This window comes from Serratia sp. EWG9 (assembly GCF_019913725.1).
Classification (GTDB): domain Bacteria; phylum Pseudomonadota; class Gammaproteobacteria; order Enterobacterales; family Enterobacteriaceae; genus Serratia; species Serratia ureilytica.
On the sequence record NZ_JADNRO010000009.1, the window covers coordinates 1 to 56,555 of the forward strand.

Here is a 56,555-nt window from a genome sequence, read left to right on the forward strand (position 1 = left end):
CGCAGCAACTACCAGGATCGCGCCGTCCATCTGAGCAGCACCGGTGATCATGTTTTTCACGTAGTCGGCGTGCCCTGGGCAGTCAACGTGCGCGTAGTGACGAGTCGGGGTGTCATACTCAACGTGAGAGGTGTTGATGGTGATACCACGAGCTTTTTCTTCTGGCGCGTTATCGATCTGGTCGAAAGCACGTGCAGAACCGCCGTAGGTTTTAGCCAGAACGGTGGTGATCGCTGCAGTCAGGGTAGTTTTACCGTGGTCAACGTGGCCGATAGTACCAACGTTAACGTGCGGTTTTGTACGTTCAAATTTTTCTTTAGACACGGCTATATTCCTTACTATAGCGCTCTCCCCTTCTGGAGAGAGCACGGGACTTTGGTTTTAACCCTGCGGCTTATTTGCCACGGGCTTCGATTACGGCCTGAGCGACGTTGTTCGGTGCATCATCATACTTCAGGAATTCCATGGTGTATGATGCACGACCTTTAGTCAGAGAACGCAGCTGAGTTGCGTAGCCGAACATTTCGGACAACGGTACTTCAGCGTGGATCTTAACGCCAGTCACTTCAGATTCCTGACCGCGCAGCATGCCGCGACGACGGCTCAAGTCACCGATAACGTCACCGGTGTTCTCTTCTGGAGTCTCAACTTCAACCTTCATGATAGGCTCAAGCAGAACTGGTTTCGCTTTCTTAAAGCCTTCTTTAAAGGCGATAGATGCGGCCAGTTTAAACGCCAGTTCAGAGGAGTCAACGTCGTGGTAAGAACCGAAGTGCAGACGAATACCCATATCTACTACCGGGTAACCAGCCAACGGACCAGACTTCAGCTGCTCCTGGATGCCTTTATCAACGGCAGGGATGTATTCGCCAGGAATTACGCCGCCTTTGATGTCGTTGATGAACTCGTAACCTTTCGGGTTAGAGCCCGGCTCCAGTGGGTACATGTCGATCACAACGTGACCGTACTGACCGCGACCACCAGACTGCTTGGCGTGCTTACCTTCAACATCGGTAATCTTCGCGCGAATCGCTTCGCGGTAAGCTACCTGAGGTTTGCCCACGTTAGCTTCAACGTTGAATTCACGCTTCATGCGGTCAACGATGATGTCGAGGTGCAGTTCACCCATACCGGCGATGATGGTCTGGTTAGACTCTTCGTCAGTCCATACGCGGAATGACGGGTCTTCTTTAGCCAGACGGCCCAGAGCCAGACCCATTTTCTCTTGGTCAGCTTTGGTTTTTGGTTCAACGGCGATAGAGATTACCGGCTCAGGGAATTCCATACGCTCCAGGATGATTGGAGAGTCTGGATCACACAGGGTGTCCCCGGTGGTCACGTCTTTCAGACCGATCGCAGCGGCGATGTCGCCTGCGCGAACTTCTTTGATCTCTTCACGCTTGTTGGCGTGCATCTGAACGATACGGCCGAAACGCTCGCGCGCAGCCTTAACGGAGTTCAGCACGGTGTCGCCGGAGTTAACAACGCCGGAGTACACGCGGAAGAAGGTCAGGTTACCTACGAACGGGTCGGTAGCGATTTTGAACGCCAGAGCAGAGAACGGCTCATCATCACTTGCGTGACGCTCAGCCGGGGTGTCTTTACCGTCGTCCAGGATACCGTTGATCGCAGGAACGTCAGTTGGCGCCGGCAGGTATTCGATTACCGCATCCAGCATCGCCTGTACGCCCTTGTTCTTGAACGCAGAACCACAGGTAACCAGGATGATTTCGTTGTTCAGCACGCGCTGACGCAGAGCGGATTTGATTTCTGCCTCGGTCAGCTCTTCGCCGCCCAGGTATTTTTCCATCAGCTCTTCGGAAGCTTCCGCAGCGGATTCGATCAGGTTCTGGCGCCATTCTTCAGCCAGTTCCATCATGTCAGCCGGGACGTCTTCGTATTCGAAGGTAACGCCTGCGTCTTCTTCGTTCCAGTTGATCGCCTTCATCTTCACCAGGTCGATAACGCCGGTGAATTTGTCTTCTGCGCCGATAGCCAGCTGCAGAGGAACAGGGTTAGCGCCCAGACGAGTTTTGATCTGGCCAACAACTTTCAGGAAGTTAGCGCCCATACGGTCCATTTTGTTAACGAACGCGATACGTGGCACTTTGTATTTGTTAGCCTGACGCCATACGGTTTCAGACTGTGGCTGAACACCACCAACAGCACAGTAAACCATTACCGCGCCATCCAGCACACGCATGGAACGTTCTACTTCGATGGTGAAGTCAACGTGCCCTGGGGTGTCGATGATGTTTACGCGATGCGGTTCGAACTGCTTGGCCATACCAGACCAGAAGGCAGTCGTCGCTGCAGAAGTGATGGTAATACCACGCTCCTGCTCCTGTTCCATCCAGTCCATGGTGGCAGCGCCGTCATGAACTTCACCGATTTTGTGGTTTACACCGGTGTAGAACAGAATACGTTCGGTAGTGGTGGTTTTACCGGCGTCGATGTGAGCACTGATACCGATGTTACGGTAGCGTGCAATGGGTGTTGTACGAGCCATTTGATTCCTCTATTCCTAGGGCGTTCAAGTTCAGTTAACCCAAGCGGGCCGATTTGACGCGCCCGCTTGGTTAGCATGACTACAGCCAGATGATTACCAGCGGTAGTGGGCGAACGCCTTGTTGGCTTCGGCCATACGGTGAACGTCTTCACGCTTCTTAACAGCAGAACCTTTGTTCTCTGCTGCGTCAGACAGCTCGTTCGCCAGGCGCAGAGCCATGGATTTATCACCGCGTTTACGTGCAGCATCAACGATCCAACGCATTGCCAGAGCATTACGACGAACCGGGCGGACTTCAACTGGTACCTGATAAGTAGAACCGCCAACGCGACGCGACTTAACTTCTACAGTCGGGCGAACGTTGTCGAGAGCGACTTCGAAAGCTTCCAGGTGATCTTTACCAGAACGCTGAGCCAGGGTCTCCAGCGCGGTATAGACGATTGCTTCTGCAGTAGATTTTTTACCGTCTACCATCAGGATATTTACAAATTTGGCCAGCAGCTCAGATCCGAACTTAGGATCTGGCAGGATTTTACGTTGGCCGATTACGCGACGACGTGGCATGGAAATACTCCGTTGTTAATTCAGGATTGTCCAAAACTCTACGAGTTTATTTTGACATTAAAGTTAAAACGTTTGGCCTTACTTAACGGAGAACCATTAAGCCTTTGGCTTCTTCACGCCGTACTTGGAACGAGCTTGCTTACGGTCTTTAACACCGGAGCAGTCAAGTGCACCACGGACGGTGTGGTAACGCACACCTGGCAGGTCTTTTACACGACCGCCACGGATCAGGATTACGGAGTGTTCCTGCAGGTTGTGGCCTTCGCCACCGATGTAGGAAGTCACTTCGAAACCGTTGGTCAAACGCACACGGCAAACTTTACGCAGTGCGGAGTTTGGTTTTTTCGGGGTAGTGGTATATACGCGGGTGCATACGCCACGTTTCTGCGGGCAGGCTTCCAGCGCTGAACGTTGCTTTTAGCAGCCTTCACAGAGCGTGGTTTGCGAACCAGCTGGTTAATTGTTGCCATTAAAAAAGCTCCTGGTTTTTGCTTCGTACTAGCTTCGTAAACATGTGATAAATCCCCTCGTATGCACTACTGGCAAAGTACGAGGACGCAGAATTTTAGGGCTGACCAGTATGGGTGTCAAGAAATATACAACATCACCGTCATCACCAGGCCATTTGGCTGCGGTGTTGTTCGGTTAATTCAACGAAGTGATTATAGCCGACGACAGTGATTTTGTGCGAAAAATGACCAATCAACCCCCTGGCTTCCAGGTCGTCCTGCAGCGCATAAAGGGATATGGGGGCGGCGAGCAGCGATTCAAGATGGGCGCTGCCAACAAGGCCTGCGAGCACGCCATCCTGCAGCAGCAGCAGCGCGTCGCCCTCCGCGGTCAGGCGCAACAGCGCGGGCAGGTCACATTGGTTTGGCGAATGGCTCAGGGTATACAACATCAGAAGTTCCTAAAACGTCATTACGGCGTCGTAGCCGGCCAATTCACGGCGCAGTTCGTCCGGCGCCAGCACCTCGGCATCCAGCACCCAATCGGTCACCTGACTCAGCCCGCGTTCCTGCAGCGAAGCCTGGCACAGATAACACCGCTCCACGTCATACAGCGGCAGTACGCCGAAAGTGGCGATATAATTGCGCGCCAAAATCTTTTCCGGTTGCTGGCCCGGCAACAGCTGCAACACGCCATCACCGATAAAAAACACCCCCAAATCTTCACCGAGCGCCGACGTGGCGAGCAGCGCATCCAGCCCTTCCCTGCCGCCGGCGCCGCCATGCGGCCCGTGGGTGAAAACAAAAGCGACTCGTTTCATCATTTCCTCAGAACTGCACCAGACGGTCGCAACTCAGCGACGCTTCGGCCAGGGAACCCAGCCCGCTCAGGGTAAAACCGGGCTGCAGGTTGGCACCGGCCAGCCCCTGCTGCTGCGCCTCCTGTTCGTCGGTGACGCCCCGACGCAGCGCGGCGGCCACGCAGACGTTGAGCGCTACGCCGTGTTGCTGCGCGAGCTGCGTCCAGCCGCGCACCAGATCGAATTCGTCGCTGGCGGGCGCGGTTAACCGGTTGGCGTTCAACACCCCTTCACGGTAGAAAAAGACGCTGGAAAGACGGTGCCCTTTCGCCAGCAAAGCCTGAGCGAATTGATAGGCGCTGCTGGCCTGCTGCGTGCCATAAGCCGGGCCGGTAACCAACAGACAATAGTCGAGCATCAACGGTCACTTCCTACCAGGTCGCCGCTTTTAAACTGGCGAATGTACAGATAGACGGTGTGTTTGGAGATATTCAGACGATCCGCCACCTGATTGATCGCATCCTTGATGTCGAAGATGCCTTTCTCATAGAGATTGAGCACCACCTGTCGGTTCTTGGCGTTATTGGACACCGAGCGGTCGGCGTTCACCTCTTCGATGGTGAACTCCAGCGTCTGCGCCACCAGATCGTCGACGGAAGAGGCGAAGTTCACCGACGACGGCACGTCCTGCGCTGTCGGTGGCATAAAGGTTTGCATGATCTGCGAGAACGGCACGTCGAGGTTCATGTTGATGCACAACAAACCAATCACCCGCTGCTCGCGATTGCGAATGGCGATAGTCACCGATTTCATCAATACGCCGCTCTTGGCGCGGGTAAAGTAGGCTTTCGACACGCTGCTGTCGTCGCCGGCCATGTCGTGCAGCATGCGCAGCGCCAGGTCGGTGATCGGCGAGCCGATTTTGCGCCCGGTGTGTTCCCCGTTGGCGATGCGCACCGCCGAGCTGTTCAGGTCTTCCAGCGCGTGCAATACGATTTCGCAGTGGCCGCCGATCAACATCGCCAGCCCGTCGACCACCGCTTCATAGGATTTCAGGATTTCATGATCCGTTTGAGTAAACGGACGTTCATTCAGCAAATCAAGTTCGCTGGCTTCGCTGGATAAAAGCGAATTCGACATCGAAGATACCACCCTCATAGATCGCCTGTGCCAGGGGGCGCAGCTAAAACCGCTCGGGCCGGATCGCTGCCGTCGTCGGCGCGCTGCAGCGCGGCTGGCTGAGAGCGGCATAAAACGGCGCGATGACATCCGCGGGCGAGGCGGCCGGGAACAATTTTAGGTACACGCCCTAAGGGGCAGACGCATGACTGATAAGTCAGAATTATTAGTCTAGCAAAGCGGCCGGAGCAAAGTCCTTGCGTTTGCGCGTGGTATTGACGTTAAGCCCGATGCCCGGCAGGCGTCAAGCGTTCAATGGAGAGAGCGGTAGCGGCTGCCGAAATGAAAACCGCCGCGGAGGGCATCCGCGGCGGTGGCAAACAGAGCGACGAGATTATTTCGCTTTGGCGTCGGCTTTGGCGTCGGCCGGTTTTTCGGCTTTAGCGTCAGCTTTCGGCGCCGCTTTCACATCCAGCAGCTCGACGTCAAAGACCAGCGTGGAGTTAGCCGGGATGCCCGGAACGCCGGTTTTACCGTAGGCCAGCGCCGGTGGGATCACCAGCTTGATTTTGCCGCCTTTCTTGATGTGCTTCAGGCCTTCGGTCCAGCCAGGGATCACACCGTCCAGACGGAATGACAGCGGCTCACCGCGGGTGTAGGAGTTATCGAACTCGGTACCGTCGGTCAGGGTGCCTTTGTAGTTCACTACCACGGTGTCGCTGTCTTTCGGCGCTTCACCCGCGCCCGGTTTCTCTACCTGATACAGCAGGCCGGATTCGGTTTTCTTCACGCCTTTTTCTTTAGCGAAGCTGTCGCGATACTTGGCGCCTTTGGTTTCGTTGTCCTTGGCGTCCTGCTCCATTTTCGCCTGTGCGGAAGCCTTCACGCGCGCTTCAAAGCCCTGCAGGTCTTTTCGATGTCGGCGTCGTTCAGCTTGCTCTTGTTAGCGAAAGCGTCCTGAACGCCGGCGATCAGCTGATCTTTGTCCAGCTTGATGCCCAGCTTCTCTTGCTCTTTCAGAGAGTTGTCCATGTAACGGCCAAGAGAGGCGCCCAGTGCGTAAGCCGCTTGCTCATCGTCGTTTTTGAACTTGCCGGTGCTTGGCGCTGCTGCCGCGTCTGCCGCCGGTTTAGCGGCATCGGCTGCCATGACCTGGGTCGCATTCAGAGCAAAAGCCATGGTGGTTGCCAGAAGCGTGACTTTAAACAAAGATTTCATCCATTTCTCCAGTGTCTGAAGCAATGCCCCAAACAATCATTAGGTAAGATAACCGGGCTACTATAGCTGCCTGAAACAAAACAAAACAGTCGCACAGGTAACCAATCGAGTCAAAGTGTGACTCCCGCTTTGCCAAGAAGTTTCCCGCTGCGTGCTACTCACATGATAAATCAGATTTTTCTTGCAGAATATTCGGCGAGGTTAGCAAAAAACGGCGAATCAGGCGTGCAGCTTTTCAGCACTTTACACTGCCGATCGCAACGTTGCGCGCCGCCCAAAGAAATAGCGCGGGCAAACCCGACGCCAGCTGTTACCATAGCGCCGAATCAGGATTTTATCGCGTCAGAGGTAGCCTCATGCACAACGCCGACATTCAAAGCCTGCTACAGCGGCTTGAAGAACTGGAAAGCCGCCAGGCTTTTCAAGAGCTCACTATCGAAGAGCTCAACCAGACCGTCACCCAGCATCAGATGGAAATGCTGAAGATGCGCGAGCACCTGCGCATGTTGACCGACAAACTGCGCTCGACCCAAACCTCGATGATCGCCTCGCAATCGGAAGAAACCCCTCCGCCGCACTATTGAGGGGCGCCGCGCATAAAAAAGGGCAGCCAATGGCTGCCCTCTCGTCTCGGGATTGCGTTCTGCTTAGTGGCAGCCGCAACCGCCGTTGCCGCAACCGCCTTTACCGTGGTCGTGACCATGGTCGTGATCGTGGCTATGGCCGTGACCGCCGCAGCAGCCTTCACCGTGCTCGTGGTGATGATCGTGCTCGCCGTGTACGTGACCGTGCGCCAGTTCTTCTGCGGTCGCTTCGCGGATCGCGACAACTTCCACGTTGAAGTTCAGGTTTTGGCCGGCCAGCATGTGGTTGCCGTCAACCACAACGTGGTCGCCGTCAACTTCAGTGATTTCAACCGGTACCGGGCCCTGATCGGTGTCAGCCAGGAAACGCATGCCGACCTGCAGTTCGTCAACGCCCATGAAGACGTCTTTCGGTACGCGCTGCACCAGGTTTTCGTCGTAGTTGCCGTACGCGTCGTTCGCGCCGACGTGAACGTCAAAACGATCGCCAACGTCGTGGCCTTCGAGCGCTTTTTCCAGACCTGCGATCAGAGAACCATGCCCGTGCAGATAGTCCAGCGGTGCGCTCACCGGAGACTCATCAACCAAAACACCGTCTTCTGTACGTACTTGGTAAGCCAGGCTGACCACCAAGTCTTTTGCTACTTTCATGATATCTCCTACCGTTGGCTACTAGGACGCGCACCGTTATCGGGATGCGCGCCTTTTCCGGACAGATTGTAACGGAAATCTGCCTCGCTGTACCCTTCGGGATAAAAAAACGCTACTTCGGCTGAAAAATGCCGATCACCTGCTCTTGCGGTCGAACGTGTTTTTCCACCTGTTGTTCGGTCTGGCGCTGGTGATGGCCGCACTTGACGCACTCCACCACTTCCACCTGATCCTCCCGCCATACCGCCAGCGTATCCATGGCGCTACAGCTCGGGCACACCGCTCCGGCGATAAATCTCTTACGTGTTGCAGACATCGTTATGCTCCCGCTTATTCGTATTCATCCCAGCCGTCAAACTGGCGACTTTCTTTTTGCATTTCGCGATGGAAGAGCTCTTCCAGCTCGCGCCGCGCCTCTTTCACGCGAGAAATTTGCGCCACGTCGCCCTGATGCGGCGGCATCAGCTCACGCAGCATGCGCATATCCAGACGACGGAAATGCTGCTGGGCGCGAAAGGCCTGATGCGGGTGCATGCCCAATTCCATCAGCGCCTTGCGCCCCAGTTCCAGCGCGCTGGAGAAGGTCTCGCGGCTGAACTGTTTTACGCCCGCCTGCAGCAGCTCATGCGCCTCCACGCGGCCGCGCGCGCGCGCCAGGATGCTCAGGTTCGGGAAGTGCTGCTGGCACAGCCGCACGATCGCCATGGTGTCTTCCGGCTCATTGCTGGTGATCACGATCGACTTGGCCTTCTCTGCGCCTGCCGCGCGCAGCAGCTCCAACTCGGTGGCGTCGCCGTAATAGACCTTGTAACCGTAGCGACGCAGCACGCCGACGGCGCTGACGTCGCGTTCCAGTACGGTAATGCGCATTTTGTTGGCCATCAGCAGGCGGCCGATCACCTGGCCAAAACGCCCGAAGCCGACGATGATCACCTGCGGATCGTCATCTTCCACGTACGGCGTCTCCTCGTCTTCGTCTTTGGCGTTATAGCGGCGCGCCAAAATGCGATCGATGGCCTGCATCAACAGCGGCGTGGTCATCATCGACAGCGTCACCACCACCAGCAGCAAAGAGAGTTGATCTGGCTGCAGCACCTTTTGGGCGCCCGCCGCCGAAAACAGCACGAAGGCGAACTCACCGCCCTGGCTGAGCACGCCGGCGAACTGCAGGCGTACCGAACTGCGCAGGCCGAACAGGCGCGATACGCCGTAGAGCACGCCGGATTTCACCGCCACCAACGCCAACACGCCGATCAACACCTCGGCCAGATGGGTGTAGAGCACGCCGATATTCAACACCATGCCCACCGAGATAAAGAACAGCCCCAGCAGCAGCCCTTTAAACGGCTCGATGGAGATCTCCAGTTCGTGGCGGTATTCGCTCTCCGCCAGCAGCACGCCGGCGATGAAGGTGCCGAGCGCCATCGACAGGCCGAGCGTCTCCATAAACAGCGCCGAGCCGAGCACCAGCAGCAGCGCCGCGGCGGTAAAGATCTCGCGCACGCCGGAAGCGGCGATATAGCGGAACAGCGGCCGCAGCAGGAAGCGGCCGCCGATCAGCATGCCGCCGAACGCCGCCACCTTGAGCGCGATCTTCGCCCAGTCGTCGCTGGTGCCGCCGGCGCCGGCCAGAATGGGGATCAACGCCAGCGCCGGGATCACCGCCATATCCTGGAACAGCAGCACCGAGAAACCCAGCTGCCCGCCTTCGTTGCGGTTCATGCCCTTTTCGCGCATCAGCTGCAGCGCCATGGCGGTGGAAGACATCGCCAGGCCAACGCCGCCGATCACCGCCGCCTGCCAGGCGAAGTGCGTCAGGTACAGCAATGCGCCCAGCACCGCCGCGGTGATCAGCACCTGGCCGGCGCCGGCGCCGAAAATCGAGCGCCGCAGCTCCCACAGCTTGCTGGGGTTCAGCTCCAGGCCGATGATGAACATCAGGAACACCACGCCCAGCTCGGAGAAGTGCAGGATCTCGTCAACGTCGCGAATAAAACCCAATCCCCACGGGCCGATGGCGATGCCGGCGATCAGATAACCCAGCACCGCGCCGATCCCCAGGCGACGGGCGATCGGCACCGTCACCACCGCGGCAAACAGGAACAGTAAAATGGCGGTCAGTAAGGTCGATCCTTCCATGATCACCGCCCCCCGTGCGGCAGCGGGTGGCTCAGCCACTCCCCGTAGGCGTCTGCGTGGCTGCGCAGCACCTCCGGCTTTTGCCGCCGCGCCCAATAGACCACGAACGGCGTCAACCAGTGCATATGGCACATCCCGGCGGTCAACTCGAACGGCCGCAGGATATCTTCCATCGGATAATGGTTATAACCGCCGGTGCGGTAGGCGCCTTCCGGCTCGCCGGTGGTGATCACCGAACGCCAGTATTTGCCCGCCAGCGCATTGCCGCCCACGCCGCTGGCGAAGCCGCGCGCCAGCACGCGATCCAGCCATTCCTTCAGCAGCGCCGGGCAGCTGTAGGTATACAGCGGGTGCTGAAACACGATGACCTGATGCTCACGCAGCAGCTGTTGTTCGTGATGAATATCGATAAAAAAATCAGGGTAGTGCGCGTAGAGATCGTGCACGGTGACATGTTCCAATTGCTGCGCCGGTCGAAGCAAAACCCGGTTCGCCACCGAGTCATGGGATTCCGGATGGGCATACAGCAGCAAGACCTTGGGCGGCTGCGACATCATTCCCCTCCAAAGCGTCGTCAGGGTAGCGGTTTTCCGTTACCATGCATCGCAAAGACAAAAACAGCGCGCGGTGCGCGTTCTGTTACCTTAATGATAATTTAACATACTCTGAACATACGGCGCTTTATGATTGTATTCTCCTCGCTACAAATCCGACGCGGCATCCGCGTCCTGCTGGACAACGCCACGGCGACGGTTAATCCAGGTCAGAAGGTCGGCCTGGTCGGCAAAAACGGCTGCGGCAAATCCACGCTGTTGTCGCTGCTGAAGGGCGAGATCGCGGCGGACGGCGGCAGCTTCACCTTCCCCGGCAACTGGGCGCTGGCCTGGGTCAACCAGGAGACGCCGGCGCTGGACGTGCCGGCGATCGAGTATGTTATCGACGGCGACCGCGAGTTTCGCCAGCTCGAAGCCGAACTGCAGGCCGCCAACGACCGCAACGACGGCCACGCCATCGCCACCCTGCACGGCAAGCTGGACGCCATCGACGCCTGGACCATTCGTTCCCGCGCCGCCAGCCTGCTGCACGGTCTCGGCTTCTCCAACGAACAACTGCAAAGCCCGGTGCGCGACTTTTCCGGCGGCTGGCGCATGCGTCTTAACCTGGCGCAGGCGTTGGTGTGCCGTTCCGATCTGCTGCTGCTCGACGAACCGACCAACCACCTGGATCTCGATGCGGTGATCTGGCTGGAGCGCTGGCTGAAAAGCTATCCCGGCACGCTGGTGCTTATCTCGCACGACCGCGACTTCCTCGATCCGATCGTCGACAAGATCCTGCATATCGAACAGCAGACGATGAACGAGTACACCGGCAACTACTCGTCGTTCGAACGCCAACGCGCCACCAAACTGGCGCAGCAGCAGTCGCTGTATCAGCACCAGCAAGAAAAAGTGGCGCACCTGCAAAGCTATATCGACCGCTTCCGCGCGCAGGCGACCAAGGCCAAGCAGGCGCAGAGCCGCATCAAGATGCTGGAACGCATGGAGCTGATCGCCCCGGCGCACGTCGACAACCCGTTCACCTTCAGCTTCCGGCCGCCGGAAAGCCTGCCGAACCCGCTGCTGCGCATGGAAAAAGTCAGCGCCGGGTACGGCGACAAGGTGATCCTGAAGTCCATCAAACTGAACCTGGTGCCCGGCTCACGCATTGGCCTGCTCGGCCGCAACGGCGCCGGTAAATCGACGCTGATCAAACTGCTGGCCGGCACCCTGGAGCCGCTGAGCGGCGAGATCGGCCTGGCGAAAGGCATCAAGCTGGGTTACTTCGCTCAGCACCAGCTGGAATTCCTGCGCGCCGACGAGTCGCCGCTGCAGCACCTGAGCCGCATCGCGCCACGGGTGTTGGAGCAGCAGCTGCGCGATTATTTGGGCGGTTTCGGCTTCCAGGGCGACAAGGTCAGTGAAATCACCGAACGCTTCTCCGGCGGCGAGAAGGCGCGGCTGGTGCTGGCGCTGATCGTCTGGCAGCGCCCGAACCTGCTGCTGCTCGATGAACCGACCAACCACCTGGATCTCGACATGCGCCAGGCGCTGACCGAGGCGCTGATCGATTTCGAAGGCGCATTGGTGGTGGTCTCGCACGACCGTCACCTGCTGCGCTCCACCACCGACGATCTGTACCTGGTGCACGATGGCCAGGTCGAGCCTTTCGAAGGCGATCTCGACGATTATCAGCAGTGGCTGATCGATCTGCAGCGCCAGGAAAGCCAACAGGACGCGCCGGAAAAAGAGAGCGGCAGCAACAGCGCGCAGGCGCGCAAGGATCAAAAACGCCGCGAGGCGGAGTTCCGTACGCAAACCCAACCGCTGCGCAAGCAGATCGCCAAGCTGGAACAGCAGATGGAAAAACTGGGCGCCGAACTGGCGGCGGTGGAAGAGCAGTTGGCGGATTCCGCACTGTACGACATCAGCCGCAAGGCCGAACTGACCGACTGCCTGCAAAAGCAAAGCCAGGCCAAATCCGCGCTCGAAGAGACGGAAATGACCTGGCTGGATGCGCAGGAACAGCTGGAGCAGTTAACGCAGGCGTTCGACGCCTAACCGTTGTTACGCCTTGTAAAAGGGCTTGTCCCCCAGAATGGTCGCGCGGTGCATGATGCGCCGCTGCGGCAGATAATCCGCGTTGGCGTAGTGCTGCGTCACGCGGTTATCCCAGATCGCCACGTCATTCTCCTGCCAACGCCAGCGCACCTGAAACTCCGGTTTGGTGATGTGAGCAAACAGGAAATTCAGTAAAGCGTCGCTCTCCTTCGGCGCCACATCCACGATCCGCGTGGTGAACCCTTCATTGACGAACAGCGCCTGCCGGCCGCTGACCGGATGGGTACGCACCACCGGATGCAACAGCGGCGGGTTTTTCTGCACCGCCAGTTGCCAGCGCTGATGCTCTTCTTCACTGCCGCGATGCTTGTGCTCCGGGAACGACTTGGTGAAGTCATGTTCCGCGCGCAGCCCCGCGAGCAGCGCTCTGAACGGCGCCGACAGCGCCTCATAGGCGGCAATGCCGCTGGCCCACAGCGTATCGCCGCCGGTGGCAGGCAGCGTCTTGGCCGCCAGGATCGCCCCCAGCGGCGGGTTCTCGATAAAGGTCACGTCGGTGTGCCAGTTGTCGTTGTCCGGCGGGTTGTCGTCGTGGGTATCGAGCACGATGATCTCTTCCACGTCGGTGGCGTGCGGATAGACCGGGTGGATGTGCAGATCGCCGAAGCGGCCGGCCAGATCGCGCTGCTGCAGCGGCGTGATCGGCTGGTTGCGGAAGAACAGCACCTGATGCTTGAGCAGCGCATGATAAAGCTGTTCAAACTGGCCGTCGCCCAGCGGCCGGGCCAACTCGACGTTTTCCACCAGCGCCCCGATGTAAGGCCCCAGCGGGGTGATATTCAGACGTTCGTTCATTGCTGTACTCCATGCCACGGGGTCAATCGGCGCTGCAGGGCGCGCAGCCCCAGCTCCAACCCAAATGCAATCACCGCAATCACGCCGATGCCGGCCAGCACCACGTCGGTCGCCAGAAACTCACCGGCGGATTGCACCATAAATCCCAGGCCGCGCGTGGCGGCGATCAGTTCGGCGGCCACCAGCGTCGACCAGCCGACGCCCAGCCCGATGCGGATGCCGGTCAGGATCTCCGGCAGCGCGCTCGGCAGCACCACGAAACGCAGCACCTGCCAACGCGTGGCGCCCAGCGCGCGGGCGGCGCGCACCCGCACCTGCGCCACGCTGCGCACGCCGGCCACGGCGGACAGCGTCACCGGCGCGAAAATCGCCAGATAAATCAGCAAGATCTTCGAGGTTTCGCCGATGCCGAACCAAATCACCATCAGCGGTAAATACGCCAACGGCGGCACCGGACGATAGATCTCAATCAGCGGATCGAGGATGCCGCGCACCGTGTCGTTCAGCCCCATGGCGATGCCCACCGGAATGCCGACGATCACCGCCGCCAGCAGCGCCACCAAAATGCGCCCCAGGCTGGCCGCCAGATGCTGCCACAGCGTGGCGTCCATAAAGCCTTGCGGGCTGGCGATGGTGATCAGCTGATGCAATACCTGCTGCGGCGCCGGCAGGAACAGCGGGCTGATCAGCTGCAGCGCCGTCACGCCCCACCAGACGATCAACACCGTCAACAGCGTGGCGCCGCTCAGCCAAACGTTGCGCGGCACGCTGAAACGGCGCGTCGCTTTGCCCTGCGGCTGCGCCGCGGCCTTTAACGTGGAATGCAGGCTCATAACAAGGCCTCGCGCTGTTGGAAAACTTTGCCCAGCACGTATTCGCGCTGCGCGATAAATTCAGGATCGGACTTAATTGAGCGGCAGGCTTCGCCGTCGGCATAGCGTTGGCCGAAGTTCAGCGACAGCCGCTCCACCACCTGCCCCGGCCCCGGCGACAGCAGCAACAGCTCGCTGGCGAGGAACACCGCCTCTTCAATATCGTGAGTGATCAGCAGCACCTGCTTGCCGGTATCGCGCCAGATGGTCAGCAGCAGCTCTTGCATCTGCTCGCGAGTGAACGCGTCCAGCGCGCCGAACGGTTCATCCAGCAACAGCAGACGCGGATCGGCGGCCAGGGCGCGGGCGATGCCGACGCGTTGGCGCATGCCGCCGGAAAGCTGCCAGATGAAATGCCGCTCGTAACCGGCCAGACCGACGCGCTGCAACATCTGCTCCGCCACCTGGCGGCGCTGCGCCTTGCCGACGCCGGCCAGCTGCAGGCCGAACTCGACGTTGTCCACCACGTTACGCCACGGCAGTAAACCCTCATGCTGGAACACCACGCCCCGTTCGGCGCTTGGGCCATGAACGGACGTTCCATCCAGCGTGATGCTGCCAGCTGAAGGCTCGATAAACCCGGCGATTAAATTCAGCAGCGTGGTTTTGCCGCAGCCCGACGGGCCGAGCACCACCACCAGTTGCCTGGCGGCGATCTGGAACGACACGTCACGCAGCGCGGGCCGCCCCTGATATTCTGCTGAAAGATGGCTGACGTTTAGCATCCTGCTTCCTTACGACTGCGGCGCAGCCTGCACCTGTTTCACAAAACGGTCGGTCACATAAGCGCTGTAATCGCTGTCGACCTGCGGGATCTTGCCCTGCTGCTTGAGGAACTCGGCGGTATCGCGGATTGCCTTGTCCACCGGCTGGCCGAGTTGGGCGACCTGATCCGCCACCGGCAGATAACGGTTCCCCTTCACCAGCTCCGGCACCTGCGCTTCCGGCACGCCGCTCAAGCGCGCCAAGGTGCTGAGATGGCTCGGATCTTTCAGCCACTGTTCCGGCGCTGCCAGGTAGGCCTTCTGCGCCTGCAGAGCGCTGGCGGCAAAGGCGGTCACCACGTCGGGATGTTTCTCGGCGAAGTCTTTGCGCACCACCCACACATCCAGGGTTGGCGAACCCCATTCGCCCACCTGCGCGGAGTCGGTCAACACCTTGCCCTGTTTGGCCAGTTCGTTGACCACCGGCGCCCAGACGTAGGCGCCGTCGATGTCGCCGCGCTGCCAGGCGGCGGCGATGGCCGGCGGCTGCAGATTGAGGATCTTCACCTGTTCAGGCTTGATGCCCCAATGTTTGAGCGAGGCCAGCAGGCTGTAATGGGTGGTGGAGATAAACGGCACCGCGATGCGCTTGCCGATCAGATCCTGCGGGCTTTTGATGTCATTCTTCACCACCAGCGCTTCGGAACTGCCGAGCTGCGAGGCGATGAGGAACACTTCGATGGGGAGTTTTTGGCTGGCGGCCACCGCCAGCGGGCTGGAGCCGATATTGCCGATCTGCACGTCGCCGGAGGCCAGCGCGCGCAACACGCTGGAGCCGCTGTCGAACTTACGCCAGTCGACGGTCGCACCGGACTGTTTGGCGAAGCTGTTTTCCGCCTGCGCCACCTTGGCCGGCTCCGCCGACGTCTGGTACGCCACGGTGACGTCCACCGCATAGGCGCTGGCAGCGCTGAGCGACAGCGCCAGCAGCGCCGCGTTGCGTAAAGAAAAGAGTTTGCCCGCCATGTTCCGCTCCGTTGATAAAAATCTGTTCAGTTGCTGACAGTTTTATCTGAGCGATGACGGGCGATAAAAGAATAAAAAAGTCTTCTTTATTACCTTAGGTAATATTAAAGCGAATCACAGCACGATCGTCCCGCGCAAGAACACGTGAGCGTAGCCGCCGAGCAGCGTGCGGTCCCCTTGCAGTTCGCAGAACAGCTCGCCGCCGCGCGCCGAAATCTGCCGGGCGTGCAGCCGATGGCGGCCGAGACGCGCCGTCCAGTAAGGCATCAACGTACAATGCGCGGAACCGGTCACCGGATCCTCGCCGCCGTCGAGCGTGAAATAGCGCGAAACGAAGTCCACGGTGTCACCCGGCGCGGTGACGATCACCGCGCGGCCGGCCAATGCGATCAGCGCCGGGATGTCCGGGCGCAGCGCGCGCACCTGCGCCTCATTTTCCACCACCGCCAGCAGCGCTTTCGCCTGCCACACTTCCTGCGGCTGCACGCCCAGCAGCGCCGCGAGGCCCGCCGGTTCGGCGACTTTCTGCGGCGGCCTGGCGGGGAAATCAAGCACCAGCCGCTCCCCATCCCGCTCATCGCGCTTGACGAACAGCTCGCCGCCGGCCGATCTGAAGCGAATATCCTTCAGCGCCGGGTTAACCGCGCTGAACATCACATGCGCCGCCGCCAGCGTGCCATGGCCGCAAAGATCGACCTCACGCTCCGGGGTAAACCAGCGAATGGCGGTCATGTCACCGTCATCCCAGACAAAGCTGGTCTCCGGCAGGCCGATCTCGTTGGCGATCGCCTGCAGCCGCTCCGTCGGCAGTGGCTGCGTCAGCAGGCAGACCCCGGCCGGGTTGCCGCGCAGCCCCTCACCGGTAAAGGCGACCACGTGATAATAGTTTTCCGCCATCGTTCCGCTCCTTAATGCCAAATCAGTAATACACAGGCTGCAGTCAGCAGCCCCATGGAAACGTTGAAGATAATCCAGGCCTTTTTGCTGCGCAGCAGGCGGCCGATCACCGTGCCGAACGCCAGCCAGATAACGCCGGCGACGATGTTGACCGCCAAAATGCCCAGCGCGATCGCCGCAATGGAACCGTTGTACTTATCGCCCGCCAGACTGAAGCTCGCCACCGCGCCCAGCGCCATCAGCCAGGCTTTCGGGTTGAGGAACTGCAACAGCCAGCCCTGATACAGCCGCACCGGCTGCGGCGGCGCCACGTCGGTTTCCAGCTTTTCATAGGCGGCGGTGGCGACTTTCCACGCCAGCCACAGCAGGTACAAACTGCCGAGGATTTTCAGGATCAGGTGCAGCGACGGGTAAACCAGGATCAGGCTGCCGACGCCGAAGGCCACCAGCAGCAAAATGCTTTGCATGCCGAGCATGATGCCGATCATCAGCCACAGCGAACGCATAAAGCCGAAATGAGCGCCGGAGGTGGTCAGCAGCAGGTTATTGGGGCCAGGCGTGATGGCGGCGACCCACAGGAAGCCCAGCATCGAAAGGAATAAACTCGGTTCCATGGCACGGGTGCTCCTCACCCAAGGCGCTTTTTTGCAGTATCATTGTCAGTTATTGGTATTGAAGCTAACAGTGCGCCTGGGATCTCACAATAGTCGCCAACAACATTTTTACTCCGCCTATGCATGACGTCTTTCGCCCCCTGACCGGGGCCAGTAACCCGCACCTGCAAACGCTGTTGCCGCGGCTGGTGCGCCGCCGCGTGTTATTGAAACCGCATTGGCAACGGCTGGAATTGCCCGACGGCGATTTCGTCGATCTCGCCTGGAGCGAGGATCCGGCGCAGGCGCGCGACAAACCGCGCGCGGTGCTGTTCCACGGTCTGGAGGGCAGCTTCTACAGCCCCTACGCGCATGGCCTGCTCAACGCCTGGCGCGAACGTGGCTGGCTCGGGGTGGTGATGCACTTTCGCGGCTGCAGCGGCGTGCCCAACCGCAAACAGCGCATCTACCACTCCGGCGAAACCGAAGACGCGCGTTTCTTCCTGCGCTGGCTGCGCGACAGCTACGGCGAGGTGCCAACCGCGGCGGTAGGCGTTTCGCTCGGCGGCAACATGCTGGCCTGTTATCTGGCGCAGCAAGGCGCCGACAGCCTGCTGCAGGCGGCGGTGGTGGTCTCGGCGCCGCTGATGCTGGAGCCCTGCGCCTATCGCATGGAGCAAGGTTTCTCCCGCGTCTATCAGCGCTACCTGTTGGGGCAGCTGAAACAAAACGCCACCCGCAAGCTGTTGCACTACCCGGACACCCTGCCGCTCAAGCTGTCACAGCTGAACGGGTTGCGGCGCATCCGCGAATTCGACGACGCCATCACCTCGCGCATTCACGGCTTCAGCGACGCCACCGATTATTATCGCCGCTGCAGCGCCCTGCCGCTGTTGCCGGCGATCCAAACGCCGCTGCTGATCATCCATGCGAAGGACGATCCCTTCATGACCCATGAGGTGATCCCCGACGTCGCCGGCCTGCCGCGCAATATCGAATATCAGCTGACCGAGTTCGGCGGCCACGTCGGCTTTGTCGGCGGCACGCTGAAAAAACCGCACATGTGGCTGGAGCATCGCATTCCGGCCTGGCTTTCCCCTTATCTGGACATCCCGACGTGATCATTCCCTGGCAAGAACTGGCAACCGACACCCTGAACAGCCTGATCGAATCCTTTGTGCTGCGTGAAGGCACCGATTACGGCGAGCACGAACGATCGCTGGAGCAGAAGGTGGAGGACGTGCGCCGCCAGCTGAAAAACGGCGAAGTGGTGCTGGTGTGGTCGGAACTGCATGAGAGCGTCAACATCATGCCGCGCGGTCAGTTCCGCGCCGGGCAGGAAGAAATTTAGTGGCGCCCGGTTCTATGACTGACGGAAAAAATCAGGTAACAATGGGACATTGCAAACCAGCGCGCGCCATTTTTTCCTGACATAGAGAGCGTCAACAAGAGCCACAATAATCCCCTGACGCCGGCGCATTCAACACGGAGTGACAACCACCATGTCTGCCAAACATCCCGTTATCGCGGTGACCGGTTCCAGCGGCGCCGGCACCACCACCACCAGCGTGGCGTTCCGCAAAATCTTCCAACAGCTCAACATTCGCGCCGCCGAGCTGGAGGGCGACAGCTTCCACCGCTACACCCGGCCGGAAATGGACGCGGCGATCCGCAAGGCGCGCGATCTGGGCAGACACATCAGTTATTTCGGCCCCGAAGCCAACGACTTCGGCCTGCTGCAGCAGAGCTTTATCGAGTACGGCAAAAACGGCACCGGCCGTTCGCGCAAGTACCTGCACACCTACGACGAAGCGGTGCCCTACAATCAGGTGCCGGGCACCTTCACCCCGTGGGAGCCGCTGCCGGCGCCGACCGACGTGCTGTTCTACGAGGGGCTGCACGGCGGTGTGGTCACCGAGCACCATGACGTGGCCAACCACGTCGATCTGCTGGTCGGCGTGGTGCCGATCGTCAACCTGGAGTGGATACAGAAGCTGATCCGCGATACCGGCGAACGTGGCCACTCCCGCGAGGCGGTGATGGACTCGGTGGTGCGTTCGATGGAAGACTACATCAACTACATCACGCCGCAGTTCTCGCGCACCCACATCAACTTCCAGCGCGTACCGACGGTGGATACTTCCAACCCGTTCGCCGCCAAAGCCATTCCCTCACTGGATGAAAGCTTCGTGGTGATCCACTTCCGCGGGCTGGATCAGATTGACTTCCCCTATTTGCTGGCGATGCTGCAGGGCTCGTTTATCTCGCACATCAATACGTTAGTGGTGCCGGGCGGCAAGATGGGGCTGGCGATGGAGCTGATCATGGCGCCGCTGGTGCAGCGGCTGCTGGAAGGCAAGAAGATCGAATAAGCGCGTTGAGCGCGGCGGCGGGCCGCGCTCCGTCCCGATTACGCCGGCTGGCGGATCTCGAAGCTGTGGGTCACCGTGGCGGCCTTGTTGAGCATCAGCGCCACCGAGCAGTACTTCTCCGCCGACAGGTTCACCGCTCGCTCTACGATTTTGTCGGTCAGATCCTGGCCGGTGACGATGAAGTGCAGGTTGATATGGGTGAACAACCGCGGGGCTTCTGCACGGCGCTCGGAGGTCAGCTTCACCTCGCAGTCGCGCACGTCGTTGCGCCCTTTTTGCAGGATGGACACCACGTCGATCGCGCTGCAGCCGCCCACCGACATCAGCACCATCTCCATCGGGCTGGGCGCTTTATCGCCGGCGTTGCCGTCCATCAGCACCTGGTGGCCGGAGGCCGATTCACCCAAAAACGTTAACCCTTCCACCCATTTAACTCTTGCCTGCATTCTGGTCACTCCGGTTGATTTCTTAAAATCAGAGTACGCTTTCGCATAGAAACAGGCAACGTAACCTGATGCTAATCATGCTGAAGCGAGACAACACGAGACACCCGCCTTACTCTGTGCTACAAACAGAGCCGCAATAAATCTTTCCGGGACACTGAATTTCAGGGAAACGCCCAGAGAAAGGCTCCTTTACCGGTATGTTAACAGAATGTAGCTTGCAGCGCTTACGGCAAGTTAATATGCTAGAGCGACAGCGTATTTTTATGACACGCCTCAAAACTTGCCGGTAGCCCTCGCTCATAACTGCGGCTACAGGCGGGTTTTACAGGGAACTCTGACCCCTGTGACACAAGGCAGCGATAACAACAGAGGATAACAGCGAATGGTTCTCGGCAAACCGCAAACAGACCCTACTCTCGAATGGTTCCTGTCTCATTGCCATATCCACAAATATCCATCGAAGAGTACGCTGATTCACCAAGGTGAAAAGGCCGAAACGCTTTACTACATCGTGAAAGGCTCCGTCGCGGTGCTGATCAAGGATGAAGAAGGTAAAGAGATGATCCTGTCCTACCTCAACCAGGGGGATTTCATCGGCGAGCTCGGATTGTTCGAAGAAGGCCAGGAGCGCAGCGCCTGGGTTCGCGCCAAAACCGCCTGTGAAGTGGCCGAAATTTCCTACAAGAAATTCCGCCAGTTGATCCAGGTTAACCCGGACATCCTGATGCGTCTGTCCGCCCAAATGGCGAGCCGCCTGCAGGTCACTTCCGAAAAAGTGGGCAACCTCGCCTTCCTGGACGTCACCGGCCGCATCGCGCAAACCCTGCTGAATCTGGCGAAGCAACCCGACGCCATGACTCACCCGGACGGCATGCAGATCAAGATCACCCGCCAGGAAATCGGCCAGATCGTCGGCTGCTCGCGTGAAACCGTTGGCCGTATTCTGAAAATGCTGGAAGACCAAAACCTGATTTCCGCCCACGGCAAGACCATTGTCGTCTACGGCACCCGTTAATCCCTGAAGAAACGGCGCAATCTGCGCCGTTTTTTTGTCTGCTCTCTGCCATGTGGCGCCGCCTGATTTACCACCCGGAAGTCAACTACGCACTGCGACAAACGCTGGTGTTGTGCCTGCCGGTGCTGTTTGGCCTGCTGATTGGCCAGATGCAGCTCGGCCTGATGTTCTCTCTGGTGCCCGCCTGCTGCAATATCGCCGGTCTGGACACGCCGCATAGGCGCTTCTTTAAACGGCTGATCGTCGGCGGTGCGCTGTTTGCCCTCAGCAGCCTGCTGCTGCAACAAGCCCTGCTGTGGCACGTGCCGCTGCCGGCGCTGATGCTGGGCCTGGCGCTGCTGCTCGGCGTCACCGGCGAAATCAGCCCGCTGCACGCCCGGCTGTTGCCGGCGGCGCTGGTGGCCGCCATCTTCTCCCTCAGCATGGCCGGCACCGTGCCTCTCTGGCAGGCGCCGCTGCTGTACGCGATCGGCACCGCCTGGTACGGCTTATTCACCTGGTTCTGGTTCCGGCTGTGGAAAGAGCAGCCGATGCGCGAGACGCTGAGCCAGCTCTATCTGGAACTGGCGGACTACTTCGAAGCCAAATACTCGCTGCTGACTCAGCACACCGATCCGCAGACCGCTCTGCCGCCGCTGCTGGTGCGCCAGCAAAAGGTGATGGATCTGATAAGCCTGCTGTACCAACAGCTTAATTTCCTGCCGCACGCCAACAACCTCGATCAAAAGCGTCTGCAACGCGCCTTTCAGGTGGCGATGGATCTGCAGGAGCACATCACCGTCAGCCTGCACTTGCCGGAGGAAGTACAAAAACTGATGGAGCAGAGCCAGGCCGAAGCGATCATTCGCCGCAACGCTCAGGTGATCGCCGGGCGGCTGCGCGTGGTGGCGCACGATATTCTCTACCATCAACATTCGAAGCGCTTTTCCATGACGCACGAACTGGCGGCGCTGGAAAAAATGGCGGCGCAGCATCCCGACAACCCGGTCGGCCAGTTTTGTTACTACCATTTCAGCCGCATTGCCCGCCTGCTGCGCACCCAGCATCCGCTGTACCGCCGCGATTTGATGCCCAGCCAGCATCGCCTGCCGTTTTGGCCGGCGTTGGCCAGCTACCTGTCGTTCAAATCCACGGCGCTGCGCAACGCCGCGCGGCTGGGGGTGACGCTGGCGGTCGGCAGCAGCCTGGGGGCGGTATTCAATCTGCCGAAGCCGTACTGGATACTGCTCACCATCATGCTGGTGAGCCAAAACGGCTATAACGCCACCCGGGTGCGTATTCAGCACCGTGCGCTCGGCACGATCGCCGGTTTGTTGCTGGCGGCCGGGCTGTTGCAGCTGCAATTACCGGAAGCAGAAACACTGAGCATCATGCTGATGATCACGCTGTTGGCCTACCTGGTTTCGCGCAAGAACTACGGGCTGTCGGTGATTGGCTTTACGGTCACGGCGGTTTACACCCTGCAGCTGCTGGCGCTGAACGGCTCGCATTTTTTGGTGCCGCGTCTGATCGATACGCTGATCGGCTGCGTGCTGGCGTTCGGCGGCACCATTTGGCTGTGGCCGCAGTGGCAAAGCGGGCTGCTGCGCAAGAATGCCCATCAGGCGCTGGAAAACGATCAAGCCGCGCTGCGGCTGATGCTGAAGCAACCGGAGCCGGACGCCACCGCGTTGGCCTATGCCCGCATGCAGGTCAACCAGGCGCACAATGCGCTGTTCACTTCGCTCAATCAGGCGATGCAGGAACCGGGGTTCGCCTCGAACTATCTGGCGGACATGCGGCTGTGGGTCACTCACAGCCAGTTCATCGTCGAACACCTGAACGCCATGACCATCCTGGCGCGCGAGCACTACATGCTGACGCCGAAGCTGGCGGAAGCGTATCTGCAAACCTGTGAAATCGCGCTGCAAAGCTGCCAGCAGCGGTTGGAATACGACGGCCCGAGCAGTGACAACAGCGGCATCATGCAGCCGCCGGATCTGCATCCGGAGATGCCCGTCACCGAGATGAAACGTCATTTGCGGCGTATTCTGTCGCACCTGAGCGTCATGCACACCATTTCGTCGCTGGCCTGGCGCCAGCGCCCGCACCACGGCATCTGGCTCAAGCGTAAACTGCGCGATCAATAAGGGCGCGGCATGCCGCGCCCCGTTATTCGCCGCAGGTGCTTCAGGCGTTGATCACATCCTGCACCGCCAGCTCGAACAGCGCCATGCCGGCCTCGATGTCCTGCAGCTCCACCACCAGCGACGGCGCAAAGCGGATCACGTTCGGCCCGGCGTTGAGGATCATCAGCCCACGCGCGGCGGCGGCGGTGAGGAAATCGCGCGCTCTGCCGTGATAATGCGGCGTCAGCTCGGCGCCGATCAGCAACCCCATGCCGCGAATGGCGGTGAAAATACCGTATTTATCGCCGATATTCTGCAAAGACTGTACATACAGCGCATGGCGCTGCTCGATGCCGCTCAGCACCTCCGGCGTATTGATCACATCCAGCGCCGCCTCCGCCACCGCGCAGGCCAGCGGGTTGCCGCCATAGGTGGTGCCGTGAGTGCCCACCTGCATCACCGACGCAATCTCTTCGGTAGTCAGCATGGCGCTCACCGGGAAACCGCCGCCCAGCGCCTTGGCGGTGGTGAGAATGTCCGGCGTCACGCCATAATGCATATAGGCGAACAGCTTGCCGCTGCGCCCCATGCCGCTTTGCACTTCATCGAACACCAGCAGCGCCTGATGTTGGTCGCACAGTTTGCGCACGCCTTTAAGGAAGTCGGCGTCGACCGGCGTAATGCCGCCCTCGCCCTGAATCGGCTCCATCACCACCGCGCAGGTGTGGTCGTCCATCACCGCTTTCACCGCCGCCAGATCGTTGAACGGCACGTGCACGATGTCGGCCGGCTTCGGCCCGAACCCGTCGGAATATTTGGCCTGCCCGCCCACCGACACGGTGAACAGCGTGCGGCCGTGAAACGCGTTATAGAAGGCGATGATTTTGGTTTTATAGGGGCTGTGGCGGGTGATAGCGTAATGACGCGCCAGTTTGAACGCCGCCTCGTTGGCCTCTGCGCCGGAGTTGGCGAAGAACACCCGATCGGCGAAGGTGGCGTCGATCAATTTGCTCGCCAGGCGCAGCGCCGGTTCATTGGTGAAGACGTTGCTGGTATGCCACAAGGTTTCGCCCTGGCGTTTGAGCGCCTCGACCAGCGCCGGATGGCAGTGCCCCAGCGCCGTCACCGCTATGCCGCCGGAAAAATCGATGTACTCTTTTCCCTGCTGATCCCAGACCCGGCTGCCTTGGCCGCGCACCGGCACAAACTGGGCGGGTGCATAAACAGGCAGGATCACCTGGTCAAAGGTGCTGCGGCTCACTGCGGATTTGTCAGTCATTTTCGGCTCCACCCTGAAGGTTTTTCAGCGCTATCGCGATGTTATAATGAAAATATAATCACGAAATATGCATAAAAAAACACTAAAGCGCAAATGCAAAACGCCTGACGGGCGAAAAAAATGCGAAGGGATTAACGCCTGAGAAAATTGTCCAACAGCTGATGGCCCTGCTCGCTGAGCACGCTTTCCGGGTGGAACTGCACCCCTTCCAGCGCCAGCGTGCGGTGGCGGATACCCATGATCTCGTCGCGCACGCCGTCGCGTTCGCTCCAGGCGGTCACTTCAAAGCAATCCGGCAGCGTATCGGCTTTCAGCACCAACGAATGGTAACGCGTCACGGTCAGCGGATCGCTCAGGCCGCGAAACACGCCGACGCCCAGATGGCGAATCGCCGAGGTTTTGCCGTGCATCACCGCGCGGGCGCGCACCACCTCGGCGCCGAACGCCTGCCCCAGCGCCTGGTGCCCCAGGCACACGCCGAGGATCGGCAGCTTGCCGGCGAAATGACGAATGGCGGCCAGCGAGATGCCCGCTTCGTTCGGGGTACAAGGGCCGGGGGAAATCACCAGATGCTGCGGCGCCAGCCGCTCGATATCGGCCAGCTGCAGCTCATCATTGCGCTTCACCACCACCTCGGCGCCCAACTCGCAGAAGTACTGGTAAAGGTTATAGGTAAAGGAGTCGTAGTTATCGATCAGCAGCAGCATGTTAGGTCCGGCAGAGAAAAACGCCGCCATAGTTTACTGATTTAACCCGCCGCTGCCGACGATAATTTCCGCTTACTTTTTACGGCCGCCGGTGATCGAGCCCAGTACGCCGCGCAGGATCTGCCGGCCGAGATCGCGCGCCATGCTCTTGGCAGCGGTCTGGACGATGCCGTCGCGTTTGCCGCCGCGCGGGCCGGTGGAACCGAACAGCAGCTCGTTCAATCCGTCCATCAGGCCGCCGCCCGTCTGTTGCTGCGCTTGCGCCTGCGGTTGCTGCCCCTGCTGCGCAGTGCCGACGGTGGCGAAGCCGCCCGACGACAGCTTCTCGTAGGCGGACTCGCGGTCAATCATGTCTTCATAGCGGCCATACAGCGGCGACTTGTTGATCGCGCTGTTCAGCCCTTCCGCGCCGAGCATGCCCATCTTGGATTCCGGCGCGATGACCATCGCCCGCTCCACCACGTTCGGCCGGCCCTTTTCGTCGAGGAATGACACCAGCGCTTCGCCCACGCCCAGCTCGGTGATCGCCGTTTCAGCATCGAAGGCCGGATTGGCGCGCAGGGTTTGCGCCGCCGTTTTCACCGCCTTCTGATCGCGCGGCGTGAAGGCGCGCAGCGCATGCTGTACGCGGTTGCCCAACTGGCCCAGCACGCTGTCCGGGATATCCAGCGGGTTCTGGGTGACGAAGTAAATGCCGACGCCTTTGGAGCGGATCAGGCGCACCACCTGTTCGATCTTGGTCAACAGCGCCGCTGGCGCGTCGTTGAACAGCAGGTGCGCTTCATCGAAGAAGAACACCAGCTTCGGCTGTTCAGGGTCGCCCACTTCCGGCAGATGTTCAAACAGCTCGGCCAGCAGCCACAGCAGGAACACTGAATACAGCTTCGGCTGATTGATCAGCTTGTCCGCCGCCAGCAGGTTGATCACGCCATGACCGTTGGCGTCGGTTTTCATCAGATCGTTGATGTCCAGCATCGGCTCGCCGAAGAACTGGTTGGCGCCCTGCTCTTCCAGCGCCAGCAACCCGCGCTGGATGGCGCCGATCGACGCGGCAGAGATGTTGCCGTACTGAGTCTGGAATTGTTTGGCGTTATCGCCGACGAACTGCACCATGGCGCGCAGGTCTTTCATGTCCAACAGCAGCAGCGCGTTGTCATCGGCGATTTTGAACACCAGCTGCAGCACGCCGCTTTGCACCTCGTTCAGATCCAACAGGCGCCCCAGTAGCAGCGGCCCGAGATCGGAAATCGTGGCGCGGATCGGATGCCCCTTTTCGCCGTAAATATCCCACGGGATAATGGTGCAGGCCTGCGGCTGCCAGTCGGTGACGCCAATCGCTGCCAGGCGCGCCTGCAGCTTCTCGGAAGGCACGCCCTCGGCGCCGATGCCGGACAGATCGCCCTTCACGTCCGACAGGAACACCGGCACGCCGATGCGCGAGAACTGTTCGGCCATTTTTTGCAGCGTCACCGTCTTGCCGGTGCCGGTTGCCCCGGTAATCAACCCGTGGCGGTTGGCCAACGCCGGCAAAATCACCAGATCCTGTTCCGGTTTTCCGTCTTTCATCGCCTTGGCGATAATCCGTGGTTCACTCATTTTCTGTTCCTTTGACGCTGACGCGGCGCGAAACGCGCCTGTTGATGCAATAAAGCTATAAGCGCCGCGTAACCCCGTCAAGGACAAACAAAAAGGGCGCCGTCGGGACGCCCATGATGCCTGTCTTTTCAGAATCCCCCTAAGACCTGCGTCACCCCCGCAGCCCCAGTTGCTCCTTCAGCGCTTTCAAATAGCGCCGGCTGACCGGCACCGGATCGCCGGCGGACATGATCATCTCCGCCGCGCCGCCTTCTTCGAAGCGGATCTCGCGCACCTGCTCCAGGTTGACCAAATACTGCCGATGGCAGCGCACCAGCGGCGTACGGCTTTCCAGCGTGCGCAGCGTCAATTCGGTGAAACACTCCATGCCGTCGCTGCGCACCACGAATACCCCGCTCAGTTTGGAACGGATCGCCAACACCTCGTCGAACCGCAGCAGATAGATGCGGCTGTGGCCGGTGCAGGGAATGTATTTCAGGTAACCGGCGCTCTCATCCAGCGCCGTCACGTCCTGCGGCGCACTGCGCTGCCGCAGGCGTTGCAGCGTCTTGCTCAGCCGCTTCGGCTCCGCCGGCTTCAGCAGATAGTCGAAGGCGTGCTCCTCGAACGCCTGCACCGCGTATTCGTCGTAGGCGGTCAGAAACACGATGTGCGGCATCCGATTGGGATCCAGCATGCCGACCATTTCCAGCCCGCTGATGCGCGGCATTTGAATATCGAGAAACACCACATCCGGCTGCAGCCGGTGGATCTGGCTGATGGCTTCGATGGCGTTGGCGCATTCGCCGATGATCGTGATCCCCGCTTCGGCCTCCAGCAGATGGCGCAGGTTGTCGCGCGCGGAAGGCTCATCGTCAACAATCAGTGCGTTTAACATCAGGCGGCCCTCTCCATGGGAACATTGAGCGTAATGCGGGTATAGGCGTCCGGCCGGCAATCCACCTGCACACCATAGCCTTCGCCGTAGCGCACGCGAATGCGTTTATCCACCAGATTCATACCCAGCCCGCTGCAGTTCGGTTTCGGCTGGAACAGCCCGGCGTTGTCCGTCACCTGCAGCAGCAGATGATCGCCTTCGCAGCAGGCGCCGATTTCGATGCGGCCCACGCCCAACAGATGCGAGGTGCCGTGCTTGATGGCGTTCTCGACGATCGGCTGCAGCGAAAACGCCGGCAGCCGCGCCGCCAGCAGCGCCTCGGGCAGCGATACCGCAATCTCCAGCCGATCGGCGAAACGCGCTTTCTCGATCTGCAGGTAGGCGTTCACATGTTCTATCTCGTCCGCCAGGCTGACTTCATCATCCGAGCGCTTGAGGTTTTTGCGAAAGAAGGTCGAAAGGGACTGCACCAACTCGCAGGCGCGCTCGCCATCACGGCGGATCACCGCCACCAGCGTATTCAACGCATTGAACAGGAAATGCGGGTTGACCTGCGCATGCAACAGCTTGATCTCCGACTGCGCCAACAACTGCTTGTGGCGCTCGTACTGTCCGGCCATGATCTGCGCCGAGAGCAGGCTGGCGATGCCTTCGCCCAGCGTGCGGTTGATGGTGCTGAACAGCTGGCTTTTCGGTTCGTACAGCTTGATGGTGCCGATGACCCGCTGGTTTTCGCCGCGCAGCGGGATCACCAGCGTCGATCCCAGCTTGCAGGCCGGATTGATCGAGCAGCAGTAAGAGAGCTGGTTGCCGTCGGCGTACACCACCTCGTTGTTGTCGATGGCGCGATGCGAATGCACCGAGGCGATCGGCGTCCCCGGCAGGTGGTGATCGTCGCCGATGCCGATAAACGCCAACAGCTTGTCGCGATCGGTGATCGCCACCGCGCCGATACCCAGTTCCTGATAAATCACCCGGGCGACCTTCATGCTGTTTTCCTGATCGAAGCCCTGCCGCAGGATACCCTCGGTACGCTCGGCGATTTTCAGCGCCTTGGAAGAGAAAGCGCTGGTGTATTTCTCGAACATCGCGCGCCGATCCAGCAGGATTTGCATAAACATCGCCGCGCCGACGGTATTGGCGATCATCATCGGCAGCGCGATGTGTTCCACCAGCTGCAACGCCTCGTTGTAAGGGCGCGCCACCGCCAGAATGATCGCCATCTGCAACACTTCCGCCACCAGCGCCACGCCGCCGACGAACAGCGGATTGAACAGCAGTTCGATGCGCCCGCGGCGCATGGCGATGCTGTGTACGATGCCGCCGACCAAGCCTTCCGACACCGTGGAGATCGCGCAGGCCACGTCGGTCATGCCGCCGAGCGTATACCGGTGCAGCCCGCCGGTCAGCCCGACCAGAAAGCCTACCGACGGCCCGCCCAGCAAGCCGCCCAGGACCGCGCCTATCGCGCGGGTATTGGCGATCGAATCCTGAATGTGCAACCCGAAATAGGTGCCCATGATGCAGAACACCGAGAAGATCACGTAACACAGCAGCTTGTGCGGCAGGCGAATGGTCACCTGCATCAGCGGGATAAACAGCGGGGTTTTGCTCAGCAGATAGGCGATGACGAGATAGACGCACATCTGCTGCAACAGCAACAGCACCTGGTTAAATTCATACATGGCAGCAACTCATCCAGAGACAACAAAGGGCGAACGCCGGATTTCCGGTCTGATTATTGTCTGCCGATTAGAGCATGGGGCGCGGGAGAAAACAGTGATGAAGGCAAGGCTTCGTGAGGAAGGACGGCCGACCCCGGCGGGATCGGCCAAAAAACTTACGGCAGCACCTTGGCCGACAGAATCACCACCGGTTTGGTCGGCACATTCTGGTAAGGGCCGACGTTGCCGGTCGGCACCTGAGCGATCTTGTCCACGACGTCCATGCCTTTCACCACTTTGCCGAACACGGCGTAGCCGAAGTCACGCTGGCCGTGATCCAGGAAGGCGTTATCGGCCACGTTCAGGAAGAACTGGCTGGTGGCGCTGTCCTTGTCGGCGGTGCGCGCCATCGAAATGGTGCCGCGCAGGTTGCGCAAGCCGTTGTCGGCTTCGTTCTTGATTGGCGCCTTGGTGGATTTCTGCTGCATGTCAGCGGTGAAACCGCCGCCCTGAATCATAAAGCCAGGGATCACGCGGTGGAAAATGGTGTTGTTGTAGTACCCGCTGTTCACGTAATCGACGAAATTCTGGGTGGAAACCGGTGCCTTCTGACTGTCGAGCGCCAACTCGATATTCCCTGCCGAGGTGGTCAGCATGACATGGGTTTCACCGGCGGCGAGCGCCGCTGGCGCCATCGCTGTCAGGGAACACAGCGCGACGAAGGTCACTAAAGTACGTTTGAACATTAACGGGTCCTTTCTCTGAGAGACAAACAACGGAAAAGCGCTTTGATTCTAAAGAGCTGTATCGGCAAGTGCCAGCCATTTACCTATATTTACCCAATTACGGGACATATCCTAGGTGGCCCTGAATTTTGCTGCGGAAAGTATGGGCGCAGAAGGCTTTTTTGCCAACCGCGTCACGCATTTTTTGCCCAGCGCCTCCCCGGGGCGTTTTTTGCGATCTACCTCCCAGTTTGCACACCCGTTGCCGTTACCCTATATAAATGAGAGCGCTCTCATTATAAAAAGAACGGATACTGAGGTATCCCACGGCGGCGTCGCCGCGCAACCCCTGGAGAAATGACGTGAGTGAATTGATGACTGAAGTCAGCCCCGAGTTTGAAAGCACCATCATGGAACTGCTGGTGTTCTCCGGCAGCGCGCGCAGTAATGCGTTGATGGCGTTGCGGCAAGCGCGCGCCGGTGACTTCGCCGCCGCGGCCAAACACATGGTCGAATCCAAAGAGTGGGTGAAGAAGGCGCACCTGATCCAGACCGAGCTGATCGGCCTGGACGAAGGCTGCGGCAAGCTGGCGATCAACCTGATCACGGTACATGCGCAGGATCATCTGATGAACGCCATGGTGATCCAGGATCTGGCCGACGACATGATCGAGCTCTATCGCCGTCAGTCGCAAACGGAGGGCCGCTCATGAGCACGCTCAAAATCGCGGTGATTGGCGGTGGCAGCAGCTACACTCCCGAACTGGTCGATGGGCTGATCCAACGCATCGATGAGCTGCCGGTCACCGAACTGGCGCTGGTGGACGTCGAGCCAGGCCGCCAAAAAGTGGAAACCATCGCCGCCCTGACCCGCCGCATGCTGGCGCGCCACGGGCTGGAACAGGTGAAGGTCAGCGTGCACTTCGCGCTGGACGAAGCGATTCGCGGCGCCGCTTTCGTGCTGACCCAGTTCCGCGTCGGGCAACTGCCGGCGCGCGCCGCCGACGAACGGCTGGGCCTCAAGTACCAGCTGCTCGGCCAGGAGACCACCGGCGTCGGCGGCTTCGCCAAAGCGCTGCGCACCATTCCGGTAATGCTGGATATCGCCCGTCGGGTGGAAAAGCTGGCGCCCGACGCCTGGATCATCAACTTCACCAACCCGGCCGGCATCGTCACCGAGGCGGTGTCCCGCTTTACCAAAGCGAAGATCATCGGCCTGTGCAACGTACCGATCAGCATGCATCACATGATCGCCAACATGCTGCAGGCGCCTTACGCCGACGTGCAGCTGCGGTTCGCCGGTTTGAACCACATGGTCTGGGTGCATCAGGTCACGCAGCAGGGGCGCGACGTCACCGGCAACGTGATCGACATGCTGTGTGACGGCGCGGCGCTGACCATGAACAACATCAAGGAAGAGCCCTGGCAGCCGGACTTCCTGCGCGCGCTCGGCGCCATCCCCTGCCCGTACCACCGCTATTTTTACCAGACCCGCGAGATGCTGGCGGAAGAGATGGCCGCCGCCGGCGAGCGCGGCACCCGCGCCGAGCAGGTGATGCAGGTAGAAAAAGAGCTGTTCGAGCTGTATGCCGATCCGCAGTTGAACAGTAAGCCGGAGCAGCTCAGCTTCCGCGGCGGTTCTTTCTATTCCGAAGTTGCGCTGGAGCTGATCCGTGCTATCCATAATAATCTCGGCACGCAATTAGTGGTCAACACCGCAAACCGCGGCGCAATCCATGGCCTGCCGGACGATGCTGTGATAGAAATCAACTGTATCGTCGATGCTCAGGGCGCGCATCCGCTGACCTTCGGCCCGCTGTCGGAACCGATGCAGGCGCTGACGCAGCAGGTGAAAGCCTACGAACGTCTAACCATCGAGGCCGCGGTGCACGGCGATCGCCGCAGCGGCTTGCTGGCGCTGATCGCCAACCCGCTGGTGGGCAACGCCAATCTGGCGCAGCCGTTGCTGGACGAGGTGTTGACGATAAACGCGCCGTATTTGCCGCAGTTCAGGTAAGCGCCTGCGCGCGGTATGACAGGGGTTCGGCGCGCCGAACCCATTTTTTTAGCCGTAATCAGGAGTTGGACGATGGTGACACTGGAAGATGTCGCGGCGCTGGCGGGCGTATCGCGCGCCACCGTATCGCGGGTAGTGAACGGCGACAGCAACGTCAAAGCGCCGACCCGCGAGAAGGTTGAGCGCGCCGTCGCCCAGCTCGGTTACACCCCCAACCCGGCGGCCCGCGCGCTCGCCTCCAGCCATAGCAATACCCTCGGGTTGGTCACCACGTCGTACCGCGGCGGCTTCTTCGGCGCGCTGATGGACTTCGTGCAGACCGAGGCCGAATCCCACGGCAAACAGCTGCTGGTGACCCAGGGCCGCAACAGCGCCGAAAACGAATGGCAGGCGATACAGCGGCTATTTAGCCTGCGCTGCGACGGCGTGATCCTGCACGTGCGTTTTCTCAGCGACGATCGGCTGCGCCAATTGGCGGCGGAACAACGTGATTTCGTGTTGCTCGATCGTCTGGTACCGGGGCTGGAAGCCCGCTGTGTCACCTTCGATCACCCGCTCGCCAGCCGCATGGCGACGCAGCAACTGCTCGATGCCGGGCACCGGCGCATCGCCTGCATCAGCGGGCCGCGCGAGCGGCCGTCGAGCCGCCTGCGGCTGCAAGGGTTTGAAGAAGCGATGCAGGCGGCGAATATCGAGCCGGTGGCCTGTCTGGAGGGCGTTTACGATCTGGAAAGCGGTTACCGCTGCGCCGATCGCCTGTTGCGGCAAGCCGCGCCGCCCAGCGCCATCTACTGCTGCAACGAAGAGATGGCGATCGGCGCCCTGCTGGCGATCAACGAGCACCGCCTGCGGGTGCCGCAGGATATCTCCTTGATCTGCTACGACAGCGGCGAACGGGCGCCCTTCGTCCGTCCGGCGTTGAGCAGCGTACACTTTCCCATCAGCGAGATGGCGCAATACGCGGCGCGCAGGTTGATCGATCCCGCCACCCCGACGCACCGTTTTGAGCCAACGATCATCAACCGTGATTCCATTGTGACGGTACGCAAATAGATCACAATAATGCGTATCATCCCTTCATGGGTTGCATCAAAAAATCGACAGCCATCACAAAAAATCCCGTTGTCTGTGCTAGGATCCGCCCCCTGGTGGCCTGAACGGGACTTTTTCTGCGTTTGCCAGGAAAAGCCAGCGGCCTTATGCCAGTTTTAAAACCTCTAACAGACATATTCAGGCCTATATAATGAATGACAGTAACCGCATACGGCTTACCTGGATCAGCTTCTTTTCGTACGCGCTGACCGGTGCTTTAGTGATCGTCACAGGGATGGTGATGGGAAACATTGCAGAGTACTTTAATCTGCCGGTTTCCAGCATGAGTAACACCTTTACTTTCCTCAACGCCGGCATTTTGATTTCGATCTTCCTCAATGCCTGGCTGATGGAAATCATCCCGCTGAAGCGTCAGCTGATCTTCGGCTTTGTCCTGATGGTGCTGGCGGTGGCAGGGCTGATGCTCGGCAAGAGCCTGACCATGTTCTCGCTGTGCATGTTTATCCTTGGCGTGGTTAGCGGCATCACCATGTCGATCGGCACCTTCCTGATCACCCACATGTATGCCGGCCGCCAGCGCGGTTCACGCCTGTTGTTCACCGATTCCTTCTTCAGCATGGCCGGGATGATTTTCCCAATCGTCGCCGCCATGCTGCTGGCTCGCCATATCGGCTGGTACTGGGTTTATGCCTGCATCGGCCTGCTGTACGTGGGGATCTTCGTGCTGACCCTGTGCTCCGACTTCCCGGTGCTGGGCAAGAAAGGCGCCGACGCCGGTCAACCGGTCGAGAAAGAAAAATGGGGCATCGGCGTGCTGTTCCTCTCGATCGCCGCGCTGTGCTACATCCTTGGCCAGCTGGGCTTCATTCAGTGGGTGCCTGAGTACGCCACCAAGTCGTTCAACATGGACATCGGCCAGGCCGGTAAGCTGGTGAGCGACTTCTGGACCTCATACATGGTCGGCATGTGGGTGTTCAGCTTCATCCTGCGCTTCTTCGATCTGCAGCGCATCGTTACCGTGCTGGCCGCGCTGGCCACCGGCGCGATGTACCTGTTCGTCAGCACCGACAATCCGGAGCACCTGGGCTACTACATCATGGCCCTGGGCTTCGTTTCCAGCGCCATCTACACCACGCTGATCACCCTCGGCTCGCTGCAGACCAAGGTCTCCTCGCCGAAGCTGGTCAACTTTATCCTGACCTGCGGCACCATCGGCACCATGCTGACCTTCGTGGTCACCGGCCCGATCGTGGCGAAAGGCGGGGCGCACGCGGCGCTGACCACCGCCAACGGCCTGTACCTGGCGGTGTTCGTGATGTGTCTGCTGCTGGGCTTCGTGACCAAGCACCGCAGCCACGGTCACGTAACGCACTGATTTCTTCGCATCAAATACATCAAGGGCGCCCGCAAGGCGCCCTTTTTTTGCGCCTTAGCGCCGAAAATCCACCGTCTCATCCTGCTGCAGATGCAGCGTGGTTTCCGCCGGCCGCGTTTCGGCGATCACCGCGCCCTGGCGAATCGAATAACGCACCGGCGTCTGGCGGCGCACCGCGTCGAAACCGCTTTCCGCCGGCAGGATCACCAGGTTGGCGCTGTTGCCGGCCGCCAGGCCGTAGTCGCTCAGGTTAAGCGTGCGCGCGCTGTGGCTGGTGATCAGCTTCAGCCCGTCGTCGATTTGGCCATAGCCCATCAGCTGGCACACGTGCAGCCCCATATGCAGCACCTGCAGCATGTTGGCGGTGCCGAGCGGATACCAGGGATCGAACACATCGTCGTGGCCGAAGCAGACGTTGATCTCCGCTTCCAGCATCTCCTTCACCCGCGTCACGCCGCGCCGTTTTGGGTAGCTGTCGAAACGCCCCTGCAGGTGAATGTTCACCAGCGGGTTGGCGACGAAGTTGATGCCGGACATTTTCAGCAGGCGGAACAGCCGCGAGGCGTAAGCGCCGTTGTAAGAGTGCATCGCCGTGGTGTGGCTGGCGGTGACTTTCTCCCCCATCTCCAGCTTCAGCGCCAGCGCCGCCACGGTCTCGACGAAACGCGATTGCTCATCGTCAATTTCATCGCAGTGCACGTCCACCAGCCGATCGTATTTTTGCGCCAGCGCGAATGCCTTGTGCAGCGACTCCACGCCGTACTCGCGGGTGAACTCGAAATGCGGAATGGCGCCCACCACGTCGGCTCCCAGCCGCAGCGCTTCTTCCAGCAATGCTTCGCCGTTGGGATAGGAAAGGATCCCCTCCTGCGGGAAGGCGACGATCTGCAGCGTTACCCAGGGCGCCACCTCCTGCTTGACTTCCAGCATGGCGCGCAGTGCGGTCAGCGTGGGATCGGAAACGTCGACGTGGGTGCGCACATACTGCACGCCGTTGGCGATCTGCCACTTGAGCGTTTGCCAGGCGCGTTGCTTGACGTCTTCATGGGTCAACAAGGCTTTGCGTTCTGCCCAGCGCTCAATCCCCTCAAACAGCGTGCCGGACTGGTTCCAGGCCGGCTGGCCGGCGGTTTGCGTGGTATCCAGATGAATATGGGGTTCGACGAATGCCGGCAGCGCCAGCCCGCCCTGCGCATCCAGCACGTCGCTGCGCCACTCCTGCCCTTCCGGCTGCGGCACCAGATGCGCAATGCGCCCCTGTTCTATCGCCAGTTGCCACAATCCTTCATGCCCGCTTAAATGCAGGTTGTCGATAAACTTCAATGGACGCTTCACCACCCTTCACCTCTGCCGTTGCGCTGGTTTTCTTCATCATACTGGCAGCGGATCGCGCTGACAAAGTCGCCGTTGCATGCCGGCCTGCGCGTCTACTCCCAGCGGGGTAGTTGGTGCGCGACCTGACTCGCTTCAGCTAAAGGTGAATAAAATCCGCAACTTATCAAAAAACGTGGAAAATCATTCATATACCACGTTGTGGGTATATAAAGGCGCGATTGATTTGCATCAATAAATTGCCCCTCGGGAGGGATAAGGTAAGCCTAGGAAACCCGAATTTTGAGGCAATAATGAGCAGAGTCAAACTTGCCGTGATCGGCAATGGCATGGTCGGCCACCGGTTCATCGAAGATCTGTTGGATAAAGCAGACAAAGACCTATTCGACATCACCGTATTTTGCGAAGAGCCGCGCATCGCTTACGATCGCGTGCATCTCTCTTCCTATTTCTCGCACCATACCGCCGAAGAGCTGTCGCTGGTGCGAGAAGGCTTTTACGAAAAGCACGGCGTGAAGGTGCTGATCGGCGAACGCGCCATCACCATCAATCGCGACGAGAAAGTCATCCACTCCAATACCGGACGCACCGTCTATTACGACAAGCTGATCATGGCCACCGGCTCCTATCCGTGGATCCCGCCGATTAAAGGCTCGGATAGCCAGGACTGCTTCGTTTACCGCACCATCGAAGACCTGAACGCCATTGAAGCCTGCGCGCGCCGCAGCAAACGCGGCGCGGTGGTCGGCGGCGGGCTGTTGGGGCTGGAAGCCGCCGGCGCGCTGAAAAGCCTGGGAGTGGAAACGCACGTGATCGAGTTCGCTCCGGTGCTGATGGCCGAACAGCTCGACCCGATGGGCGGTGACCAGCTGCGCCGCAAGATCGAGCGCATGGGCGTCAAGGTACACACCGGGAAAAACACCCAGGAGATCGTCAACGGCGGCGGCACGGCGCGCAAAACCCTGCATTTCGCCGACGGCAGCCTGCTGGAAGTGGATTTCATCGTTTTCTCCACCGGCATCCGCGCCCAGGACAAGCTGGCGCGTCAATGCGGACTGGAGATCGGCCGCCGCGGCGGCATCGCCATCAACGACTGCTGCCAGACATCGGATCCGGACGTGTACGCCATCGGTGAGTGCGCCGCCTGGCGCGATCGCACCTTCGGCCTGGTGGCGCCGGGTTACAAAATGGCGCAGGTGGCCGCCGATCACCTGCTGGGCCGCGAAAACGGCTTCCAGGGTGCCGATATGAGCGCCAAATTGAAACTGCTGGGCGTAGACGTCGGCGGCATCGGCGATGCCCACGGCCGCACCGAGGGTGCCCGCAGCTACGTTTATCTGGATGAGAGCAAAGAGGTCTACAAACGCATCGTGGTCAGCGCCGACAACAAAACCCTGCTCGGCGCAGTGTTGGTCGGCGATACCAGCGATTACGGCAACCTGCTGCAGCTGGCGCTGAACGGCATCGCGCTGCCGGAAAACCCGGACGGCCTGATCCTGCCGGCCCATGCGGGCAGCAAGCCGGCCATCGGCGTGGATTCGCTGCCGGAAAGCGCGCAGATTTGCTCCTGCTTCGACGTCAGCAAAGGCGACATCATCCGGGCAGTCAACCAAGGCTGCCACACCGTGGCGGCGCTGAAAGCCGAAACCAAGGCCGGCACCGGCTGCGGCGGCTGCATCCCGCTGCTCACCCAGGTGTTGAACGCCGAGCTGAGCAAGCAAGGCATCGAGGTCAACCACCACCTGTGCGAACACTTCGCCTATTCACGCCAGGAGCTGTTCCACCTGATCCGCGTCGAAGGCATCAAGTCGTTCGAGGCGTTATTGGCCAAATACGGCAAAGGCTACGGCTGCGAAGTCTGCAAACCGACCGTCGGCTCGCTGCTGGCCTCGTGCTGGAACGAATACATCCTCAAACCGCAGCACACGCCGTTGCAGGATACCAACGACAACTTCCTCGGCAATATCCAGAAAGACGGCACTTACTCGGTGATACCGCGCTCCGCCGGCGGCGAAATCACCCCGGACGGCCTGCTGGCCATCGGACAGATCGCCAAGGAGTACAATCTTTACACCAAAATGACCGGCTCGCAGCGCATCGGCATGTTCGGCGCGCAGAAAGACGACCTGCCGGCCATCTGGCGCAAGCTGCTCGCCGCCGGCTTTGAAACCGGGCACGCATACGCCAAGGCGCTGCGCATGGCGAAAACCTGCGTCGGCAGCACCTGGTGCCGCTATGGCGTCGGCGACAGCGTCGGTTTCGGCGTCACGCTGGAACATCGCTACAAAGGCATCCGCACCCCGCACAAAATGAAATTCGGCGTCTCGGGCTGTACCCGGGAATGCGCCGAAGCGCAGGGCAAGGACGTCGGCATCATCGCCACCGAAAACGGCTGGAACCTGTATGTTTGCGGCAACGGCGGCATGAAACCGCGCCACGCCGACCTGCTGGCCGCCGATCTCGATAGCGAGACCCTGGTGCGCTACCTTGACCGTTTCATGATGTTCTATATCCGCACCGCCGATAAGCTGCAGCGCACCTCGGTATGGCTGGAGAGCCTGGAAGGCGGCATCGATTACCTGCGCAAGGTGATCATCGACGACAAGCTCGGCATCAACGAGCAGCTGGAAGCGGATATCGCCCGCCTGCGCGAGGCGGTGATCTGCGAGTGGAAAGAAACCGTCGAGCACCCGGAAACGCAGCTGCGCTTCGCCCACTTCATCAACAGCCCGCTGCGCGATCCGAACGTGCAGGTGGTGGCCGAACGTGACCAACACCGCCCGGCGCGCCCTGACGAGCGCATTGCCGTCACCCTGATCGACACCGAGGAGAGCCAAGCATGAGTCAGTGGATTACCGTTTGCCCCATCGCCGACATCCTGCCCGGCACCGGCGTGTGCGCCCTGATCGGCGATCGGCAGGTGGCGGTGTTCCGCCCCTATGCCGACGAACAGGTGTTCGCCATCAGCAATATCGACCCGTTCGCCCAGGCCAGCGTGCTGTCGCGCGGGCTGATCGCCGAGCATCAGGGGGAGTTGTGGGTCGCCAGCCCGCTGAAGAAACAGCGTTTCCGCCTGTACGATGGCCACTGCCTGGAAGATGACAGCCGCTCCGTCGCCAGCTTCACCAGCCGGGTGGTCGACGGCATCGTGCAAGTCGCGGCATAACCTTTCGGGGCGCATCCCGCCCCCACGCCGATAACCCCGAGGAATGCCGATGGACTACCTGCCGATTTTCTGCCAACTGCAACACAAAGCCTGCCTGCTGGTCGGCGGCGGCGAAATCGCCGAACGCAAGGCGCGCCTGCTGCTGGACGCCGGCGCGGCGCTGACCGTCAACGCCCTGGCCTTCAGCCCGCAGTTCCACCAGTGGGCGGCAGAAGGCCTGTTGACGCTGGCCGAGGGCGAATTCAGCCCGGCCCTGCTGACGGAAAAATGGTTGGTGATCGCCGCCACTGACCGGCTGGAGGTCAACGCGCGGGTGTACCAGTGCGCCAACCAGCAGCGGGTGTTCTGCAACGTGGTCGATGACCCAAAACGCGCCAGCTTTATCATGCCGTCGATCATCGATCGCTCGCCGATCGTAGTGGCGGTGTCCTCCGGCGGCAAAGCGCCGGTGTTGGCGCGGTTGCTGCGCGAGAAGCTGGAAGCGCTGCTGCCGCAACACCTCGGCAAGCTGGCGCAGCTCGGCGGATCGCTGCGTCAACGGGTGAAACAGCGCTTCAGCAGCCTCGGCGCGCGCCGCCGCTTCTGGGAGCGGCTGTTCGCTCACGATCGGCTGGCGCAATCGCTGGCCAATGACGACGCGGCTCTGGCCGAACGCCAGCTCGAACAGCTGTTCAGCGAACGGCCGGAGGATCGCGGTGAAGTGGTGCTGGTGGGCGCCGGGCCGGGCGATGCCGGCCTGCTGACGCTGAAAGGGCTGCAACAGATCCAGCAGGCCGACGTGGTGGTTTACGACCGGCTGGTCTCCGAAGAGATCATGACGCTGGTGCGTCGCGACGCCGAGCGCATCTTCGTTGGCAAACGCGCCGGCCATCACTGCGTGCCGCAGGAGCAGATCAACCACATCCTGCTGCAGCAAGCGCGGCAAGGCAAACGCGTGGTGCGCCTGAAGGGCGGCGATCCCTTTATCTTCGGCCGCGGCGGCGAAGAGCTGGAAACGCTGGCGGACGCCGACGTGCCGTTCTCGGTGGTGCCGGGCATCACCGCCGCCTCCGGCTGTTCCGCCTACAGCGGCATCCCGCTCACCCACCGCGACCACGCGCAGAGCGTGCGTCTGGTGACCGGCCACGCCAAGGCCGACGGTGGATTGGACTGGGCGACGCTGGCCGCCGGGCAACAGACGCTGGTGTTCTATATGGGGCTGTCGCAGGCGGCGGAGATCCAGCGCCGGCTGATCGCGAACGGACTGCCGGCCGCCACGCCGGTGGCGCTGGTGGAAAACGGCACGTCCTGTCGCCAGCGGGTGATCGAAGGCGAGCTTGGCCAACTGGGCGCCTTGTCCCTGCAGGCCGCCAGCCCCAGCCTGATCATCGTCGGCAGCGTGGTCAGCCTGCGCAGCAAGCTCAATTGGTTCGCCAGCGAAGCCCCGCCCGCCGGCCTGGCGCAAATGGCGTGATACCGACGTAAAAAAAGCGGCCCAAGGCCGCTTTTTTTATTTGCGCCGGCGTTACGCCTGCGGCGGTACGAAACCGACGGCCTGATAAACCTTCGCCAAGGTTTCCTGCGCGCGTGCGCGAGCCTTGGCGGCGCCGTCGCGCATCACCTGCTGCAGGTAGGCTTCGTCGTTGCGGAAGCGGTGGTAACGCTCCTGCAGCTCAGCCAGCATGCCGGAGACGGCTTCCGCCACCGCGCCTTTCAGGTGGCCGTACATTTGGCCTTCGAACTCGGCTTCCAGCTGCGCGATGCTCTTGCCGGTGACACCGGCGAGGATGTCCAACAGGTTGGAGACGCCCGCCTTGTTGACCACGTCGTAACGCACGACAGGCGGCTCTTCCGAGTCGGTCATTGCGCGTTTGATCTTTTTGGTCACCGCTTTCGGATCTTCCAGCAGGCCGATCACGTTGTTGCGGTTATCGTCCGACTTGGACATCTTCTTGGTCGGTTCCTGCAGCGACATCACGCGTGCGCCGGATTTAGGAATAAACGGCTCCGGCACTTTGAACACGTCGCCGTACAGCGCGTTGAAACGCTGGCCCACGTCGCGGCTCAGTTCCAGGTGTTGTTTCTGGTCTTCGCCCACCGGCACCTGATTGGTTTGATACAGCAGGATGTCCGCCGCCATCAGCACCGGATAGCTGAACAGCCCGGCGTTGATGTTCTCCGCGTAGCGTGCGGATTTGTCTTTGAACTGCGTCATGCGACTCAGTTCGCCGAAATAGGTGTAGCAGTTCAGCACCCAGCTCAGCTGCGTGTGCTCAGGCACGTGCGACTGCACGAAGATGGTGCTTTTTTCCGGATCGATGCCGCAGGCCAGATACAGCGCCAGCGTATCCAGCGTGGCTTTGCGCAGCTTTTCGGCGTCTTGGCGCACGGTGATGGCATGCAGATCGACGATGCAGTAGATGCAGTCGTAGTCGTCCTGCATCTGCACCCACTGACGCAGCGCACCCATGTAGTTGCCGATGGTCAGTTCGCCGGACGGCTGCGCGCCGCTAAATACGATGGGCTTACTCATGTTTAAATTTCCTGATTCTCTAAAGATGACAGCCCAAGAGCGGGCAACAAATCGGCGAAGCGCTCCAACACCCGATCGGGGTGGCTCAGGGCGATCGATTCGCCGTAGTTATAACCGTAGGTAAAACCGACGCTCAGGCAACCGGCGCCCTGAGCGGCTTGAATATCGTTGCGCGAATCGCCGACGAACAGCAGTTCATGCGCTCGCAACCCAAGCTTGCCGAGCACCAGATACAACGGCGCCGGGTGAGGTTTCTTTTCCGTCACGTCGTCGCCGCCAATCACCAGCGAAAAATACTCGCCAATGCCCAGCGATGCCAGCAGCGGCGCCACGAACGGCGTCGGCTTGTTGGTCACCAATGCCATCGGGTAACCGTGCGCGGCCAGGCGGGCCAGCGTCTCTTGCACCTGCGGGAACAGGCGGCTGCCGCTGTCGACGGTCTGCGCGTAGAAATGATCGAAGCGCTCACGCAGCCGGCTGCACTGCTCCGGCGTGTCTTCCGCTTCCGCCCAGCGCAGCGCGCGCTGCACCAGCACGTCGGCGCCGTTGCCGATCCAGGTGCCAACTCGCTCTTCACCCGCTTGCGGCAGCCCCCTCTCTTCCAGCGCCATATCGATGGCGGCCGCGAGGCCCGGCGCGCTATCGACCAGCGTACCGTCAAGATCGAAGGCCAGTGCGCGGATCGCGCCGAAATCAGCCATGGGAAACCTTCGCCAGCTCGCTGCGCATTTCGTCGATCACCTTGCGGTAGTCCGGCTGGCCAAAGATGGCGGAACCGGCGACAAACATATCGGCGCCCGCGGCGGCGATTTCGGCGATGTTGTCCACCTTCACCCCGCCGTCGACTTCGAGACGGATATCGCGGCCGCTGTCGTCGATCAACTTGCGCACCTGGCGCAGCTTGTCGAGCGTGCCGTGGATGAACGACTGGCCGCCGAAGCCCGGGTTGACCGACATCAGCAGGATCACGTCGATTTTATCCATCACGTAATCAAGATAGCTCAGCGGGGTCGCCGGGTTGAACACCAGGCCGGCCTTACAGCCGTGCTCTTTGATCAGCTGAATGGTGCGATCGACATGTTCGGAGGCTTCAGGGTGGAAAGAGATATAAGACGCGCCGGCCTTGGCGAAGTCAGGCACGATGCGATCCACCGGCTTGACCATCAGATGTACGTCAATCGGCGCGGTAATGCCGTAGTTGCGCAGCGCTTCGCACACCATCGGACCGATGGTCAGATTGGGCACGTAGTGGTTGTCCATGACGTCGAAGTGCACCACGTCGCCGCCTGCGGCCAGCACGTTAGCGGTATCTTCACCTAACCGGGCAAAATCTGCCGACAGAATGGACGGGGCAATCAAAAACTTTTTCATCCGCTTCTCCAAACGTAGGGTCGAGTTGTTATGCGCCGGGGTGCCCCCGGCTTAGCGATACAGCGCCAAAAGCTCGTTCACTTTGCTGCGGCCGAGAATATTGCGGCTGATCGTGCGGCGCGCTTTCACCACATACAGCGCAGCATGCTGGTACCAGTCGCGCGTCAGCTCGGTATCGTGATTGGAAATCAATACCGGCACCCGGCTCTCTACCGAGAGCTGATGCGCCAGATGCGCCAGGCTCTGCTGATCGGCGATGCTGAAGCTGTTGGTGTGGTAAGCGGTGAAATTCGCCGTCGCCGACAGCGGCGCATAAGGCGGATCGCAATACACCACGGCGCCGGCTGCAGCCTTCGCCATGGTATCGCGGTAATGCTCACAGACAAAAGTGGCATTGCGCGATTTTTCAGCAAACCAGTAGAGCTCTTCTTCCGGGAAGTACGGTTTCTTGTACCGGCCAAACGGCACATTGAACTCGCCGCGCAGGTTATAGCGGCACAGGCCGTTATAGCAGTGACGGTTCAGGTACAGGAACAGCAGCGCCCGGCGGTAAGGCTCGGTGCTAGTATTGAACTCTTCTCGCAGCAGGTAAAACTGATCCGAGTTATTGAATTCATCGGCGAAAAGCGTGCGGGCATCGCGCACGAAGTCATCCGTGCGCAGCTTAACGATGTTATACAGGTTGATAAGATCGCTATTGATGTCGGCGAGAATGTAGGCGTCGTAATCCGTATTCAGAAAGACGGATCCCGCACCCACGAAGGGCTCGATTAAGCAGTCTCCCGCCGGCAGATGGCGACGAATCTCATCTACCAGCGGGTATTTTCCACCAGCCCATTTTAAAAAAGCGCGGTTTTTCTTCATGCCGTCAATTAGCTACTTATACAATTCAGAGCGGCGGATTGTACTCTGTTTCAGACAGCACATCAGCGCACAAATTTAAATGATTTATTTTTTAAGATCTTGCTGCACTTGGTGTACAGGTCGAACCCATGGTTTTTTCGCCTGCACATCGGCCGGCAACGAAGCAATGGCGCGCTTCGCTTCAGCAGAAGACGCATAGTTGCCGCTCACCAGCACGTACCACGGCTTGCCGTCACGCTTGGTGGCATACACCAGGTAATTCTGCAGCTTCTGCTGTTTGGCGTAGGCGTTCAGCGTATCGGAACGCGAAGCGCTGCTCAGTTGCAAGGTATAGTGGCTGCCCGGCGCAGACTGCACAGAACTGCCGCTGCTGGCGACCGCTCCCGCTTTCGCGGTGGAAGACGGTTTGGCCGGCGGCGTATACACCGTAGTCGGTGATTTATGCTGCGTTGCGGTCGGTTTGGCGGCGGCGGTTTTCGCCGGCGTTTTATGCTGTTGCGGGGCAGTGCCCTGCACAGGACGCGTCGCTTCGCGCGCTGCGGCGCCGCTCATCACCGTCGCCGGTGCGGTCGGCAACGTCGACGCTGCGCCGGTCATGCCCTGCGTAGCGGCGTCAACCTGCCCCTGCTGCTGCGACAGCGCATCCGCCATGTTGCCCGGCAAATCGACGCGCTGCTGCGCACCGCCTTGCTGAGGCTGCGTTTGCGCTTCGGTCGGCGTGCCGGAGATCGGCGGAACGCTGACGTTCTGCGGTTGCTGCGGCTGAGTCGCGCTCACGCCGTTATTATCGTGGGTATCCGTCGTGCCGCCCGGCACGCCGTTATTGGCGGTGGTCAGCGACGAAGAACCGGACAGATTGATATCGCGGGCCGCGCCGTTTTGCGCGCCGCTCTCCTGCGCCGCTTCATGTTTGGTCGGCGCCTTCAGGGCTGAACCGATGCCGATAATCAGCAGCAGCAGCACCAAAATGCCGATGCCAATCATCAAATGCTGGCGCGAAACGGCGAAGCGCGGCGCGGCGGCCGGCTTGCGCGAACGCGTAGGACGACGATCGCTGCTATCAGGTCTGAGATCGTCTTCCGGTTTAAACTCGTCCATCTGAAACCCTCCAACTAGAGGCAAAAGCCCACCACCGTAGACCTACCGTGGCACGGGCGGATTAACCCGATGATGGCAAAGCGACACCCGTCGTGCTCTGCTCACTGTATTAATATAGATGCTAATGGCGGCTAAGCCACTGTTACTTAGTCCGATTTAATTACGCTTCCGCTCAGGCGAGCAGGCGGCGATCGACGCCAGCACCAGCTCATGCCCTACGCCGCCGCGCACTTCCGCCGCACCGATCGCGGTCGGCAACACCAGACGCAGTTCCCCCGCCAGCACTTTCTTGTCGCGCAACATGTGCGGCAAGTAGGATTCCGGCGTCATTTCCTGCGGCCCGCAGACCGGCAAGCCGGCGCGCAGCAGCAGCGCTTTGATGCGCTCGATGTCTTCAACGGAGAACTGGCCGAGACGGTGCGCGGTTTCCGCCGCCATCACCATGCCCGCAGCCACCGCCTCACCGTGCAGCCACACGCCGTAGCCCATCTCAGCTTCGATAGCATGGCCGTAAGTATGGCCCAGATTCAGCAGGGCGCGCAGACCGCTTTCACGTTCGTCTGCGGCCACCACCTCGGCCTTCAGCTCGCAGCAGCGGCGAATACAGTAGGCCAACGCCTGCATATCCAACGCCATCAGCGCATCGATGTTATTTTCCAGCCAGACGAAAAACTCGCGATCGAGAATGATCCCGTATTTGATGACTTCGGCCAGGCCGGAAGAGAGTTCACGCGTCGGCAGCGTTTTCAGGCAATCCAGATCAACCACCACCGAAGCGGGTTGATAGAAAGCGCCGATCATGTTTTTGCCGAGCGGGTGGTTGACGGCGGTCTTGCCGCCCACGGAGGAGTCCACCTGCGACAGCAGCGTGGTGGGAACCTGAATGAAGCGCACGCCGCGTTGGTAGCACGCGGCGGCGAAGCCGGTCAGATCGCCGACAACGCCGCCACCGAGCGCGATCAGCGTGGTATCGCGCCCGTGCGGTTTTTCGAGCAGCGCCGAAAACACCTGCTCCAACACCGCCAGAGATTTGTACTGCTCACCATCGGGAAGAATCACCTGATCCACCACGACGCCGCTCTGCTCCAGCACCTGCCGGACACGCTCCAGATAGAGCGGCGCCAGGGTCTGGTTGGTGACCAACATTGCTTGTTCACCCGCCTTTAACGGCATAAAAGAAGCCGGATCGTCAAACAATCCGGCGGCGATGGTAATCGGGTAGCTGCGCTCCCCAAGCGTTACAGTAATTCTCTCCATGTCGCGCTTAGTTCTCTGTATGGTACGGCGGTGGTTGCTCCCCACAACGGCGGGGAACACAAATCAGTTTTCCGCATTAGCCGACGGCGAACGCGAAAATCGGCAATCAGTTGCTTTCCAGCATGTTGATGATCTGGTTGGCAACCACTTTAGCGCTCTGATCGTCGGTGCGAATGGTGACATCGGCAATCTCTTCATACAACGGATTGCGCTCTTTCGCCAAAGCTTCCAGCACTTCACGCGGCGGAGAATCAACCTGCAGCAGCGGGCGTTTTTTATCACGCTGGGTACGAGCCAACTGCTTTTCGATCGTGGTTTCGAGATAAACCACCACGCCGCGCGCGGACAGACGGTTGCGCGTTTCGCGCGACTTCACCGAACCGCCGCCGGTCGCCAACACAATCCCTTGTTTTTCCGTCAGTTCATTAATGACTTTTTCTTCACGATCGCGGAAACCTTCTTCCCCTTCCACGTCGAATACCCAGCCCACGTCAGCTCCGGTACGTCGCTCAATTTCTTGATCGGAGTCGAAGAACTCCATATTGAGTTGCTGAGCTAACTGACGGCCAATAGTGCTTTTGCCGGCACCCATAGGCCCAACCAGAAAGATATTGCGTTTCTCTGCCATGTTTTTCGGTATTACTAAGACAATTCGTTAATGTTAACCCGCCCCGCCAATCAAATCAGCGGCGGGACCTAAACTGAAACCTCATGAGCGATAGTGCGAGATCAGACGAAAAATTATCTCAACACTCTTGGTAGTTTGGCAACCGAATAAATCGCAATCCACGCCGCGGGAGGGAAACCATATGTTTTTAACGGCGTCTTGGCGCTAACAAAAAACCTCGGTGCTCAATTCGGTAACCCTTGTAAGCTAAATCGGCCGCAGCGTCAAACGCAGATCCCCCCAAGGGGATAAAAAAGTGTATCTGCTCATCAACTTTAGGCGATTTGCCGCCCGGCCGACAGGCCGCCGCTTATCCCTTAATCAGGGTCGGCGTAATAAAGATCACCAGCTCGCGTTTTTTCTGTTGTGCGCCGCTCTGCCGGAACAAGCCCCCCAGCAGCGGCGCATCCCCCAGTCCCGGCACCTTGTCCGCCGTCTTGCCGCGATGCCGTTGAAAAATGCCGCCGAGCACCAGGGTTTCGCCGTTTTTCACCGTGATCTGCGTCTTAATCTCCTGTTTATCGATGGTCAACGCCTCTCCGGCCCCTCGGCTGATGGCGCGCCCCGGCATATTTTGGCTGATCTGCAGCGTCAGCGTGATGCGCCCGTCCGGCAACACCTTCGGCGTCACCTCCATGCCCAGCACCGCCTCTTTAAACTCGATGGCGGTCGCACCGCTGGCGCCGCTGGACACTTCATAAGGGATCTCCGTCCCTTGCTTGATGCTGGCGGTTTGCAGATGCGCCGTCAGGAGACGCGGGCTGGCGATGATCTCCACCTGATTTTCCTGCTCCAGCGCCGTCAGCTCCAGGCTCAGCAAACGCCCGCTGATGCGCGCCAGATGGAAACCGGCGTTCACCGCGCTGCGCTCCAACGGCAGGTTAACGCCGATATTGCCCGGCCGCAGCGGCCGCGCCGGCCTGTCGTCGGGCGCCAATCCCCAACGCACGCCGAGCTCACGCAGGCTTTCGCTGTTGATGGTCACGATATGCGCCGCCAGTTGCACCTGTGCCAGCGGCGCATCCATTTCCGTTATCCGCTTTTTCAACTGCGCCACAATCGGCGCGGTGTCGCGCAGCAGCAGCGTATTGGTGCGTTTATCCGCCAACACGCTGCCACGCTCGCTCAGCAACGCGCCACGTTGGGCGTTGAGGCTTTCGGCAATTTCCGCCGCATCGCCGTTTTGCACGGTCATCGTCAGGCTGTGCAAGGGTTGCCGCTGCGCCAGCGCCTCTTGCAGCTGTCTTTTTTCCCGCGCATCCGGCTCCGGGGAGATCAGCATCACGTTACCCTCCCGCGTCATCGTCAGTTTGCCCATACGCAGGGTCAGCGCCAGCGCCTGGGGCCAGGGCACATCCTCCAACCGCAGCGTCAGGTTGCCGCTCACGCCCGGCGCGGCGATCAGGTTCATCTGCCGATAATCCGCCAAGGCCTGCAGGATGACCGTGACCGGCGCATCCTGAAACTCCAATGAGATTATCTGTTTATCCTGAGCCTGCGCAGCGCCGAGCGCCAAACACCCTAGCGCCAAGCCCAGTCCAGCGCGTCCTTTCATGATTTGTCATCCTTGTCGTCGATCATCAGCGATATGTCGTCGCGGCTCGTCGGGCACTCCGGTTCGGCCGTCAGCGCCTTCAACGTCAGGCTGCGCGCCTGCACCTGCGTCACCTGCCAGCGCTCGGCAAGCACCCGTTGTTGCGGCCGCAGGCGCAACCATTGCCCCGCCGGCGTCACCACCCAGCCATAGCGCTGCGTCGGTTGCCCGATGACGCCTTTCAGTCGCCAGCCCGCCGGGGATGTCTCTGTCTGGGCGCAAGCAGGCATCGGGGGCGGCGCAAACGGGTCGCGCGGTTCGGCGCATAAGGCCCACGGCCATAGCAGCCACCACCAACGGCCGGATCTTCTACTCATCGGCCAGCTCCTCGGCGGCATCCTGTAAAACCAACCGCGCCGTCATGCCCTGCGGCGGCGTCTCCACGCTCAATTGTTCGAGACGCAAATCGGCGGGCAGCGCCTCCAGCAGCGCCAACAAACCGGGGTAGTCAATGCGCAAGCTCAGCGTTTGCCGCGGCGGTTTTTCCTGCCGCTGCCAGCGCAATAAGGCGCCCCCCGCACGTTGCAGCCCGTTCGTCAGATCGCCGGTGGCGGCCGGAGCGAGCGGCGTCGGCGGCATCAGGGCGACCGGCGCCTCGTCCAGTTGGCGCTGCGCCACGGCGATCTGTTGCAGCAGGCGCTGTTGCCGCTCTGTCGCACTTTCCCGCTGACGCCATTCGTCTTGCAGCATCCAGCCCCCACCCAACAACGCCAACGTGCCGATGCCCAGCCATTGCGCGGCCAGCAATCGCCGGCCCGACAGGCCCAGCAAGAAGCGCAGCCCAGATGGCAAACGGTTATCCATCACGCCCCCATTGCGCCACCAGATGAAAGGCGTACAGGCCGTCGTCGCGTTGCGCCACCTCCGCCAAACGCAGCCGCGGTAACGCGGGCATCCCCGCCAGCCGCCGTTCGAACTGCGAAATGGCGGCAGGAGAACGGCTCAATCCACGCAGCCGCAGGCCGTTCGCCGCATCGCTGTCCAACGCCGTGAGCCACAGCGGTGGGGGGAGGCAGGAGGAGAGTTGCTGCAGCAGTTGCAAATAACGCCGGTTATGTTGGGCATTGCGCGCCTGCCGTTCAGCGAGGGCGCTGTATCGCGCCCGTTGCGCCCGCTCTAGCTGCTGCTGACGAACGAGCAGCGTCACTGCCGCCAGCTCGTCTTCCAACAGCGCCAGCCGCTCCTGACGCTGCGCCTGTTGATGACGCAGTTGGCCGGCGACGAGGAACAGCGCCAGCAACAGCACCGTTATCTGCAACAGCAACACGCCCAGCCAGAAGCAGCCGCGCCGCCGATCGCGACGTTGCCGCCAGGGCAAAAAGTTGACCTGGTACATCAGCGGTCCTCCTCGCGCAGCGCCAGACCGCCGGCCAACGCGAACGCTGAGGGATGCACGGGCAACGGCGGACGCAGCTGCGTGAAGGCGCTGAGCGGCGACCAGGAAAGGCAGCCGACGGGCAAGGCTCCTGCCAGCACGCTGCCGGCATAGACCGGTCGATCATCGTCCGCCGGCGTCTGGGCTTGCAGCGCCCGCAGCGCCTGCGCGTCATCGTCGCCCGGCGTCAGCCCGAACGCGAACGCGCCGTCGGCCGGCGCCACCCACAGCCATTCTCGCTCGAGACGATGCATCAGCCCCGCGGTGTGCGGCACGCCCGCCGCCGTCGCCATCATCCGCAGCGCGCAAGGCGTAATATCGACCGCTTGCGGATGCAGGCCCGCCTGGCGCAGACAGTGCAGCCACTGCTGCAGCTCCTGCCGCCGCGCGGCGGTCAACAGCAGCGCCGCCCCCTCCGCCGGCGCGGCGCGATAGTCGAGCGCCAGCGTCTGGCCGTCGAGTGGGAACTGCTTCACGCCGTGGCCAACGATATAGTCGCTGCGTTCCGGCTCGCGCAGACGCGCGTCCGGCTGCGCCATGCACTGTTGCAACACCCGCTGCGCCGGCAGGGCAATGCGTAAGGAAATATGTCGCGGCAGTTGGACACGCCATTGCCGCAGCGCCCGGATCAGGGCTTCGGAAGGTGCCAGGCAGCCGTCGCGTAAAACCGCCTGCGGCAGCGTCTGTTGCCACCAGTGACGCAGTTGCCAGCCGTTGCGGCGGCGTTGGACCGCCAGCGCCCGCACGCAGTCGATTTGTATATCCAGCCCCACCTGCCATGCTTGAGGGAACATGTTTCACAAGCCTCCATAACATCCGATGATAAAAGAACATATCCATGTCGCAGGCTTGCCTTTATACTACCGCGCGGTTGTTTATAAACTGCCCAAATGACTTAGAAATGGGAAATCTCAGGTGAAGTTCGTAAAGTATTTACTAATCCTTGCAGTATGTTGCATCGTGCTGGGAGCAGCCTCGATTTTCGGCTTGTACAAATATGTCGAGCCGCAGCTGCCCGACGTCGCAACGCTGAAAGACGTGCGGCTGCAGATACCGATGCAGGTTTACAGCGCCGATGGCGAACTGATCGCCCAGTACGGCGAGAAGCGCCGCATTCCGCTGAAGTTGGATCAAATTCCGCCGGTGATGGTGCACGCATTTATCGCCACCGAAGACAGCCGCTTCTATGATCACCACGGTGTCGATCCGGTCGGCATCTTCCGCGCGGCCTCCATCGCGTTGGTCTCCGGCCACGCTTCCCAGGGGGCCAGCACCATTACCCAACAGCTGGCGCGTAACTTCTTCTTAAGCCCGGAACGCACCCTGATGCGTAAAATCAAGGAAGCCTTCCTGGCGGTACGCATCGAGCAGATGCTGACCAAAGATGAAATCCTTGAGCTGTATCTGAACAAGATCTACCTGGGTTACCGCGCTTACGGCGTGGGCGCCGCCGCGCAGGTCTATTTCGGCAAGGATGTCAGCCAGCTCACCCTGAGCGAGATGGCGACCATCGCCGGCCTGCCGAAAGCGCCGTCCACCTTCAACCCGCTCTATTCGCACGATCGCGCCGTTGCCCGTCGCAACGTAGTGCTGTCGCGCATGCTGGACGAACACTACATCACGCGGGCGCAGTACGATCAGGCGCGTTCTGAAGATTTGGTCGCCAACTACCATGCGCCGGAAATCAGCTTCTCCGCCCCGTATCTCTCCGAGATGGTGCGTCAGGAGATGATCAAGCGCTACGGTGAAAACGCCTATACCGACGGTTATAAGGTTTACACCACCGTGACCAAACGGCTGCAGCTGGCGGCGCAGGAATCGGTGCGCAATAACGTGTTGGCCTATGACATGCGCCACGGCTATCGCGGCCCGTCAAACGTGCTGTGGAAAGTCGGCGAAGCGGCCTGGGATCGCAAACAGATTGTCGACTCGCTGAAAAACCTGCCGAACTACGGCCCGCTGGCGCCGGCGGTCATCACCGCCGCCAACCCGCAGGAAGCGACGGCGATGCTGGCCGACGGCAGCAGCATTGCCCTGCCGATGGCCACCATGCGCTGGGCGCGGCCATACCGTTCAGACACTCAGCAAGGCCCAACGCCGAAACGCGTCACCGACGTGGTGCAGCCAGGCCAGCAGGTCTGGGTGCGTAAAGTGAACGAGGCCTGGTGGCTGTCGCAGGTGCCGGACGTCAACTCGGCGCTGGTTTCCATCAACCCGAACGACGGCGCGGTGAAAGCGCTGGTCGGCGGCTTCGATTTCAACCAGAGCAAGTTCAACCGCGTCACGCAGGCCCTGCGTCAGGTGGGCTCGAACATCAAACCGTTCCTGTATACCGCCGCGATGGATAAAGGCCTGACGCTGGCCACCATCCTGAACGACTTGCCGATCACCCGTTGGGATGCCGGCGCCGGCACCGACTGGCGGCCGAAGAACTCGCCGCCGACCTACGATGGCCCGATTCGTCTGCGTCAAGGGCTGGGGCAGTCGAAGAACGTGGTGATGGTGCGCGCGATGCGTGCGATGGGCGTCGACTACGCGGCGGAATATCTGCAGCGCTTCGGCTTCCCGGCACAGAACATCGTGCATACCGAATCGCTGGCGCTGGGCTCCGCTTCCTTCACCCCAATGCAGCTGGTGCGCGGTTACGCGGTGCTGGCGAACGGCGGTTATCTGGTCGATCCGTACTTCATCACCAAAATTGAAGACGACAACGGCAATACGGTGTTCGAAGCCAAACCTAAAGTGGTTTGCAGCAGCTGCAACCTGCCGGTGATCTACGGTGATACTCACCGTTCGGCCGTGCTGTCCGATGACAACATCGAAAACGTCGCCACCTCGCAGGAAGGCAGCAACAGCACGGTGCCGATGCCGCAGCTGGAGCAGGTGACCCCGGCTCAGGTGCAGCAGGACGGCGACCAACAGTATGCGCCGCACGTGATCAGCACGCCGCTGGCCTTCCTGATCCACGACGCGCTGAACAGCAACATCTTCGGTGAACCGGGTTGGATGGGCACCGCCTGGCGCGCCGGGCGCGATCTGAAACGTCATGATATCGGCGGTAAAACCGGTACCACCAACAGTTCCAAAGACGCCTGGTTCTCCGGCTATGGCCCGGATACCGTGACGTCGGTGTGGATCGGCTTCGACGATCACCGCCGCGATCTGGGCCGTTCGACGGTGTCCGGCGCCATCCCGGATCAGATTTCCGGCGGCGAAGGCGGTGCCAAAAGCGCCCAGCCGGCGTGGGACGACTTCATGAAGATCGCGCTGGAAGGCATTCCGGAGCAGAAAGTCACGCCGCCGCCGGGCATCATCAGCGTCACCATCGACAAGAGCAGCGGCAAGCTCTCTGGCGGTGGCGGCGGCAGCCGCTCCGAGTACTTTATCGAAGGAACGCAGCCGACGGACTACCCATCGCGCGATACCGGCACCACGCTGACCGATCCGGGCGGCGAAAGCCACGAGCTGTTCTGATCGAAAAGGGCCAGAGAAATCTGGCCCTTTTTTTATGCGGCGTGAAGCGTCTCAGCGCGAAGCGCGCAGAAACGCCTCGGAGAGGAACAGCGCGCTGACGTTGCGCGCCTCACGGAAATCCGGTTCCGCCAGCAGCGCCATCATGTTGGCGATCGGCCAGCGCACCTGCGGCAGGGGTTCCGGTTCGTCCCCCTCCAGGCTCTGCGGGTAGAGATCGTGCGCCAGCACGATATTCATTTTGCTGGAAAAGTAGGATGGCGCCATCGTCAGCTTGCTGAGGAAATCAAAGCGTCTGGCGCCGAATCCCACCTCTTCCATCAGCTCGCGGTTGGCCGCCTCCAGCACCCCCTCGCCGGGATCGATCAACCCTTTCGGGAAGCCGAGCTCATAGGATTCAGTGCCCACCGCATATTCGCGGATCAGCAGCAGGTCATCGCCAATCACCGGCACAATCATCACCGCTTCGCGATCCGAAGGCCGCATGCGCTCATACACCCGCCGCACACCGTTGCTGAATTCCAAATCGACCGACTCGACGTTGAACAAACGCGAACGCGCGACCGTTTCCACTTTCAGAATTTTAGGTTTTTGCAGGTGTTTATCCATGATTGCCTCAAAGAGGTTGCCCAGGCGCGGACAGGGCAACCGAAAAAATGATTGGCGTAACGCACGGCTCGTTGGCGCTCAAACGCTGACCAAATTCGATCTTGATCACATTGTGCGTTAAGGGCAAGCTCGGCCGCAACGCGCATGAACAGTAATTTACTTTCTTTTAACAAGCGTCGCCAGCCGCGGGCGATTTTCTGCACTGATTCAGCAAACAGCGCGCATGAAAATAGGATAATGCCGATATCGACGGCAGGGGCCGGTTGCTAGTATCACGCAGGCAAGAATCAGTGATAAAATGACCTTGCTTCATGAAGGAATGAGATCCAAAGCGAAAATCTGTTTGTTCCCTCATTAGTTCTGGGTGCCTCCTGGCGGTTTACTCCGTATAATATTCAGCTTTTCATCAGGTTGGCGAAATTCACGGGTGTGAGATGGGGATTGCATGAGCACAATAGTGTTGATATTGGCCTTAGTGCTTGTCTGCCTGATTGCCGCCGGCCTGTACCTGTGGTTCAAGGCCCGCCACCCGACGGCGCTGGCGCGCACGCTGCCGTTTATCAAACCCGCCCACCGCAAGCTGACCGACGAAGAACGCGCGGCGGTCGAGTTCTACCTCAATCAACAAAACAAGCTGAGCAACAAACTGTTGCCCGGCGGCGGCGCTACGCTGCCCGCAGCCAAACTGGCGCTCACCCCGCAAAGCGATAACGTTTATCCCGTGACGCACGCCATCACCCGTTACGGGCTGGCCAGCGACGATCCCAATAAATGGCGCTATTACCTCGATGCCGAAGAGGTACATCTGCCGCCATTTTGGGAACCCTACATCACCGCCGATAACCATGTGGAAGTGATCCGAACCCAGACGCTGCCGCTGGTGATTTCGCTCAATGGGCACTCGCTGAAAGATCATATCCACGACCGGCCGCAGCCGCCGGTCGTGACCGCCGCGCCGACCAAAAACGCCTCCATCCGCAAGGAAGAGAGCGAGCATGTCGAGCTGGTGAACATTCGCAAGGAAACGCCGGAAGAGCATGCGCTGAACCGGCCGAACGGCATCCGTGAAGCCGTCATCATCTCCGCCGCGCTGCTGCTGCTGTTCTTCAGCCTGATCAGCCCGGTGCTGGTGATCCCCTGGATGATTTTCGTGGCGGTGCTGATGATCGCCTGGGGAGGGTGGAACCTGTTCCGCCGCCCGGCGTCGCGCGAGTTGAAAGAGATCCACTGCCTGCGCGGCACGCCAAAGCGCTGGGGCCTGTTCGGCGAATCCGGCCAGGGGCAGATCAGCAATATTTCGCTCGGCATTATCGATCTGATCTATCCGCCGCACTGGCAACCGTACCTGACGCAGGATCTGGGCAAAACCACCGATGTGGACGTCTATCTCAACCGTCAGGTGGTGCGGCAGGGGCGTTTCCTGTCGCTGCATGACGAAGTGAAGAATTTCCCGTTGCAGCAGTGGGGCCGCAATGCGGTGCTGGTCGCCAGCTCGGCGCTGGTTCTGCTGCTGCTGCTGATCTATATCCCGCTCAACCTGCCGTTGACCCTCAGCATGGCCTGGCTGCAAGGCGCGCAAAAAGTGGAAGTGACCAGCGTACAGGCGCTGGAGGCCACGCCGCTGCGCATCGGCGACACGCTGAAAGTGCGCGGCAGCGGCATGTGCTATGTCCCGCCGCCGGCCAACGGCGGCGGCGCCGTCAATTTTGCGCCGTTCGACTGCTCCGGCATCTATTGGAACACCGCCGCCCCGCTGCCGCAGCCGGAATCGGAAGTCATAGACAAAGCGACAGCCCTGCTGGCGACGGTCAGCGGTCAGCTGCATCCGAGCGGCGCCGATCAGAAGGTCAACCCGCAGCTGGCCAGCGCCATCGAGAAATCCGGCATGATCCTGCTGGACGATTTCTCCGATATCGTGCTGAAAACGCAGGATCTGTGCCAGACGGAAAACGACTGCGTACGGCTGAAAAACGCGCTGGTTAACCTGGGCAACGCGAAAAACTGGAGCAGCCTGGTGAAACGCGCCAAATCCGGCGCGCTGCAAGGCGTCAACGTCCTGCTTCGTCCGGTCAGCGCCGAATCGCTGGAAAGCCTGACCAAAGTGGCCACCTCGTCGTTCATCTTCAATGAGACGCGACTGGCCGCCGCTGCGCTCAACAGCCCGCCGCCAGGCGGTTTCCTGATCCGCAGCGACGAAGGCCGCCAGTGGGTCAGTCACCCCCAGCCGCAGACGCCGCAAAGCGAATACAACGCGCTCGACCAGTGGAATGAGCTGCAGCGCCAGTCCAACCTGCTGCTGCATACCCCATTCCAGGCGCAGGGCGTGATCACCAGCCTCAGCGTTGACGCCAACGGCACTCGCCACGTGGCGTTGCACAGCGAACCGGACATGATCACCCTGTGGCGCTATCTCGGCACCAGCCTGTTG

At 60.5% G+C, this 56,555-nt stretch carries 54 protein-coding genes and 2 pseudogenes (1 of these 56 running past the window's edge); 16 read left to right on the forward strand and 40 right to left on the reverse strand.

Annotated features, from left to right (window positions below; all coding sequences use genetic code 11):
• From ITX55_RS18405 to fkpA, 9 genes and pseudogenes are all read right to left on the reverse strand, one after another.
• Positions 1–324: GTP-binding protein (locus tag ITX55_RS18405; RefSeq protein WP_032641063.1), on the reverse strand; the 324-nt coding region annotated here is incomplete at its 3' end.
• A gap of 70 nt (positions 325–394) precedes the next feature.
• Positions 395–2,509 carry an elongation factor G gene (fusA, locus tag ITX55_RS18410; protein WP_033645245.1) on the reverse strand — a complete coding sequence of 705 codons (2,115 nt, stop codon included), beginning with the start codon at positions 2,507–2,509 and terminating at the stop codon, positions 395–397.
• Between the two features lie 93 nt (positions 2,510–2,602).
• Positions 2,603–3,073, reverse strand: a complete 471-nt coding sequence (rpsG, locus tag ITX55_RS18415; protein WP_004956203.1) for a 30S ribosomal protein S7 — start codon at positions 3,071–3,073, stop codon at positions 2,603–2,605.
• 96 nt (positions 3,074–3,169) lie between these two features.
• Positions 3,170–3,543 (reverse strand): annotated as a pseudogene (gene rpsL, locus ITX55_RS18420) (30S ribosomal protein S12).
• 143 nt (positions 3,544–3,686) lie between these two features.
• Positions 3,687–3,974: a sulfurtransferase complex subunit TusB gene (gene tusB / locus ITX55_RS18425; RefSeq protein ID WP_033645246.1), complete on the reverse strand. Its 288-nt coding sequence runs from the start codon at positions 3,972–3,974 to the stop codon at positions 3,687–3,689.
• Between the two features lie 9 nt (positions 3,975–3,983).
• Complete coding sequence (gene tusC / locus ITX55_RS18430) at positions 3,984–4,343, reverse strand: sulfurtransferase complex subunit TusC (protein ID WP_197756222.1); 360 nt, start codon at positions 4,341–4,343, stop codon at positions 3,984–3,986.
• Between the two features lie 7 nt (positions 4,344–4,350).
• Positions 4,351–4,740, reverse strand: coding sequence for a sulfurtransferase complex subunit TusD (gene tusD, locus ITX55_RS18435; protein WP_033645247.1), 390 nt, complete (start codon positions 4,738–4,740; stop codon positions 4,351–4,353).
• The gene (locus ITX55_RS18440) at positions 4,740–5,462 is read right to left on the reverse strand and encodes a transcriptional regulator (RefSeq protein WP_033645248.1); all 723 of its coding nucleotides are present in this window, start codon (positions 5,460–5,462) and stop codon (positions 4,740–4,742) included. Before ITX55_RS18440 ends, tusD begins: the two co-directional genes overlap by 1 nt.
• A gap of 373 nt (positions 5,463–5,835) precedes the next feature.
• Positions 5,836–6,659: pseudogene (fkpA, locus tag ITX55_RS18445) on the reverse strand (FKBP-type peptidyl-prolyl cis-trans isomerase).
• Positions 6,660–7,015: 356 nt separating this feature from the next.
• Here fkpA and ITX55_RS18450 point away from each other — a divergent pair.
• A complete protein-coding gene (locus ITX55_RS18450) occupies positions 7,016–7,243 on the forward strand; it encodes a SlyX family protein (protein ID WP_033645250.1) in 228 nt (75 codons plus the stop codon).
• Between the two features lie 63 nt (positions 7,244–7,306).
• On the opposite strand, the gene slyD is transcribed toward ITX55_RS18450, so the two are convergent.
• The 4 genes from slyD to kefG all read right to left on the reverse strand — a co-directional run bounded on the left by slyD (position 7,307) and on the right by kefG (position 10,587).
• Positions 7,307–7,894 carry a peptidylprolyl isomerase gene (slyD, locus tag ITX55_RS18455; RefSeq protein ID WP_004930407.1) on the reverse strand — a complete coding sequence of 196 codons (588 nt, stop codon included), beginning with the start codon at positions 7,892–7,894 and terminating at the stop codon, positions 7,307–7,309.
• A gap of 112 nt (positions 7,895–8,006) precedes the next feature.
• Complete coding sequence (locus tag ITX55_RS18460; protein ID WP_015379274.1) at positions 8,007–8,210, reverse strand: YheV family putative zinc ribbon protein; 204 nt, start codon at positions 8,208–8,210, stop codon at positions 8,007–8,009.
• A 14-nt stretch (positions 8,211–8,224) separates the two neighbouring features.
• Positions 8,225–10,033, reverse strand: coding sequence for a glutathione-regulated potassium-efflux system protein KefB (gene kefB, locus ITX55_RS18465; protein ID WP_033651722.1), 1,809 nt, complete (start codon positions 10,031–10,033; stop codon positions 8,225–8,227).
• A gap of 2 nt (positions 10,034–10,035) precedes the next feature.
• Positions 10,036–10,587 carry a glutathione-regulated potassium-efflux system ancillary protein KefG gene (kefG, locus tag ITX55_RS18470; protein WP_028127618.1) on the reverse strand — a complete coding sequence of 184 codons (552 nt, stop codon included), beginning with the start codon at positions 10,585–10,587 and terminating at the stop codon, positions 10,036–10,038.
• A gap of 129 nt (positions 10,588–10,716) precedes the next feature.
• Between kefG and ITX55_RS18475 the strand changes: the two genes are divergently transcribed.
• Positions 10,717–12,630: an ABC transporter ATP-binding protein gene (locus tag ITX55_RS18475; RefSeq protein WP_060660182.1), complete on the forward strand. Its 1,914-nt coding sequence runs from the start codon at positions 10,717–10,719 to the stop codon at positions 12,628–12,630.
• 6 nt (positions 12,631–12,636) lie between these two features.
• Here the strand turns inward: ITX55_RS18475 and tauD are convergent, their stop codons facing one another.
• The 6 genes from tauD to ITX55_RS18505 all read right to left on the reverse strand — a co-directional run bounded on the left by tauD (position 12,637) and on the right by ITX55_RS18505 (position 17,598).
• The gene (gene tauD / locus ITX55_RS18480) at positions 12,637–13,485 is read right to left on the reverse strand and encodes a taurine dioxygenase (protein WP_147880776.1); all 849 of its coding nucleotides are present in this window, start codon (positions 13,483–13,485) and stop codon (positions 12,637–12,639) included.
• Positions 13,482–14,318: a taurine ABC transporter permease TauC gene (gene tauC, locus ITX55_RS18485; protein ID WP_033645254.1), complete on the reverse strand. Its 837-nt coding sequence runs from the start codon at positions 14,316–14,318 to the stop codon at positions 13,482–13,484. Before tauC ends, tauD begins: the two co-directional genes overlap by 4 nt.
• Positions 14,315–15,082 carry a taurine ABC transporter ATP-binding subunit gene (gene tauB / locus ITX55_RS18490; RefSeq protein WP_223085279.1) on the reverse strand — a complete coding sequence of 256 codons (768 nt, stop codon included), beginning with the start codon at positions 15,080–15,082 and terminating at the stop codon, positions 14,315–14,317. The genes tauC and tauB overlap by 4 nt, the downstream gene beginning before the upstream one ends.
• Before the next feature lie 9 nt (positions 15,083–15,091).
• Entirely contained in the window at positions 15,092–16,087 is a 996-nt protein-coding gene (gene tauA, locus ITX55_RS18495; protein WP_004930383.1) for a taurine ABC transporter substrate-binding protein, read from the reverse strand.
• Between the two features lie 114 nt (positions 16,088–16,201).
• On the reverse strand, positions 16,202–16,984 hold the full coding sequence (locus tag ITX55_RS18500) for a PhzF family phenazine biosynthesis protein (protein ID WP_033645256.1): 783 nt from the start codon (positions 16,982–16,984) through the stop codon (positions 16,202–16,204).
• Positions 16,985–16,995: 11 nt separating this feature from the next.
• A complete protein-coding gene (locus ITX55_RS18505) occupies positions 16,996–17,598 on the reverse strand; it encodes a LysE family translocator (RefSeq protein WP_033645257.1) in 603 nt (200 codons plus the stop codon).
• A 119-nt stretch (positions 17,599–17,717) separates the two neighbouring features.
• On the opposite strand from ITX55_RS18505, the gene ITX55_RS18510 reads away from it, so the two are divergent.
• The 3 genes from ITX55_RS18510 to ITX55_RS18520 all read left to right on the forward strand — a co-directional run bounded on the left by ITX55_RS18510 (position 17,718) and on the right by ITX55_RS18520 (position 19,949).
• Positions 17,718–18,698: a hydrolase gene (locus tag ITX55_RS18510; RefSeq protein WP_033645258.1), complete on the forward strand. Its 981-nt coding sequence runs from the start codon at positions 17,718–17,720 to the stop codon at positions 18,696–18,698.
• Positions 18,695–18,928 carry a YheU family protein gene (locus ITX55_RS18515; RefSeq protein WP_004930376.1) on the forward strand — a complete coding sequence of 78 codons (234 nt, stop codon included), beginning with the start codon at positions 18,695–18,697 and terminating at the stop codon, positions 18,926–18,928. The genes ITX55_RS18510 and ITX55_RS18515 overlap by 4 nt, the downstream gene beginning before the upstream one ends.
• 151 nt (positions 18,929–19,079) lie before the next feature.
• Positions 19,080–19,949, forward strand: coding sequence for a phosphoribulokinase (locus tag ITX55_RS18520; RefSeq protein ID WP_042785488.1), 870 nt, complete (start codon positions 19,080–19,082; stop codon positions 19,947–19,949).
• A 38-nt stretch (positions 19,950–19,987) separates the two neighbouring features.
• On the opposite strand, the gene ITX55_RS18525 is transcribed toward ITX55_RS18520, so the two are convergent.
• Positions 19,988–20,395: an OsmC family protein gene (locus ITX55_RS18525; RefSeq protein WP_025304517.1), complete on the reverse strand. Its 408-nt coding sequence runs from the start codon at positions 20,393–20,395 to the stop codon at positions 19,988–19,990.
• A gap of 382 nt (positions 20,396–20,777) precedes the next feature.
• Between ITX55_RS18525 and crp the strand changes: the two genes are divergently transcribed.
• Positions 20,778–21,410 (forward strand): cAMP-activated global transcriptional regulator CRP, encoded by a 633-nt coding sequence (gene crp / locus ITX55_RS18530; RefSeq protein WP_004090925.1) that lies wholly within the window; start codon positions 20,778–20,780, stop codon positions 21,408–21,410.
• 50 nt (positions 21,411–21,460) lie between these two features.
• Positions 21,461–23,539, forward strand: a complete 2,079-nt coding sequence (locus ITX55_RS18535) for a YccS/YhfK family putative transporter (RefSeq protein WP_223085282.1) — start codon at positions 21,461–21,463, stop codon at positions 23,537–23,539.
• A gap of 40 nt (positions 23,540–23,579) precedes the next feature.
• Here the strand turns inward: ITX55_RS18535 and ITX55_RS18540 are convergent, their stop codons facing one another.
• The 6 genes from ITX55_RS18540 to ppiA form a co-directional block, all read right to left on the reverse strand.
• Positions 23,580–24,797, reverse strand: coding sequence for an aspartate aminotransferase family protein (locus ITX55_RS18540; RefSeq protein ID WP_033645260.1), 1,218 nt, complete (start codon positions 24,795–24,797; stop codon positions 23,580–23,582).
• Positions 24,798–24,928: 131 nt separating this feature from the next.
• Positions 24,929–25,504 (reverse strand): aminodeoxychorismate synthase component II, encoded by a 576-nt coding sequence (locus tag ITX55_RS18545; RefSeq protein WP_033645386.1) that lies wholly within the window; start codon positions 25,502–25,504, stop codon positions 24,929–24,931.
• Positions 25,505–25,576: 72 nt separating this feature from the next.
• Positions 25,577–27,100 carry a helicase HerA-like domain-containing protein gene (locus ITX55_RS18550; RefSeq protein WP_108682129.1) on the reverse strand — a complete coding sequence of 508 codons (1,524 nt, stop codon included), beginning with the start codon at positions 27,098–27,100 and terminating at the stop codon, positions 25,577–25,579.
• 151 nt (positions 27,101–27,251) lie between these two features.
• Positions 27,252–27,977, reverse strand: a complete 726-nt coding sequence (gene btsR, locus ITX55_RS18555) for a two-component system response regulator BtsR (protein ID WP_025304522.1) — start codon at positions 27,975–27,977, stop codon at positions 27,252–27,254.
• Positions 27,977–29,662 (reverse strand): sensor histidine kinase, encoded by a 1,686-nt coding sequence (locus ITX55_RS18560; protein ID WP_033651731.1) that lies wholly within the window; start codon positions 29,660–29,662, stop codon positions 27,977–27,979. Before ITX55_RS18560 ends, btsR begins: the two co-directional genes overlap by 1 nt.
• 155 nt (positions 29,663–29,817) lie before the next feature.
• Complete coding sequence (gene ppiA, locus ITX55_RS18565) at positions 29,818–30,387, reverse strand: peptidylprolyl isomerase A (RefSeq protein ID WP_033636286.1); 570 nt, start codon at positions 30,385–30,387, stop codon at positions 29,818–29,820.
• 353 nt (positions 30,388–30,740) lie between these two features.
• Between ppiA and ITX55_RS18570 the strand changes: the two genes are divergently transcribed.
• The 4 genes from ITX55_RS18570 (at position 30,741) to tsgA (ending at position 34,811) form a co-directional block, all read left to right on the forward strand.
• On the forward strand, positions 30,741–31,079 hold the full coding sequence (locus ITX55_RS18570) for a PTS lactose/cellobiose transporter subunit IIA (protein WP_025304525.1): 339 nt from the start codon (positions 30,741–30,743) through the stop codon (positions 31,077–31,079).
• Entirely contained in the window at positions 31,076–32,383 is a 1,308-nt protein-coding gene (locus tag ITX55_RS18575) for a 6-phospho-beta-glucosidase (protein WP_033645265.1), read from the forward strand. The genes ITX55_RS18570 and ITX55_RS18575 overlap by 4 nt, the downstream gene beginning before the upstream one ends.
• A 72-nt stretch (positions 32,384–32,455) precedes the next feature.
• Positions 32,456–33,436: a LacI family DNA-binding transcriptional regulator gene (locus ITX55_RS18580; protein WP_108682132.1), complete on the forward strand. Its 981-nt coding sequence runs from the start codon at positions 32,456–32,458 to the stop codon at positions 33,434–33,436.
• 190 nt (positions 33,437–33,626) lie between these two features.
• Positions 33,627–34,811, forward strand: a complete 1,185-nt coding sequence (tsgA, locus tag ITX55_RS18585) for an MFS transporter TsgA (protein ID WP_025304528.1) — start codon at positions 33,627–33,629, stop codon at positions 34,809–34,811.
• A 54-nt stretch (positions 34,812–34,865) separates the two neighbouring features.
• On the opposite strand, the gene ITX55_RS18590 is transcribed toward tsgA, so the two are convergent.
• Positions 34,866–36,146 carry a cytosine deaminase gene (locus ITX55_RS18590; protein WP_172644558.1) on the reverse strand — a complete coding sequence of 427 codons (1,281 nt, stop codon included), beginning with the start codon at positions 36,144–36,146 and terminating at the stop codon, positions 34,866–34,868.
• A gap of 290 nt (positions 36,147–36,436) precedes the next feature.
• Here ITX55_RS18590 and nirB point away from each other — a divergent pair, with 290 nt between their 5' ends.
• The 3 genes from nirB to cysG are packed head-to-tail and all read left to right on the forward strand — an operon-like array spanning position 36,437 to position 40,762.
• Positions 36,437–38,986, forward strand: coding sequence for a nitrite reductase large subunit NirB (nirB, locus tag ITX55_RS18595; RefSeq protein ID WP_108682133.1), 2,550 nt, complete (start codon positions 36,437–36,439; stop codon positions 38,984–38,986).
• Positions 38,983–39,309 carry a nitrite reductase small subunit NirD gene (nirD, locus tag ITX55_RS18600; RefSeq protein ID WP_033645269.1) on the forward strand — a complete coding sequence of 109 codons (327 nt, stop codon included), beginning with the start codon at positions 38,983–38,985 and terminating at the stop codon, positions 39,307–39,309. Before nirB ends, nirD begins: the two co-directional genes overlap by 4 nt.
• A gap of 49 nt (positions 39,310–39,358) precedes the next feature.
• A complete protein-coding gene (gene cysG, locus ITX55_RS18605) occupies positions 39,359–40,762 on the forward strand; it encodes a siroheme synthase CysG (protein ID WP_108682135.1) in 1,404 nt (467 codons plus the stop codon).
• 51 nt (positions 40,763–40,813) lie between these two features.
• Here cysG and trpS read toward each other — a convergent pair whose 3' ends face one another.
• The 12 genes from trpS to pilM form a co-directional block, all read right to left on the reverse strand.
• A complete protein-coding gene (trpS, locus tag ITX55_RS18610) occupies positions 40,814–41,821 on the reverse strand; it encodes a tryptophan--tRNA ligase (RefSeq protein ID WP_004930324.1) in 1,008 nt (335 codons plus the stop codon).
• Between the two features lie 2 nt (positions 41,822–41,823).
• Positions 41,824–42,522: a phosphoglycolate phosphatase gene (locus tag ITX55_RS18615; protein WP_108682137.1), complete on the reverse strand. Its 699-nt coding sequence runs from the start codon at positions 42,520–42,522 to the stop codon at positions 41,824–41,826.
• Positions 42,515–43,192: a ribulose-phosphate 3-epimerase gene (gene rpe, locus ITX55_RS18620; RefSeq protein ID WP_019456160.1), complete on the reverse strand. Its 678-nt coding sequence runs from the start codon at positions 43,190–43,192 to the stop codon at positions 42,515–42,517. The genes ITX55_RS18615 and rpe overlap by 8 nt, the downstream gene beginning before the upstream one ends.
• Before the next feature lie 51 nt (positions 43,193–43,243).
• Positions 43,244–44,056 (reverse strand): adenine-specific DNA-methyltransferase, encoded by an 813-nt coding sequence (dam, locus tag ITX55_RS18625; protein ID WP_033651736.1) that lies wholly within the window; start codon positions 44,054–44,056, stop codon positions 43,244–43,246.
• An 84-nt stretch (positions 44,057–44,140) separates the two neighbouring features.
• On the reverse strand, positions 44,141–45,154 hold the full coding sequence (locus ITX55_RS18630; RefSeq protein WP_033645274.1) for an SPOR domain-containing protein: 1,014 nt from the start codon (positions 45,152–45,154) through the stop codon (positions 44,141–44,143).
• 156 nt (positions 45,155–45,310) lie between these two features.
• A complete protein-coding gene (gene aroB / locus ITX55_RS18635) occupies positions 45,311–46,411 on the reverse strand; it encodes a 3-dehydroquinate synthase (RefSeq protein ID WP_108682139.1) in 1,101 nt (366 codons plus the stop codon).
• 106 nt (positions 46,412–46,517) lie between these two features.
• Positions 46,518–47,039 carry a shikimate kinase AroK gene (aroK, locus tag ITX55_RS18640; protein ID WP_004391482.1) on the reverse strand — a complete coding sequence of 174 codons (522 nt, stop codon included), beginning with the start codon at positions 47,037–47,039 and terminating at the stop codon, positions 46,518–46,520.
• Between the two features lie 349 nt (positions 47,040–47,388).
• Positions 47,389–48,633: a DNA uptake porin HofQ gene (gene hofQ / locus ITX55_RS18645; RefSeq protein WP_089192327.1), complete on the reverse strand. Its 1,245-nt coding sequence runs from the start codon at positions 48,631–48,633 to the stop codon at positions 47,389–47,391.
• Positions 48,630–48,989 carry a HofP DNA utilization family protein gene (locus tag ITX55_RS18650; protein WP_033645276.1) on the reverse strand — a complete coding sequence of 120 codons (360 nt, stop codon included), beginning with the start codon at positions 48,987–48,989 and terminating at the stop codon, positions 48,630–48,632. The genes hofQ and ITX55_RS18650 overlap by 4 nt, the downstream gene beginning before the upstream one ends.
• Entirely contained in the window at positions 48,982–49,476 is a 495-nt protein-coding gene (locus ITX55_RS18655) for a hypothetical protein (protein ID WP_033645277.1), read from the reverse strand. Before ITX55_RS18655 ends, ITX55_RS18650 begins: the two co-directional genes overlap by 8 nt.
• On the reverse strand, positions 49,469–50,008 hold the full coding sequence (locus ITX55_RS18660) for a PilN domain-containing protein (protein WP_108682141.1): 540 nt from the start codon (positions 50,006–50,008) through the stop codon (positions 49,469–49,471). Before ITX55_RS18660 ends, ITX55_RS18655 begins: the two co-directional genes overlap by 8 nt.
• Positions 50,008–50,841, reverse strand: coding sequence for a type IV pilus biogenesis protein PilM (pilM, locus tag ITX55_RS18665; RefSeq protein ID WP_033645279.1), 834 nt, complete (start codon positions 50,839–50,841; stop codon positions 50,008–50,010). The genes ITX55_RS18660 and pilM overlap by 1 nt, the downstream gene beginning before the upstream one ends.
• A gap of 121 nt (positions 50,842–50,962) precedes the next feature.
• Here pilM and mrcA point away from each other — a divergent pair, with 121 nt between their 5' ends.
• Complete coding sequence (gene mrcA, locus ITX55_RS18670; RefSeq protein ID WP_108682142.1) at positions 50,963–53,521, forward strand: peptidoglycan glycosyltransferase/peptidoglycan DD-transpeptidase MrcA; 2,559 nt, start codon at positions 50,963–50,965, stop codon at positions 53,519–53,521.
• A gap of 51 nt (positions 53,522–53,572) precedes the next feature.
• On the opposite strand, the gene nudE is transcribed toward mrcA, so the two are convergent.
• Positions 53,573–54,127 carry an ADP compounds hydrolase NudE gene (nudE, locus tag ITX55_RS18675; RefSeq protein WP_033645281.1) on the reverse strand — a complete coding sequence of 185 codons (555 nt, stop codon included), beginning with the start codon at positions 54,125–54,127 and terminating at the stop codon, positions 53,573–53,575.
• A 445-nt stretch (positions 54,128–54,572) separates the two neighbouring features.
• Between nudE and ITX55_RS18680 the strand changes: the two genes are divergently transcribed.
• A protein-coding gene (locus ITX55_RS18680; RefSeq protein ID WP_042785500.1) for an intracellular growth attenuator family protein crosses the window boundary here: on the forward strand, positions 54,573–56,555 show its 5' portion. 153 nt of this gene lie beyond the right edge of the window; only the first 1,983 of its 2,136 coding nucleotides appear in the window; the start codon lies at positions 54,573–54,575; its stop codon lies beyond the right edge, outside the window.

Excerpts from the sequence above, each read along its gene's own strand:
- fusA (WP_033645245.1), bottom strand. The coding sequence starts at position 2,509 with ATGGCTCGTACAACACCCATTGCACGCTACCGTAACATCGGTATCAGT.
- rpsG (WP_004956203.1), bottom strand. The coding sequence starts at position 3,073 with ATGCCACGTCGTCGCGTAATCGGCCAACGTAAAATCCTGCCAGATCCT.
- tusB (WP_033645246.1), bottom strand. The coding sequence starts at position 3,974 with ATGTTGTATACCCTGAGCCATTCGCCAAACCAATGTGACCTGCCCGCG.
- tusC (WP_197756222.1), bottom strand. The coding sequence starts at position 4,343 with ATGAAACGAGTCGCTTTTGTTTTCACCCACGGGCCGCATGGCGGCGCC.
- tusD (WP_033645247.1), bottom strand. The coding sequence starts at position 4,740 with ATGCTCGACTATTGTCTGTTGGTTACCGGCCCGGCTTATGGCACGCAG.
- ITX55_RS18440 (WP_033645248.1), bottom strand. The coding sequence starts at position 5,462 with ATGTCGAATTCGCTTTTATCCAGCGAAGCCAGCGAACTTGATTTGCTG.
- ITX55_RS18450 (WP_033645250.1), top strand. The coding sequence starts at position 7,016 with ATGCACAACGCCGACATTCAAAGCCTGCTACAGCGGCTTGAAGAACTG.
- slyD (WP_004930407.1), bottom strand. The coding sequence starts at position 7,894 with ATGAAAGTAGCAAAAGACTTGGTGGTCAGCCTGGCTTACCAAGTACGT.
- ITX55_RS18460 (WP_015379274.1), bottom strand. The coding sequence starts at position 8,210 with ATGTCTGCAACACGTAAGAGATTTATCGCCGGAGCGGTGTGCCCGAGC.
- kefB (WP_033651722.1), bottom strand. The coding sequence starts at position 10,033 with ATGGAAGGATCGACCTTACTGACCGCCATTTTACTGTTCCTGTTTGCC.
- kefG (WP_028127618.1), bottom strand. The coding sequence starts at position 10,587 with ATGTCGCAGCCGCCCAAGGTCTTGCTGCTGTATGCCCATCCGGAATCC.
- ITX55_RS18475 (WP_060660182.1), top strand. The coding sequence starts at position 10,717 with ATGATTGTATTCTCCTCGCTACAAATCCGACGCGGCATCCGCGTCCTG.
- tauD (WP_147880776.1), bottom strand. The coding sequence starts at position 13,485 with ATGAACGAACGTCTGAATATCACCCCGCTGGGGCCTTACATCGGGGCG.
- tauC (WP_033645254.1), bottom strand. The coding sequence starts at position 14,318 with ATGAGCCTGCATTCCACGTTAAAGGCCGCGGCGCAGCCGCAGGGCAAA.
- tauB (WP_223085279.1), bottom strand. The coding sequence starts at position 15,082 with ATGCTAAACGTCAGCCATCTTTCAGCAGAATATCAGGGGCGGCCCGCG.
- tauA (WP_004930383.1), bottom strand. The coding sequence starts at position 16,087 with ATGGCGGGCAAACTCTTTTCTTTACGCAACGCGGCGCTGCTGGCGCTG.
- ITX55_RS18500 (WP_033645256.1), bottom strand. The coding sequence starts at position 16,984 with ATGGCGGAAAACTATTATCACGTGGTCGCCTTTACCGGTGAGGGGCTG.
- ITX55_RS18505 (WP_033645257.1), bottom strand. The coding sequence starts at position 17,598 with ATGGAACCGAGTTTATTCCTTTCGATGCTGGGCTTCCTGTGGGTCGCC.
- ITX55_RS18510 (WP_033645258.1), top strand. The coding sequence starts at position 17,718 with ATGCATGACGTCTTTCGCCCCCTGACCGGGGCCAGTAACCCGCACCTG.
- ITX55_RS18520 (WP_042785488.1), top strand. The coding sequence starts at position 19,080 with ATGTCTGCCAAACATCCCGTTATCGCGGTGACCGGTTCCAGCGGCGCC.
- ITX55_RS18525 (WP_025304517.1), bottom strand. The coding sequence starts at position 20,395 with ATGCAGGCAAGAGTTAAATGGGTGGAAGGGTTAACGTTTTTGGGTGAA.
- crp (WP_004090925.1), top strand. The coding sequence starts at position 20,778 with ATGGTTCTCGGCAAACCGCAAACAGACCCTACTCTCGAATGGTTCCTG.
- ITX55_RS18535 (WP_223085282.1), top strand. The coding sequence starts at position 21,461 with ATGTGGCGCCGCCTGATTTACCACCCGGAAGTCAACTACGCACTGCGA.
- ITX55_RS18540 (WP_033645260.1), bottom strand. The coding sequence starts at position 24,797 with ATGACTGACAAATCCGCAGTGAGCCGCAGCACCTTTGACCAGGTGATC.
- ITX55_RS18545 (WP_033645386.1), bottom strand. The coding sequence starts at position 25,504 with ATGCTGCTGCTGATCGATAACTACGACTCCTTTACCTATAACCTTTAC.
- ITX55_RS18550 (WP_108682129.1), bottom strand. The coding sequence starts at position 27,100 with ATGAGTGAACCACGGATTATCGCCAAGGCGATGAAAGACGGAAAACCG.
- btsR (WP_025304522.1), bottom strand. The coding sequence starts at position 27,977 with ATGTTAAACGCACTGATTGTTGACGATGAGCCTTCCGCGCGCGACAAC.
- ITX55_RS18560 (WP_033651731.1), bottom strand. The coding sequence starts at position 29,662 with ATGTATGAATTTAACCAGGTGCTGTTGCTGTTGCAGCAGATGTGCGTC.
- ppiA (WP_033636286.1), bottom strand. The coding sequence starts at position 30,387 with ATGTTCAAACGTACTTTAGTGACCTTCGTCGCGCTGTGTTCCCTGACA.
- ITX55_RS18570 (WP_025304525.1), top strand. The coding sequence starts at position 30,741 with ATGACTGAAGTCAGCCCCGAGTTTGAAAGCACCATCATGGAACTGCTG.
- ITX55_RS18575 (WP_033645265.1), top strand. The coding sequence starts at position 31,076 with ATGAGCACGCTCAAAATCGCGGTGATTGGCGGTGGCAGCAGCTACACT.
- ITX55_RS18580 (WP_108682132.1), top strand. The coding sequence starts at position 32,456 with ATGGTGACACTGGAAGATGTCGCGGCGCTGGCGGGCGTATCGCGCGCC.
- tsgA (WP_025304528.1), top strand. The coding sequence starts at position 33,627 with ATGAATGACAGTAACCGCATACGGCTTACCTGGATCAGCTTCTTTTCG.
- nirB (WP_108682133.1), top strand. The coding sequence starts at position 36,437 with ATGAGCAGAGTCAAACTTGCCGTGATCGGCAATGGCATGGTCGGCCAC.
- nirD (WP_033645269.1), top strand. The coding sequence starts at position 38,983 with ATGAGTCAGTGGATTACCGTTTGCCCCATCGCCGACATCCTGCCCGGC.
- cysG (WP_108682135.1), top strand. The coding sequence starts at position 39,359 with ATGGACTACCTGCCGATTTTCTGCCAACTGCAACACAAAGCCTGCCTG.
- trpS (WP_004930324.1), bottom strand. The coding sequence starts at position 41,821 with ATGAGTAAGCCCATCGTATTTAGCGGCGCGCAGCCGTCCGGCGAACTG.
- ITX55_RS18615 (WP_108682137.1), bottom strand. The coding sequence starts at position 42,522 with ATGGCTGATTTCGGCGCGATCCGCGCACTGGCCTTCGATCTTGACGGT.
- rpe (WP_019456160.1), bottom strand. The coding sequence starts at position 43,192 with ATGAAAAAGTTTTTGATTGCCCCGTCCATTCTGTCGGCAGATTTTGCC.
- dam (WP_033651736.1), bottom strand. The coding sequence starts at position 44,056 with ATGAAGAAAAACCGCGCTTTTTTAAAATGGGCTGGTGGAAAATACCCG.
- ITX55_RS18630 (WP_033645274.1), bottom strand. The coding sequence starts at position 45,154 with ATGGACGAGTTTAAACCGGAAGACGATCTCAGACCTGATAGCAGCGAT.
- aroB (WP_108682139.1), bottom strand. The coding sequence starts at position 46,411 with ATGGAGAGAATTACTGTAACGCTTGGGGAGCGCAGCTACCCGATTACC.
- aroK (WP_004391482.1), bottom strand. The coding sequence starts at position 47,039 with ATGGCAGAGAAACGCAATATCTTTCTGGTTGGGCCTATGGGTGCCGGC.
- hofQ (WP_089192327.1), bottom strand. The coding sequence starts at position 48,633 with ATGAAAGGACGCGCTGGACTGGGCTTGGCGCTAGGGTGTTTGGCGCTC.
- ITX55_RS18650 (WP_033645276.1), bottom strand. The coding sequence starts at position 48,989 with ATGAGTAGAAGATCCGGCCGTTGGTGGTGGCTGCTATGGCCGTGGGCC.
- ITX55_RS18655 (WP_033645277.1), bottom strand. The coding sequence starts at position 49,476 with ATGGATAACCGTTTGCCATCTGGGCTGCGCTTCTTGCTGGGCCTGTCG.
- ITX55_RS18660 (WP_108682141.1), bottom strand. The coding sequence starts at position 50,008 with ATGTACCAGGTCAACTTTTTGCCCTGGCGGCAACGTCGCGATCGGCGG.
- pilM (WP_033645279.1), bottom strand. The coding sequence starts at position 50,841 with ATGTTCCCTCAAGCATGGCAGGTGGGGCTGGATATACAAATCGACTGC.
- nudE (WP_033645281.1), bottom strand. The coding sequence starts at position 54,127 with ATGGATAAACACCTGCAAAAACCTAAAATTCTGAAAGTGGAAACGGTC.